Source organism: Methylotenera sp. E1MeOHC1, assembly GCF_058745595.1.
This window is the reverse complement of the sequence record NZ_CP196025.1, coordinates 807,399-865,069: the sequence shown is the minus strand read 5'-3', so window position 1 is coordinate 865,069 and position 57,671 is coordinate 807,399. Positions and strand designations below refer to the sequence as shown.

Below are 57,671 nucleotides of genomic sequence, written 5' to 3'. Positions count from 1 at the left end.
GCGTAAATGGCGATATTCAACACTTCGGAAACTTTGTGATAATTGCTGCATCACCGCAGAGATTAAGGTGCTCTTGCCACTGCCATCTGGCCCAAGGAAGACAATACGCATACCTGTGGGCTCGCGTATTCGCAACCAAACATGCTGCACCTCGGCTAGCCAGCCAAGCCAGCGTTCTCGCCATGAAATCTCTTCAGCATTTTTATGCATGGCCTGCTTTATTCTTGCTAAGTTGTCTTCTACCTGTTTCCATTCTGTGGCATTGAATACTTGATCAACATTCAGTGCGGCTTCTAATAACGCCGCTTCATTGTTGGGCAGCAGCTTATAAAGTCTTTCACGGCATGACTTGCTATCTTCTTGGTAGCGATGGGTGAGTTCGTTCGCTTGCAAAGCGCTCAGATTGCCTTTATCTAATTTTTTAATCAGGTAATAACTGAATGCATCCGCTACAGAAGGTATCCAGAAACCATGAGGATGCCGCCTACGGTTATTTAATATGGGTTCAGCCAACAACCAGCGCTTACCTTTACGGTAATAATCGCTGCTGGAATCAGGATGCAAATAAGTAATATGGTTGTCTTTTAACTTAGCCAATACAAAATAACTGGCAGTGGTTTCATGCTGAATATGTTGTACGAGCCTTGCGCCAGAGGCCTGAGCGATGCTTGAAATCAATGCCGGTAGCTGCGTATTTGAGTGTGGCGCCACCATGAAATCTACATCCGATGGAATATGCTGTGGGAAGCCATCGTACCCAGCTAATAGGCAATAGGGCATGTCTGCAGCTTCGAAGACGCGAATCATGTGTTCGAACATTTCTTGCTTAGCTGCTTGTTCGACTGCTTCTAAATGTTGATTCAAGGCCATAAAGTGACCTCCAACTCGGCGTCATACATTTTTAGCTCAATATGGTTTGTTGTTGGCAAAGCTGTCGTTTTTGGTAGCCATTGGGCGCGTTGCTCTAGCATCTTGATGTAGTTGCGCAACACAGGGTGTTTGCTATCTAAATAACCTGAGGTTTCGGCATAAAACGAGATCGTGTCTAATAGGTAATGAATTGTGAGGGGACCGCATGCCTTGCCTACACCAGCGTCCAGCCCATATTGGTTATCGACATAGGCAATCGTTTGCTGCAACAATGATGACATTGTTTTTTTATTTAAAGCACCACGACTGAGTACTTGTTGTATGAGGTGAAAATGCAGGAAATCCTGTATTGGGTTACCATTAGTTTCAGCATACTCCCAATCGAATACGAACAAATCATCGTCAATCATTCGCAGGTTCCATGGTGCAAAATCGCCATGTATCATCAAGTTTGGTAATACGCATCGCGCAGTCATTCGCTCTATTTCAGCAATCACGTCTTGCCAAAACGACCATACATGGTGATCGACTATTGAAGATAAACTATTGATACGGCGTTTTAAGCGCATGTGTGCTTCAGAGTCTTTCCATTCAGTGAACACCGGTTTTTGCTGTGCTAGCACTCTCAAAAACTCATGGTGTGCAGCACCAAATACTTTCGGTGAAACGCCTATCGGTAATGACATCATGGTTAAACAATGCCGTTTGTATTTGAGCGTGCTGTGTTGCAGAAGCCGTGGTAAGAATTTGGCTGTCGTCGATGTGTGACTGAGTTTTTTTAACCAATCAGACTCTTTTTTAATCGCCTCATTGGCTGTTGTATGCACCGCTACTTTAGCCACTTTACCTATGCCGCCTAAACCATCCGGGCAATAGATGGTGAGTTTTTGTAAAGGTCCCGGAAAGCCGCAAAATATTGAGATTCCATGCAGCTCTATGGATCTATCTGAATTGATTGCACCAAATAATGCGTTGAGTGGAAAGTTTTCAAACGCTACTATTGGTAACACATGTAAGAATGGTAAGTAGTGATCTAGCTTGATTAACAAATGACCCCAAAGCTTAAGCATAGGGTTATTAATGAAGAAATTAACCGCATGATGCGCCTGTTGGGTACTAAGTGGAACGAGTAAAGGTTGGTTGCGTTTGCTGTAGAGTACTTTTAAGGCTAAACGATGACCGCTGCCAGACTGAGCACTTAGATCAAGCAGTAGCGGCCATAATTCGGAAAAGTTCATGACGCTTCTCCACTAATGAAATAATGTTTCAATGAGGCAAGTTGCTTGGCTGAAGGTTTTGCATGGTAGCCACCTGCCATTATCTTCATCAAGATACGTTGCATTTTAGCTAACGGCGCTAAGATAGGGTGCAACTTAGATAGCACGTAACCTGAACGCTGACGAATTTTATTATCCTCAATCACCCCTTTTGGCCTTAATGCACGGGTTTTTTGCGCTGGATAATAACGCATACAGGATAGGTATTGGGGGATATGGGCGATCTTGGTATGTTGTGAAAAGCGCTCCCATAGATCTGCATCCATGGCTAAGTTAAAACTGGCATCCAGGCCATTGACCTTGTCATACAACCGTTTGCGCCAGAACATGGATGGCTGTGAAATGTAGTTATGATCAAACAAAAAGGTAAAGCGATTAAAGCCTATTTCCTTTTTTGGTCGTAGATAGTGTCCAGTACTGTCAATCCAGAGGGAGTCCCCGTATACCGCGTCAATATTTGGGTGGCTGGCAAAGAATAGTGCTACTGTTTTTAATGCTCCTGGCAGCAGTAGATCGTCTGAGCACAGCCATCCTTGAATTTCAGCCGTGCTGTGTTTAAATCCTTTAATAAGCGCATCAGTCTGGCCGCCATCCGGCTCTGAAACCCAATAGGCCAGATGTTCGGCATGCCGCCTGATGATCTCGGTGCTGCCGTCTGTAGAGCCGCCATCAATGACAATATACTCAACATTGATATGACGTTGATCCAATACCGAACGCATGGTGGCATCCAAGAATCGACCTTGCTGGTAAGAGCAGGTGACGATGCTGATGTCAGGTAATTTGTATTTTTGCTTATTCATGGTTGGTATCTACAATTGGTGAGTGCATATTGTTAGCGTTAATCGCTGAGGGGGCTGTTCCTGTCTTTTCAATATTAGTATTGGCAAGGTGCAGTGCGATGCCTAATAACATGCCGAGTTGACCCCACATAAGAAATGATTTTGCTGGCTGCAGCAGGATAGGGTTGAAAGCGTACACAACAATGCTAGCAAGACTCATACAAGCTAAAGTGTGTGCAGCAGCCCTTATGTCATCGCGTGGCCTCAGGCCTTTGAGCGCATGTTTTAAACTGATACGGCTAATCCTTAGGTAACCCCATAACCATAAAGAGAGTGCGATGACCCCGCCTTGTGCTGCAAGGTCTAAGATATCACTGTGGGTGGCGAGATTGCCTTTTGCCGAGGCAATGGTAAATGCGGTAAACTTTTCGGTTGCCTGCCCACTAAAGTTTGTTCCCCAAATGGGCGAGCTGATAAATTTGTTCCAGGCGACATCATAGGTCAGCATGCGATATTGGGGATTGCCGCTCGGCAGCCACTCTTGTTGTGCAAAATAACCCATTGCAAAAACAGCACTTGCCAGCACTATCAATAGCCATAAGATAGCCCAGAAACGAAAGATGGTGTTTTCACGAAAACGGAATCGCCATTCCGCCATTGATATATAGAGCAAAGTCAGCAGCAATACTAGAAAACCAGTGTTTTTTCGGAACACCAAACCTGCACCTAAAAAAAACAAAGTGAATAGCACTTGAGTGTAGCGTCTGCCATTATTTTCTAAACCTGATGGACGCAAAGCAAAATATACTGCGAGTGGAATAACAATCGCTTCAAGCTCATGGTAATTGACATGCATGTCGTCATAGTTGGTTTCCATGCGTATGACCATAAAGATGCTTATTGCCGCGGCTGACATTAGATAAGCACGTACGATGCTTACGCGCGCTGGCGATATCATCACGACGCGTGCAGCTAAAAAGGTAAACAGCATGTACAACCCTACGGTGATAAACGTGTTATTAATATCACTAAATTTGCGGGCGTACAGACTACCAACGACGATCCAGATGCCAAGCAGTATCAGGGGCAATCCAGCACTCAATACCTGCCAGTTATTTTTTGACGCTGATTTTTCTGAATCAAATATCTGATTGCCAACGTTAACTAGCAAAACACCACAAAGAGAGATGATTAGCGGTAGATGTTTGGTGACGCCAATCTTATCCAGACGCCAAAAGAATGGGTCGGCTACATAGAAGAGCGCAAGTATCAATCCTGCTAAAAACCAGCAGTCTGACATCATGAGGGTTGGGAATGCAGTGCGTGGCTGTGCGGCCTGACGCCTGCTTAGCTTCATGGGCAGATCATGTTGATTAAAATCCCCTCCTAAAGTGGTCGATAGTCCGTTCATGGTTTGCTCTCTATTGCTGTTTTGATAATACGATTGGCGCCAACGACGGTGGCGAATGCAGGCACATCCCTCGTGACAACTGCATTGGCACCAACTACAGCGTGGTGCCCGATACGGACATTGCCTAATATTTTTGCGCCAGCTCCTATGTAAACGTAATCTTCAATAACTGGTGCTTCATTGATGCCTAGTCTGCTTCCACCCAGCGTTACTTGTTGCATGATGGTGACTTGCTGACCGATGATGGCATGAGAGTGGATGATGATGCCGTAAGGGTGGGGCATGTGAATATCACGCCCTTTGAGGTTGCAGTAAATATCACTGTTATGTAGCAGGCGATAGAGCTTACTTAGCAGCGGCACATGATAGCGGCAGAAAAACAGTAACAATACTGTTGAATATGGATTGCGGCTGTTATCGATGGCGTTCATATCCGCACCTCTACTTGCGCTAATCCAATTGAGGGGCTAACTTGAGTATTTTTATTGTTGGCCATGTCATCAATGGCTTTGCTAGTCCATTCCATCTGCCCCATAAACTTAACTGCCATCGGTTGTATCTCATCATTGCTGAGTTCCCACCAACGCCATTTCAACAAGGCTGTAATTGTGTCTATATCAAAGCGATATCGAATAACCTGTGCAGGAACCCCACCGACAATCGCATAGGGCGGCACATTTTTAGTCACTACCGCGCCTGCTGCGATTATCGCCCCATCGCCAATGGTGACGCCATCAAGCACAATGCTGCCAGCACCTATCCAGACGTCGCTACCAATGTTGGTATGAGGCAGCTCTTTTTCATTATCCAGCCCGTTGTTGGCATCAACAAAACTGGTACCAGCTTGTAAGCGCGATGAATAGAACGCAGGATGCGTGCTTAAGCGGTCAGTGGGGTGCCAGCCAAGACCACCCATTGCGACATTGGGGCCTATACTGCAAAATGCACCTATATTGGCGAAGCCGATACTCGTGCCTTCTGCGATATAACTCATGCGACCAAGATTGCTGCTACGAATGAACGCGCGACGGTAAATGCGGTTGTAAGACGAGAAAACACAGTCAGGTGTGGCGTAACTTCTGGCACTAGCCCAAAACCCGGGCAAGCGCGCGGTCAATTGCCAGCGTCTAAAAAGTACCCACAGCATACGGTCTGATAACTCACTCACGATTTATCTCCTCGATAGCGAATCACTTTTGCTGGGATGCCAACGGCAACGGCATTCGCTGGAATGTCATGCGTGACAATGCCGCAGGCGCCAATCACAGCCCCGTCATGAATGTGTACACCAGGCATGACGATGACGCGTGTTCCCAGCCACACGTCATTGCCGATAATGACCGGCCGTAATGGCAATTTTCCTTGTTGGTTGATAGGGCGCGTTGGGTCATCATAAGCATGTGCATTGGTCATGATTTCAATATGCGGACCCATGATGACGTCGTCACCGATGATTGTCCCATGGCCGATTCTTGCACTATCGCCTATTTGAGAGCGGTGCCCGATCTCAATATCTTGCCCAGAACCAAAGTATGCGTCATGTTTAATCAATACATCGTCACCACAACGCTTGAATATTTTTTTAACAATATGTCGACGTAACCAGTAGCCAAAGCGCCAACCTGGCACTGGCTGGGTAGGGAAGTGTCGGGCAAAGGCGTAATAGATAAATAGTGCAATATTTCTGGTCATGATTTTATTTCCATGCCCATCAGGCTGCCTGTATCAATGCTGCTGTTGGATGCCGGTGTTAAGTTGTGTTGTAATTTTCGTGTAATCTTGAGTGCGGCAGAAAAAGCGTATATCAACCCTGCTGCAGTACCTGATAGTAGCGCTGCCATCACAGCTGTTTCATGGTATTGCTCGACCGTAAACATGGCGATTAACACAGAGGTAATTGACATGATGGCGCCAGAACGAATAATGACGCCAGTAGCCGTAACTGTCCGCAAAAAGAAAAACACTTGCCGTAAATAGAACTGTAAGAAAATAGACGACACTTGCCACATCACCAGCGTGGCGTAGGCCGCATAAGAACCACCATACAAAAACTTGATAATCGGGCTAGCAAATATCGCCAGTATCAACAGCACTGGTATCAACAGGGCAGAACCAAATGCTGTGATACGTCCTAGGTAAGTCAGTAGACCGGCGATGCCTTTTTGACTAAAGCGTTTCGCTGCCATTACTGGCACTACGTTTTCCATCGCTAGGAAGATGATGTTAATTGGACCAACAATATTTTGTGCGGCACGAATCCCACCTACTGGTTCGGCACCTATTGCGCCAGCACTGAACATCAACACACCTTGTGTTCCTAGCCACTGAAACTGCCATGCCACCAGATAGTCACGCCCAGTGCGCCATCCTTCTTTTAAGACAATCTGCGCATGTAAAAAAACCGGTAATAGACTATCGCGCGCAAACCCTACTGCAAATGCTGTAAAGGAAGAACCTGCGATAATCCAAAAAGCAGTAGCGACATTTAATGCATTGTTTAAATAGCATATGCCAAGCAGCGTGACCTGACTGCCGTAGCTAATCGTATCAATCAGAAAAGCAGCACTAGGTTTTTCTTGTACAAAGTAATAACGGCGTTGCCAATCTTGTAACTGGAATGCCAGTAAGGCTGCAATCGTTGCCGCAATAATGTTACTGTCGATACCAAGGTGAATATGGAAGTCGAATACATAGACCATGATGGTCAGAATGCCAATGAGTAGACATAACACACTGCATAGCATTAGTTGCAGGGCAAATACGCCATGTAAGTAATTATCACGCTGCACTTCTGCCATTTGAGGTGCTGCACTCATCATGGGTTGGAAAATCAAGGCACTTTGAAATGAGTTGAAATAAAGCACGATAGATTGCAACAACACGAACATACCAAATAATTCTGGCCCAAGAAAGCGCGCCAATAGAATGCCTGTGACAAAATTGCTGCCGCTCACTATCGCTTGGTCAGCCAGTGTCCAGTTGACGTGGGGGTGGCGCTTGATTATCCCAGATAAGTGATTCATATCAGCAATTCCTATACATGATCGAAGGAGACCATCACTCTATATGTGCAGACGCATTACGTTGATCGTTACTATGCTCAGTCAGATATTTCACATAATCGTGATAAGTCGATTTAATGCCTTCCTCTAAACCAATCTGTGCATGCCAACCTAAATCTGCCATACGACTGATATCCAACCATTTGCGTGGCGTTCCATCAGGCTTGCTACTATCAAAAACAAGATCGCCACGATAGCCAACAGTTTTCATAATGACCTCTGCCAGCCGCTTGATACTGACATCACGGCCTGTCCCTATGTTGTAGAGTCCATTACTAACGTTGTGCTCCATTAAAAACACACAGGCATCAGCCATGTCGGACACATGCAGAAATTCACGCATGGGTTTACCAGACCCCCATACCGTGATGGTCTTATCACCGCTCATCATGGCCTCATGCGTTTTACGCAATAGCGCAGGTAGCACATGGCTATTTTCCAAGTCATAATTATCATTAGGTCCGTAAAGATTAGTGGGCATAACGCTGACATATTGCGTACCGTACTGTGCGTTGTAAGCCTCACACATTTTTATGCCGGCAATTTTGGCGATAGCGTATGGTTCATTAGTGCCTTCCAGTGGGCTGGTTAAAAGGTAATCCTCACGGATGGGTTGTGGGCAGTCGCGTGGATAGACACAGGAAGAACCTAGAAAAAGTAGCCTATGAACTTTGCTAAGATAGGCGCTATGGATAAGGTTGGCCTGCATCATGAGGTTCTGATAAATAAACTCTGCGCGGTAGCGACTATTGGCAATAATGCCACCAACCTTTGCAGCTGCGCAGAAGATATAGTCTGGCTTTTCTCGTTGCATGAAATCTAAGGTCGCGCGCTGATCCAGCAAATCAAGTTCAGCATGGCGACGGGTCAGTAGGTTCGTATAACCACTTGCGATTAAGCGCCTGACAATAGCCGAGCCAACCATGCCTGAGTGACCAGAGACATAGATTTTTGCAGTCTTTGGGAGTGCGTCCTGCTTCGATTTTAGGTTCATGATGTTCATTCGTTGTACGCCATTGTTTTGTAGCCGTGTTCTTTGACTAAATGGTCACGCTCGGCAGACTTAAGGTCTTCCAACACCATTTCTGACACCATTTCAGCAAAAGTGATTTTTGGCTCCCAACCAAGCTTAGATTTCGCTTTACTAGGGTCACCTAGCAAGCTATCAACCTCTGTTGGGCGGAAATAGCGTGTGTCGACGGCTACAATGCATCTTCCTAGTTGGTCATATCCTTTCTCAGCAACGCCTTCTCCTTGCCAGCGTATAGTGATGCCAAGCTCGGCTGCGGCGATGTTGACGAAATCGCGCACGCTATATTGCTTGCCAGTGGCAATCACGTAATCTTCAGGTGTTTCCTGCTGCAACATCAGCCATTGCATCTCCACATAGTCTTTAGCATGCCCCCAGTCGCGCAACGCATTCAAGTTTCCTAAATACAGGCAATCTTGCAAACCTAGCTTGATGCGCGCTAATGCGCGGGTGATTTTTCTCGTCACAAAAGTTTCGCCACGGCGAGGTGACTCGTGATTGAATAGGATGCCATTGCAGGCATACATACCATAAGCTTCACGGTAATTCACGGTAATCCAATAAGCATACATTTTGGACACCGCGTAAGGGCTGCGTGGGTAGAACGGGGTGGTTTCTTTCTGCGGTACTTCTTGTACTAGCCCGAACAGCTCGGAGGTAGAGGCTTGGTAAAAACGAGTTTTCTTTTGCAGTTCTAAAATACGCATGGCTTCTAATACACGTAGCGTACCGACTGCATCGGTATTAGCCGTGTATTCTGGTTCTTCAAACGATACTGCTACATGAGACTGAGCCGCTAAATTGTATATTTCGTCAGGCTGTATTTGTTGGATGATGCGTAGCAGCACAGTAGAGTCCGACATGTCGCCGTAGTGTAGAAAAAAACGCTGGTCATCATGGTGCGGATCTTGGTAGATATGGTCGATACGCTCAGTATTAAAGCTAGATGCACGGCGTTTTATGCCATGTACCTCATAGCCCTTAGCTAATAATAACTCGGCTAGGTAAGAGCCATCTTGGCCGGTAATACCGGTAATAAGTGCTACTTTAAACATGATGAATACCTTTTATTATTAAAATTTATGTTATAAAAAAACTAAGCACCAAACCTCCCAGCTACTCTTGCACGATCTTGAATTGGCATTGCTTGCAATAAATCTTGAATAAAAGCCTCCTGTAGCTTGTAGGCATTAGCGCTATCGTTATCAATTGAGGAAACCCTAACCAACATGCCATCTGGCACTGTGCCGGTAAGCCCATAGGCTAATTGATTAAGCTTGCGCTTAATACCGGGCAGGGTGGCTTTGTCACCCACGGTGACCCAGTAAGTGATAGGCTCATTACGGGAACCTTGCACTGCTAACAAGCGACGGACAGGCAGCGTGCCGTATTGCGTCGTTAGATTGCCAATGATGTTGCTGATTAATTGAAAGCCCTGTGCGGTGTAGCAGAACTCTGGTCGGTGCACTTGGTTACCATCGCCACTTTGGTCAGCGCCATAAGCAATAGAGAGCATGATGCGCTGGCCTTGAGCATTAGCATACGTACGCGCCAAGGTCTGGCTGTAAAGCTCGTCAAGTTTGGCCTGTACGTCTGCACTTTGGCTAACTGGTATGATACTTTTATCAATGTCCCAACCTGCAAATCTCTCCGGAATCGCTTTTGATAAGCTCAGTGGCGGCAACTGATCTGCCATGCGTTGGTGTGGCTTAAGTAAAATAGATGCAATCATTGCGCTGATCATGAGCACGCAGATAACAATAGGCGTGATGAAGTGACGGCGACTCATGATGCACTCCTGCTACTAAAGAAAATCAGTCTCAATACACCGTCAAAAGCTATTAAGAGCAACAATGCTGCAACAAACAGCAACATTCCCGCAGCCGAATGCGCGAAGCCCTGTCCTGCTTCGTCACCAAAGTAATAGGTGATGAGCACTAACGTAATGACACGAATGACATTGGCAGCAAAAGCGATAGGCAGTACCGCTACTAATAAAAGGCAGTTGTGTAACCAGCTTCTATACTTCATCAAATAAAGGTAGATTAAGCCTAATGCACTTAGGCTAAACATTGAGTTGAGGCCAGAGCAGGCATCTGCAACTAACAGTTTGTACTGGCCTATGCTCAATGTCACCCCCACTCTTGAGATTGGGTAACCTGCTGCATAGAGCACTTCTTCGGCCACCACAGAAACATGTTGTTTAAGTGTGCCGGTGATGATTTCCACTAACAGGCCTGGCAAAGGAATCAGGAACAACATAAACACTAGCGGGAACCACATAGCTAGTACCGCTTGCCAACCACGCATCAATAGCAATACGCCAACCAGCATGGGGATTAATGCAGCAACTTCTATCGTATCAATGGATTGTGAGCGTCCGATAATAAATACGAGCAGACTTAACACCAAGCAAATCCAACCGATTAATACGCTGGGTTTGTTTGGTGCATTTATCACATCATGGCGTTTTTGCCAGATGAGCCAGCACACAACGATTAAAATAATAGGGCCGTGGCCGTTTTCCTCAGTTTGCCAAGTGGTCTGCATCAGATGAAAAAATGAAGGTAGGCATATGGCAAGTAAACCGATAGCGATGGGAACCCATAGCCACCAGTCTTGTGGCTGATGCTTGTCTGGCGTAAATTGTGCTGTGTTAGACATTGTAAATAGCCGTCATTAAAAATGGTTCAGCACTGCTCCTACCACAGGCACACCAAGCTCACTGAGTCTATCCGTGAGTTTTCGTGTATCTTCTAGGTGTGTTTTGTCTTGCCTAGTCACTAGTAGAGCACCTCCGCCCAGAACCGCGATCGTAGTGGCATCTGCATATTGAGTGGCTGATGGGGTATCAATTAAAACCACATCAAATTCATGGCCAGCATAAGCAAGTAATGAAACGAACAGTTGCCGTCCCAGTAGCTCCTGTGGATTGGGTGGAGGCGGGCCTGATGTCAATAAAGATAAATCCATAAATGCAGGTGTACGCTGAATACTAGTGGCGTCACTGCGATCAGAAAGTATGGTTGATAATCCATTTTGGTTGGGTAGCTTGAATAAGTCATGCTGGCGCCCATGTCGCATATCAGCGTCAATCAATAAAGTGCGCTTACCGAGTTGTGAAAACATAATAGCGAGATTAGCCGCTAGATAGCTTTTTCCTTCTCCGCTACCTGAACTCACAATAGATAAGGTTTTTTTCAACGGCCAAGTGGTAAACCAGCGTAAGCTCAGTTGGCTACGTAGTGTTCTTAAGCCTTCCGCTTGATCACTAAATGGTTGGTAGGCTGCAATTAGCTCATCACTGCCTAAAGCATCATCAGGTAATAAGTAGTAATAGTCGTATTGGCGGGCCAGCGCGAAGCGAATGTCATCTTCTTTGAGGAAGCCAAGATGGATGGCTGCTTCACCAAAACGAACATTTTTGAGCGCTTGCCGTTTTAGGATGAGCTCAGTTTTTTCAGCATCTAATTTACCCGTCTTAACTAGTATAGAACCAATGGAGTGTTCAGCATTAGGTTTCTTAATCGGATGGATTGAGGTCTGGTCAGCATTTATCGACGTATTATTGACCGTAGTCTGCAGGTTACTTTGCATGGTTTTTGTGCCCCTAAATGACGTACTTTGTAAAATCAACGTGCTCCGTAAAAGTAGATAGGCTGCAATAAAGTTATCAGACTGAGAACTCTAACTTCTTGTTGCGCCTAAATATTCTTATGCTTCGCCACCACCGTTTTATCGCGCTTTGTTGTTTTATCAGTTCACCTAATACGGGGATACCCAATAACTGTTCAATATCTTCTGCAATACGTACACGGCGATCCATCATTTCTGACATGAGCGCAAAGCCAATACCAATCAATGTTCCGATGACAACCGCAATCAATGTGTATAGCTTTGGTAGTGGTGAAGATGGTCTAAGTGGTGAGTAAGCAGGTGTTAGCACTGACACGTTAGTCTGCGTTGATTGCCCTTCAAGATTTGTTTGCGTAAAACGTTGAGAAACTGCGTCATAAGCTTTCTGCGCTGAAGAAACTTCACTCAGTAATACATTAGCCTCGTCCCGCTCATGTTTTAGTTCAAACAGCTTACGTTTTTGGGCTGCAATCAAGCCGCGAATGTTTGCTGCTTTATTAAGGCTAACATCCTCTGTGGTCGTGTAGCTGCGTCCAATATGGCTAGTTTCTTTTTCTAATTGTTCTTTGAGTGAGGCAAGCTCTGACTGCATTCTTTTATATTGTGGATGGTTACTACCTAAGTTGATACTTGCTTCATTTAACTTACTTTCTAGGCGATTGATATCAGCTTTTAAGTTATAGATGAGCGGGCTTAACATCACTTCAGGCAAGTTTTCTGCATTACTGCTTGCACTAATTTTGCTGCGCGTGTCGGCTGAAGTAGCCTCTATGATGGTGAGTTGTGTATTTAGGTCGCTCAACTTCTCGGTTTCACTATCTAAGCGCTCATCTGTAATTACAATACCTTTGCGTTGTTGATAGTTTGAGAGCTTTTTTTGCGCCGACTCTAAGTTGTCACGTAGCGTCTTGCCCTGACCTTGAAACCAGCTAGCATTCTGTCTAGCCGGTTCTACCTTGAGCTCGATATTGGTATCCATATAAGCTTGTGCAAATGCATTGGCGACCGCAGCTGAAAAGTTAGGGTCGGCTGAGGTGTAGGTAATCGTGATGACATTACTGTCCCGTGATGGTTTGACATCAAGACCTTTTTGCATCAACTCTACCAACCATATTTCAAACGCACCGTCACCATTGGTCATTTGCAACCATTTGTCATGTACCGCTTTATTTTGAATTAGACCTAATGCCTTCACTGCTTTTTGTGCTGTACGGTCGCTGTTGATAATGTCGACCTGGGTTGGCAGATACGCTGCGGTCATTGGGCTGTCGATGTTACCCATAATAGGATCAGTAGTGTGCATATCCACCATGACTGCCGTACTAGCGGTATAGCGCTTAGGCAGCAATAGGCTGGCAGCAAGCGTTGCAAGCGTCACGACTAATAGCGTTGTCAGTGCGATTTTGTAACGTGCTTTAATGATCATGAATAGTTGTTGTAGGCTCACGATAGCTCCCTAAAAAAGGCTTTCAGTGACAAAGATCACATCATTTGCCTGTACTAAATCGGAGGGTTTCGTACGGATGACTTCTAACTCTCCATTTTCGTTGCTACGATAAATTTTCATCCCACGTTCAGTGCCGCGTATGCTAGGACCACCAGCTTCGGCAACGGCTTGTTGAATCGTCATATTGCGTTTGATACGGAAGGAGCCGGGGCGCTGAGCCTCACCATAAATGTAGTATTGCGGGGCTGCGGGCACAAAAATAACGTCGCCGGCCGCTACCTCAATATCATCTTGTGGGTGATTGTTTAAGTATATATTTGGGATATCAATTTCCTGACGAAACGGGGTACCATTACGTGTGCCGACCACGATGACCATGTCAGCACCGCCGCCGTTAGTGCCGATGCTGGTGTTGATACCACCAGCGTAAGCCAGCATGTCAGATAGTTTGGTATTAAAGCTCTCTAGCGGAAAACGGCCAGGGCGGTTGACAGCACCCAATACGGAAACTTGATTACCGCGTACTTGTAGCAGTACGATGTTCACTTGCGGTTGTTGTACGAAACCACCTGATTTCAGTGCAGAAGCAATAACACCTTCAGCCTGTGCAATTGACATGCTGCCAACTTTGACTGAACCTATCAGCGGGTAAGTGATGGTGCCGCTTTCAGTCACACGCGTATCCAGCGTCAAATCAGGGTTTTGGAATACCAGTACCCGAATAGCATCACCAGGCGCCAAGGTGTAATCTCGGCTTTGCACATTACTTATTTCAGCAGTGCCTAACTCAGCACTGTGTGCAGTAGTTGCAGTTATCGTTAGCAGAACGATAAAAAATAACTTGATGTAAGAAAAATATCGCATGATAAATACCTCTCAAAGAGAATGCTTTTAAAGAAGACTGTGCAGTGCGTAATGTTGTTAGTTAATCCCTGCGATACCTCTTTCTACACTGTCGCTAGCCTCTGTGGTTTTAGCAGCAGTAGCCGGTGATGAAGCTACCGCGGTTGCTACGCCAGAAAACTCATTCATATAGGTTATTTTTGATGTGCTCTTTAGCTGTTCAAGCTTGGCATTAATCGCGATTTTTGCTTTCTCATTCATTAGGTATTGCGGAATGCGCTGCAATGCTAGTTCCTCACTTAATGGGGCTAATTTTGAGGCTTCCACTTTTACTATCGTGATTGATTGTGGCGATTCTATAATACTGACTTGTCCCTCTTTGATTTTGGCTAGCTCGGGCAATGTCGTGAGTGGTATTTGTTCGGCTGCACGCGTTACTGCGCTAGCAGAGAACATAATATTGTTCTGTTTCAGCGCTGTGGTGATATCGCTCATGCTTTTATCAGCAGTTAATTTCTTTATTTCCGCTACCGGTGGGTGCGGATTAACGATAATGATTTGCTGCAAATTGTAGATACGTCTCTCAGCAAATAGCTCAGGGTGTGTATCGTAAAATTTCTTCGCATCTTCAGGGCTTGGTTTCGGCAAACCAGCAACAACCTCTTTTAAATAAGCTTTAGTGAGTATCTCTCGTCTAGCTGCCTCAATCTGCATCATCACGTCAGGTGATCGATCAAGTTTATGCAATAAAGCTTGCTGTACTGTCAGCTGCTCATTCACCAGCTTGTTGACTAAATCAAGACGCACACTGGCTAGATTTTCCGCAGGCATCTGTGGCAATTTCCCTAGTGCATTATTGAGCTGATGCACGGTGATTTCATCACCGTTTACTTTGGCAACAATTTGCGTGGCTGGTTTTTGGTTATCCGAACAGCCGTTAATCAACAATAATGCGATGCCAAAAATAGTTGCCTTTTTTAGCGATGCAGCTAAATGATGGCTTGTCATGGTCTTTGGGTGGGGTCTCATTTTTAGGCATTCGGTAAAAGTAATGTTTACCGTTTTAGTCTTAGCCACCTCAGATGTCTGTTCGCTACCGTACACATAAAAAAACCACATCAATATATTTTTTTGTTCGATTCGTGCGGTAACGCACATACCTAAATTTTGACCTGCGGATAATGGATTTATATAAAAAACCTTGGTGTTAAAAAAATCTGGATACTAAAAATTAGTAGTGCTAGTTAATCTTGTTTAATCATTAATCCAGTTATTTAGCAGTTGCTGTGTGTGCTGTAGAAATGAAAGGAATTACCAAATGGCTTCCTATATTGCTTCTGAAAGTCAGAGCCCTAGGCAGAATGATATTCTTGCCGCGTTGCCATTGCAGGACTACCAAAGATTGTTACCTGATTTGGAGTTCGTGCCTATGCCTCTCGGTTGGGCGGTATATGAGGCTGGTCAAAAACTCACGCATGCTTATTTCCCTACCACCAGCATCGTTTCACTACTCTATGTGATGGAAAACGGCTCATCGGCAGAGATTGCCGTGACCGGTTATGATGGGCTTGTAGGTATCGCGCTTTTTATGGGCGGGGATACTACACCCAGCCGCGCCGTTGTGCAAAGTACAGGGTTTGGCTATCGACTGAAAGCCTCAGTCTTAAGGCGTGAGTTTCAGCTAGGTGGAAAACTCCAAGAATTAGCATTGAGCTATACGCAGGCACTGATTACACAAATGGCACAGACTGCAGTGTGTAACCGACATCACACAATAGACCAACAGTTATGCAGATGGCTGCTTTTGAGTCTTGATAGATTACCTTCTAGCCAATTAAAAATGACCCAAGAGCTGATTGCCAATATGTTGGGCGTTCGCCGTGAAGGAGTGACAGAAGCGGCAGGTAAATTACAGGCAGAAGGCATTATCAAATACAGCAGAGGATTGATTGTGGTGCTGGATAGACCACGCCTCGAAAAGCGCGTTTGCGAATGCTATGCAGTGGTAAAAAAAGAATTTGACCGACTTCTACCGCAGACGTCTAAACATGTGCACGTTAGCACTGCTGCTGTGCCTACTTCACATAACAGGCGATTAAGCATGTACGTATCGGAGCAATCATGAATTATTTATTACCAGTCATATTGTGTGGTGGCTCAGGTACGCGCCTATGGCCACTCTCTCGCCAGCACTATCCGAAACAGATGTTACAGTTGGCTGGCAGCCACACGATGCTGCAGGCGACAGCACTGCGTATCGACAAAACATTTATTCCAGACGGCTGGCAGCTGCAACTTCCGCTTGTCGTCGGGCAAGAGGATTGTCGCTTTCTCACTGCTGAACAGTTAGTACAGGTAGGGTTAAAAGGGGTGCGTATACTATTAGAGCCAGCTGGTCGCAATACGGCACCAGCGTTGACTATCGCTGCACTTACCGCAACTGCTGATGGGGACGACCCTGTGATGATAGTGATGCCAGCTGACCATGTCATCAAAGATGAGCAATCTTTTCAGCAGGCACTGATGCAAGCTTTACCATTGGCTGAAAATGGCGTCGTTGTTGCGTTTGGTGTAGTTCCAACTTCTGCGGAAACAGGTTATGGTTACATCCGCAGTGGCGATCGTATTAATCATGATGGCGCATCTCAACTGACTGAGTTTGTGGAAAAACCAGACAGTGAAACCGCACAGCAATATTTAGCCGATGGCCATTATTTGTGGAATAGTGGTATTTATTTATTACGCGCATCGGTATGGCTCAGTCAAATCAAACAATTTCGCCCTGATATTTTACTTGCTTGTCATGAAGCAATTAGCGAGGCGGCAATTGACCATAACTTCATTCGCGTAGAACGTAGCGCATTTATGGATTGCCCGTCAGAATCTATCGACTATGCCGTCATGGAGCCGCTATCGCAGGCAGATAGTGAACATAAGCGCTGTGCAGTGCAGGCACTGAACGTAGGCTGGTCTGACGTCGGCGCTTGGAATGCGCTGATGGAAATTGGTGAAAAAGATAAGAATGGCAATGTACTTTCTGGCGATGTGTTGGCAATTGCAAGTAATGGCACATTAGTCCGTTCTGAAAACCGTCTGGTAGCCTGTATCGGTATGCAGGATGTCGTGGTGGTAGAAACCGCTGATGTTGTGTTAGTGGCGCATAGAGATCAACTGCACTTAGTGAAAGACGCTGTAGCACAGTTAAAGTCAGCAGGGCGTACAGAATGCGATATACACCGTAAGGTGCAAAGACCTTGGGGTTATTATGACGGTATTGATGAAGGGCATCGCTTCCAAGTTAAGCGTATCGTTGTCAGCCCCGGTGCCAGTCTCTCATTGCAAATGCATCATCATCGTGCGGAGCATTGGGTTGTGGTGAAGGGCACTGCTAAAGTCACCCGTGGCGATGAGCAGTTTTTACTCACTGAGAACCAGTCCACATACATTCCACTAGGGGTCACACACCGTTTGGAAAATCCTGGATTGCTACCTTTAGAAATTATTGAGGTACAGTCTGGCGCCTATCTAGGCGAAGATGATATCGTGCGATTTGAAGATAATTACAGTCGCGATGCTGTGCCTAGCATTAGTCACGCCCCGGCAATCAATAATACAGCTGACTTGCTGGCAGCAAAGGAAAGCATCTCCGCAACGCACTAGTCGCTTAGCTAACAATAAGCTTAGTTAGCAATATTGGCCTTAGATGGCTTTTTAGTGCGTTTCTTGTCGCGCGCTTGCTCGCTAAAGATAGCGGTATAGTGAGTGATTTCTCCCCAGTTATTCTTTACTGCAGTGATATGTATATGTTCAATATAAATTGCACCGTCTTTATGTTTGTTGTGTATCTCGCCTATCCAGTGACCTTTGGTCTTAATACTTTCCCACATTACATTATAAAAGTCGGCTTTATGTAGACCTGATGCAAGCAACTTCGGCGTTTTACCGACGGCTTCTGTAGCATTGTAGCCAGTTGTTTCTGTAAATGCTTTGTTTACGCGCAGAATCACATTGTTAGCATCTGTGACTAGCATAGGCTCGTACGACTCAAATACGGTGGCAGCAATTTTTAGTTCAGCCTCAGCAAGCTTTAGTTTGCTAATGTCAGTGATGGCCATGCGTAATACGCTGTCTTTTTCATCAGCCTCCCAGTTCAAGCAATTAAGTTGAACATGATAGGTAGCGCCGTCAGGGCGCCTCATTTGCAGGTCAAATGCTTGCCTTTCGGCGCCAGGGTGCTTTATCATGCCCATGAACAAACGGTGCCAGCGGTCTCTGTCATGGGCTACAATATATTGTGAAAACCGTCGACTAATCAGTTGGTAACGGTCAACCCCCAGCAATATACAACCGGTCAGGTTGATTTTGCTGATGAGGCCATCTCGACTTAAAGTAATATAGCTGATGGGTGCGAACTCATATAAATTAACGTAGCGATCACGCGCTTCTTCCATCTCTATGTGCGCTTTACGCAGCTCTTCATTCTGCATTTCTAGCTCTACCTTATGCACCAGTAATTCATGCAATAGTACTTCGCTTGGGCCTGCATCCAGTTTAGGTGGCGCAATGTCAGCAACGACTTTTTCTGCATCGCTTCTCAACGATGATCTTCTGTCTTTACCATCCCATTTCTTTTTCATGGTCATCTGCCTTTTGTTAAGACTATTTAACTTCAATCATCGCTAATAAAATTAACGATGGCTCACCTGATTTATTGACAATGCAACGCCCATTTAACAAAATTTTACGCCGACCTATGCCTGGAAAGTCATGCTCAACTAAATAATCATTGAGAACCTGCTCTTGCGGCAATATCGTTTCTAATAGTTTACGCAAAGCAGGGTTGTCCCATTGGTGGTTACCTAACTCGTATATTTTACGACCGACAGTATCTTTGTTAGTTACATGGAAAAGTTGGCAAAAGGCATTATTAGTACTGATGACTTTTAATTTGTTATTCAGCACCAAGATAGGCTCACGTATCGTATTCACAATACTCTCGGCTAACTCACGTGCTTCTTTGACTAAGTATTCAGCTTTGATACGGCTTGTAATGTCTGTAAACGTCATGACAACCCCATCAATCACATTATCTAGTGTGCGATAAGGTTGAATACGCAATAAATACCAACCATCTTTGTTGGTGCAAACTTCACGCTCGATTGGAATCAATGTTTCGAGTACGTTTTCTGCCTGCGCCAATATGTCCTCATCAATCAGGTCGGATTTAATGTCAGCCAGCAATCGTCCCACATCAGATGCCACTAAGCGGTAAATTTTAGCGGCATCACGTGTAAATCGTCTAATCAGCATGCCGGTATCAAGGAAAATGGTGGCGGTGTTGATATTGTCATGCAAGTTTTTCATGTCATTTTGCGCGCTGGCTAAATGCTCTATTTTTGCCTGTAACTCCGAGTTCACTGTGATGAGCTCTTCATTCACTGACTGTAGCTCTTCTTTGGAAGTTTCTAACTCTTCGTTGACCGATTGCAACTCTTCATTAGTGGATTGCAACTCTTCATTGGTTGATTTGAACTCTTCATTCGCCGCCTGTTGCTCCTCGATTGTGGCGTACAGATTTTCCTTGGTATAGGAAAGTTCATGCTCCAAATCTTCAATGCGCGCAATATCAGTTGGTTTAACTGCTGTTTTACGTTTGGCTTTACTTGCTATCATTTCAATGTCTTGAAAGCTTACCAGTAACAGCTCCTCGTTACCATTTAGCACAGGTAATTGCCTAACACATAAGCTTACCGTGGCAGGCTCGTCATTATATTTAAACTGTATATCTGTCTTAACTATAGATGAGCCCTTAGCCATTGTATGAATTGCATTACGTAACTCCACCTCCAAACCGTCACGTGCCATTTCAATAATATTGAGGGTGGCATGTCCTGGGGCAGGGCGCAGATATTTGCCTGTTTCACCATGTATATAAAGGATATCGCCTTTAAGATTGGTGATGATGGAGGCTGGGGCGAAGTATTGAATCAGCAGCTTACGGCTTAATTCCGCGAAGTTAGTTTCTTTTGTTTTTATCATGGTTTCCCCGGGAGCTTGATGATTATTTTTATCTGCCCATATAAATGGGCTGTTCATCATTGGCTGCGTTGACGATTTGCTATTGATTGCATGGTAGAACTTCCATTTCCTATCTATGGGGCTGAATAGCTCGGTATGGTTGCCGATGCTCTCAGCGGGTGAAAGAAAAAGTACCCCCTCTGGTTTAAGTGCATAATGGAACATAGAAATCAGGCGGCTTTGCAGTGTTGATTCCATATAAATCATTAGGTTGCGGCAGCTAATCAGATCAAGCTTAGTAAAAGGAGGGTCCTTGATTGTGTTCTGAATGGCAAATACCACCATTTCACGCACTTCTTTTTTGATGCGATAGCCAGCATCGTGTTTCACGAAAAAGTTACGTAGGCGTTCTGGGCTTACATCTAGCGAAATATTGGCTGGGTATATTGCGGCTCTGGCAGTTGCAATCGCGTCATCATCTAGATCTGTACTGTATATTTGCACTTGAAACTGTTGTTTAGTTCTATCCATCAGCTCACATAACAGTATTGCAATGGAGTAGGCTTCTTCTCCACTGGCGCAAGCTGGTACCCAAACTCTAAAGACGTAATCATTCGCTTTGTTTTTACATAGATTAGGCAGTATCACCTTTTCCATGACGTTAAATGCTTCTTGGTCACGGAAAAAGTTCGTCACATTAATCAGTAGTTCTTTGAACAATACTGTAATCTCATCTGGGTTTTCCTTGATATAGCGTGAGTAGAGATTAATATCCTCAATGTTATGCTTTACCATCCGCCGTTCTATACGTCGGCCAATGGTGCTTTTTTTATACAATGAGAAATCCAACCCAGTTGCTGCGCGTAATTGCTCCAGAATTTGCGCGATAGCGTTCAGCGTTGATGGTGTTTTGGGTTTTGTGGTTTTTATTGCGTGTAACGGCTTGTCAGATAATATGAACTCGACCATTTTTTCAACGGTAAAAACGTGGTCAGCGTGACCTGCATTGATCGCACTAGTGGGCATGCCATCAAATTTTGCCGTAGTAGGCTCTTGTGCAATCGTTGTGCCGCCTGCGTCATTGATGGCACGAAAGCCCTGTGTACCATCATAGCCTGTACCAGAGAGAATGATGCCAATTGCATTTTCTGTTTGATCTTCAGCCAATGAACGTAGAAACATGTCTACTGGTAAGCGTTGCGCGTGTGATTCCACTGGCGTACTCACTTGTAATTTCCCATGAAAAATCTTCATGTCGCGGTTAGGCGGAATGATGTACACACAGTTAGCTTGTACCTGCACCTGATCTTTGGCCTCTATTACAGGCATTGCAGTTGTGCGCTGCAAAATTTCAGTTAACAAGCTGGCATGGTCTGGCGCTAGGTGGGGCACTAATACGAATGCATGGTCACTGTTAGCGGGAATGAGGCGAAAAAAATGCTCAAGTGCTTCCAACCCCCCTGCGGATGCGCCAATGCCAACGATGGGGAGTTTTTTTAAAACTACCTTTTCTATCGCGGTCATTTTTCCCAATGACTTTGCAGTTAGGCCTGAGCGAGATATTGGATCATTCATGGAGGCATCTTTCATCGACGAACCGATGCGGAGGTAACGAATCATTACCGCACCTTTCATACATCTTGTCAATCTTATCTTGCCAATCTAGAGCACCGTAATACCTAAACACCGTGAGTAGTGCTTATGGGTATTGATGACATAAAGGTTAATTAAAACAAAATATAAATAAAACAAAAGGGCCGTTAATCAATATTTCATTTATCTATTCAGAACAAAGGCCTCATCTGAGATGATAAGTTCAGTGCCGTTAAGGTATCTGGTGCGGGTTGGTATCGGCGGCGGTTCTGTTTCTTGAATATTATGCTTATCTGGCTGCTGTGTCTTGTTGGCTGTGGTATCGCCAGTATTCGAGGCATACTTCGCCATGACTGCTTTTACATAGTGCCTGGTTTCAGGGTATGGAGGTATATGTCTGGCATGTTTTTTAACTGCACCTTCTCCAGCATTGTAGGCAGCCAGTACAAGATCTAAGCGATTATCGAACATCACCATAAGATCGCGCAGATATAGCGTGCCTGCCTTGATGTTGCCTTTGGGTAAATAAATAGCGTGGCGGATGCCATAGCGAGCAGCGGTATCCGGTAATACCTGCATCAGGCCCACTGCGCCTTTTGGTGATATTGCACTATGTTGATAGCGTGACTCTACATAAATCAACGCGTGTATCAGCTCTGGGTCTAAAGAGGTGGCATTTGCCGCGATGGCAATTTCATTTGAAAACGGTTTTTTTGCAAGCTTTACTTCGGCATTCTTGTTTAAAGCCTTCACACCAAGTGCCTCTGTCACTAACGGTCTAGTTGTTTTTTCTACTGCTAGTTCAGATGATGTTTTAGTTATGGGTTCAGCTTTAGTCGTTAAGACCTGTTTACTCTGTGAACGGTACTTATCTTCAAGCTGATACATTTGCGGAGAGTAGCTTGTTGAAGCGCTTGCAGCTGGATTCATGGTTTCCAGTGTTTTTATTGGGGCTACATTAAGCCGATACGGTGAGTTATTGTTGGCAATAGCCTCTGCGAATGTTGAAGGCGAGTCAAATAAAAGCGCCAACATGCTTAATGCAACGTAATCTATCTTAAGCTTAGTAAGCATGTTTATCTTTAATCACGACGATAATCGTTTTAAATATGATGTATAGATCAAGCGCCAGTGACCAGTTTTGCAAGTAGGCCAAGTCATAATCAATACGCATTCTCATCTTATCTAAAGTGTCTGTTTCTCCTCGCCAGCCGTTGACTTGCGCCCAGCCTGTGATGCCTGGTTTAACCTTGTGTCGTACCATGTAGCCTTTAATCATGGTGCGGTAAAGCTCGTTATGAGCCACCGCATGCGGACGCGGCCCAACAATGCTCATACGTCCTTGTAATACATTAAAGAATTGCGGCAGTTCATCTAGTGACGTCTTGCGCAGAAAGGCGCCAACTGGGGTAATGCGACTATCATTTTTATGCGCTTGTTGTATCGTGTCGCCATCTTCGCATACGGTCATCGAGCGGAACTTGCTGACCAATATCTGCTCACCATTCAAACCATAACGACGTTGCTGAAAAATGATGGCACCAGGGGAGGTGAGCATAATACTCAGGGAAATAATCAACATGATAGGTGAAACCAATAGCAGTATCAGAATAGAAAGTATGATGTCACTACCACGCTTGATCATGCCGTTGACACCGGTAAAAGGCGATTCGCAGACTGCGACTACCGGTACTTTGCCTACAGCATCAATGCGTCCTTGCATGAGGTTGTTGATAAACATGTCTGGGACAAAGTAGATAGAAGCAGTGGTGTCATTCAAGGCATCTAAAAGTTTCATGATACGTGGCTGTGTCGCCATTGGAAGTGATACATAGATAGCATCAATGTTGTATAGACGCACATAGGAAGGTAATTGCTCAATACTACCTAACAGCTCATAGTCGGTTAGGCTGCCGACACGCTCTAGTACCCTGTCATCAAAAAATCCGCTCAGTTGAGTAGGGCTGTAAGGGGTATGCTCAATTTCATAAGCCAGACTCAACCCTTGTTCGTTGACGCCTACAATCACAGCACGTTTGGGCTCGCCCTGATTGTTTGCGATTGAGGGGGCTACGCTTCTTAACATCATATGCACTGCAAATTGGCTGACAGGCGCTAACCACAACCAGATGATTACCGCTTCTCGGTCAAACATATTGATATAACCGCTGGCATAACCAAATGCGATTAACAGGGATAAAATAATGATCCAACTTATGAGGATGCTACTCACCAGTTTCCATATCGGCATTTGGATGCGCACTACGCCAGGTAGTGTCATGGAGAACACTAATAATGACAAGATTAGGTATTCTGGCGTTAATCTGCCCTGTGTGTAATAACCGACTCCCCATAAAGAGAGCACCAGCGCGATAGGATCCATTAACGCAGCAGCCCGCAACAATAGATTATTCCATCCTAGCGAAAAAGTAGAGGCGCGGCGAAAGCGGATAGGAACAGTTTGATGGCTCATACAGCGGAACCCTATAGATAGGTGATTGATGAGATACCAAGTTAAACGGAATTGATGACTAGTTCTGTACGCTCACGAACATATATCAATAATTTACGACCCCATGGCTTGATTAAAGTCACTATAGACTTGATTGTAAAGGATAAGAGTCTTGATTTAAAAAAGATAAAACGCGGCACATACGTTCCGCGTTTTATGGGTTGGCTTGCATTGATGGCTATGCGAAGTTAAGACTAGGGCCGCCCTGAGGAAGCAGTTTAGCGGCGCTTTTAGCAATACGACGTCTACCGATAAATCCAATTAAACCAAGGCCTGCCAACAGCATGGCATAGGTTTCTGGTTCTGGCACAACAGCAGTATTAGCTGAGTATAAATACACACCGCCATTGCTACCTACAGCATCACCAGCAACTGCCCAGTAATAAGAACCAACTGCAGCATTGTTATATGCTAATACACCTGTACTATCACCATAACCAATCGTAGCAAGTTGTACATTCACACCAGCCGCGCCATCACCGTCCGGATCACTGAATAACGATAGTGTACCGTTGTTGATTTCGTAGCTAGAACCACCACCTAACCCTGGGAGCAGCAAAGAAACGGCACTGGAAATAGTGTCGCTGGCTGAGTTCAGGCTAAAGGTAAATACATCTAAAAAGCTTTCTACATTATGCGTAACACTGTAAATGTTATCGTCATTAGGATTTACACCAAGATCATAAGGAAAACTGCCACCGTTCAGATTTATAGTGGCTGCTTGCGCAGAACTGACTGCACTGGCGAGGGCAATTGCGAGTAACGCTTTTTTCATGTTAGTTTTCATGTGGACTCCAATTAAATTAAATATCATTAGAAATGAATTTAGATTTAAAATGACGATGCATCACAAGAGTTTGTGAGTCAGATTAGCACGGATGCTAGCGCTTCAAAACTCTTTGCTTCCTAAATCTATTTTCATTGAAAGCTATAGTAGCTTTAGCGATTTAGTTTTATCTGTGCGGATGGACACATAGGCAGGAAATCTATGATTTATTTGCAACAAGTAGGCAAACTCTACACAGATATGAACATATTTTAGAGATTTATGGCATAGTCTGATGTTAAGATTATCTCAGCTTAGATGATGCCCTTGCATTTTTAGGGATTAACATCTTGGGCTTGATACATTATCGGCAATTTATATTGGGGGCAGTAATGAGTGTTTCATTTTTAAGAGCGGTACAACAATGATAAAAATACGCCTTAAGTCTCAAAGCATTATTATCCAAGCACTTGCCACAGTTTTCCTATCAACGCCAACATGGGCTGATGAACAAGACACTCTGAATTTTTCAGTAGGGGCGGGGGTTACATTCGAAGATAACCTGTTCCGTTTGCCCGATTCAGCTAACACATTTCAAAGTTTAGGTAAGTCCCAAAAGTCTGACCGGATCATTACGACTAATGCTGGTATTAAAATCGACAAGCCTTATGCTTTGCAACGTTTTCAGGTTGACCTCAACCTAGTCGACAATAATTATGATACCTACAATTACCTTGATTACACGGCCTTTAACTACAGAGCCGCTTGGTTATGGCAACTTACCCCTAATATCAAAGGCACTTTGTCAGCTGATCAGCAGCAAGTGCTGAATAGTTTTTCAGAGTTTCGTGATTTCAATAATCAATTAAACAGAACACGCAGCATACAAACCAATGAGAACCGCATCTTTGATGTAGATGCATCAGTGGGTGGTGGTTGGCACCTATTAGGTGGGGTGTCAGAGTTACGCTCACGTAACAGCATTTCTTTTAATGCCGTGGGTGACTTTATACAGGCTGGTGCAAATATCGGGGTTAAGTATGTTGCGCCTTCAGAAAACTCAATTACGCTGATGCAGCGTACCTATAATGGTGATTATCAAGGACGTAGTGCGAATGCAGCTAGCCAGTTAGATAGCGGTTTCAAGCAGCAGGAAACTGAGGCGCTAGTTCAATGGCGCTTAACAGGTAAATCCTTAATCAATGCCAAACTTGGCTATGTTGACCGTGAGCACGATAATTTCTCGTCTCGCGATTATTCTGGCCTCACCGGCAGGCTAGCTTATAACTGGCAGCCAACGGGTAAGCTTGGTGTTGTCACTTCAATATCTCGTAACATTTATAGTTTTCAGCAGGCGATTAATAGCTATTACGTGGCAGATACTTTTGCTATCACTCCAATTTGGCACGTGACCGCTAAAACTAGTTTAAGTATGCGTTATGATTTCAGCCATCGCGATTACCGTGGTGCTGTTGTCTCGATTGCAGAGCATAGAAAAGATAATGTGCAGTCGTTAATGCTTTCTGCAGATTGGAAACCTACGCGTACCTTAACCGTGACAGGTGCTTTACGCCATGAAATGCGTAGCTCATCTTTCAACAACCCTAATGCGGTTGGCGGCGATCTAGAGTACGACGCTAATACGGCGAGCATCAATGCCCAGCTATTGTTCTAATTAAGCTTAATTCGTAATTTAGTCTAGCTGGGTTTGGTTTTAGGGTTTATTGGTTTTATGGTTCAGTAGTTAAGTGATTAGTGATTAAGTAAGCGGTTAAATTCATTTTTGACAACTTGGTAGCATTCGCAACATTGCTTTTCTAGGCTTGCGCGGTCTAGTACTGTGATATGTCCACGATGGTATTGAATAATCTCTAATCGCTGCAACTTGCCTGCCGCCTCTGTCACACCTTCACGACGTACTCCTAGCATATTAGCAATCAGCTCTTGCGTCATGATTAGCTCATTGGACTCTAGTCTATCTAAGCTCAGTAGTAGCCATCGGCATAATTGCTGTTCTAAGGAGTGGTGCCGATTGCAAACAGCAGTTTGTGCCATCTGTGTAATTAATGCTTGGGTGTAACGCAATAGCAGATTCATCAGCAGCCCATTCAACTTAAACTCTTCTTTCAGGAATTTAGCCTTGAGTCGGTAACCAATACCTGCACTCTGCACGACGGCTCGGCTTGTCGTCGTTTCACCACCCATGAATAGTGAAATGCCGAGGATACCTTCATTGCCGACAATCGCAATTTCAGCCGATGCGCCATTTTCTAGTAAATAGAGCATTGATACGATAGAAGTGATAGGGAAGTAAACATATTTTAACTGTTCACCAGGCTCATGTAACACTTGGCCTAGTGGCATGTCGACAGGCTCTAAGTTGACTGATAGTCGATTAAACTCTTCAGCACCTAAAGCGCCAAGCAGATGATTGTGCTGTGGGGTATATAAATTCGACATAAAGCGCTGCCCAATCAATATTAACAACCCGTTGATTAAGTGTAAAAACACTCGTATTTAGCGAGTATAGACCTTTTTTTTCACGATTTTAAGATGATCATTAGATAATTTCTTAAGGCTGGGTTGATTTAATGACAAAAGCAAATACATGATGTGACAGAGCGTACACATTATGCATGGAGATTAGGCCTGTTCGTTATAGGCAATATGTGGAATTTTGTATTGAGCAGTTCAAGCCTCAGCAAGTTCAGGCTTGTGTTCAGTGAGTAATTTTGCGAACTCATCAGCTTTAAGTGGCGGGCTGAAATAGTTACCTTGACCTTCTTCGCAGTGCTTAATTTTTAGAAATTCCAACTGTGTCTTATTCTCTATACCTTCTGCAACCACACAAAGTTTGAGGTTGTTGCCCATACCGATAATAGCACTGACGATGATTGCCTCATCAGCTACCGAGTGAATGTCATTGACAAATGATTGGTCAATTTTGAGTACATCAATTGAAAATTGCTTAAGATAACTCAGGCTAGAGTAGCCCGTGCCAAAATCATCTAAGGCAATTTGTACGCCCATATTTCTAAGCCGCTGAAGCATTGCTGCACTGGAAGCTGCTTCACGCATCAATGCGCTTTCGGTGATTTCAAGTTGTAGATAGTTTGCATCCAAACCTGTTTCATTCAATATATTACTAATATCTTCAACAAAGTTGTTTTGGTGAAACTCAATCGCTGAAATGTTTACAGCTACCCTTATAGGTTGTAAATCAGCATTGATCCATTTTTTTGCTTGCATACAAGCTTCGCGCATTACCCAATGACCAATTGGTACAATTAACCCACATTCTTCAGCAATTGTGATGAATTTCTGGGTGGTAGTGAAGCCCCATTCACTATGTTGCCAACGTAACAGAGCTTCTGCCCCAGTAATAACGCCTGTATTTAGGTTCACCATTGGCTGATAGTGTAGCTCGAACTCTTGTTTTTCTAGTCCCTGTCGTAGTTGGTGCTCAACGAGTTGTCGTTCTACTGCGCGTATATTCATCTCATTGCTAAAAAATTTGTAGTTATTGCGCCCGCTCTCTTTGGCGCCGTACATGGCGGTATCGGCATTTTTAATCAGTGATTGTGCATCTTGGCCATCATTGGGGTAGAGACTGATACCAATGCTGGTCGTAATATATAGACTATTTTTGGCAATTTGATGTGGCAGGCTGAGCGCCTTAAGTATCTTATTCGCTGTCAACGTAGCATCTACACCATATTCACCACTACACAGTAGGATAACGAACTCATCTCCACCTTGACGACTAACGGTATCGGAGCTACGTACGCAGCTGCATAATCTTTCTGTGACCGATTGTAATAGCTTATCTCCAGTTTCATGGCCTAAGGAGTCGTTGATATGCTTGAAGTTGTCGAGGTCTAGAAAAAGCACCGCCAGTTGCGTATTAGTTCTCTGCGCTAAAGTAATGGCATGGGCTATACGGTCATTGAACAATAGGCGATTTGGTAGGTTAGTGAGAAAGTCATGTTGAGCTAAGTGTTCCATTTTCTTCGTCATCTCTTGTGCGGCACTAATGTCATGGAACACAATAACAACCCCTGTCATTTCACCTTTTTGATTGCGAATAGGCGATACCGAGTCTTCTATCGCTAACTCCATGCCATCACGCCGAATAAGTAAAGTGTCAGCATTTAACCCCATAGGTTCATTTTTATCTAACACCAAATAAACTGGATTTTCTGAAGGTGGCTCGTGTGTTGAGCCATCAATGATATTAAACACTTTTTTGATATCAAGTCCGTATGCATCTTTTTTTGACCACCCTGTCATTTTTATTGCACTAGAATTAAGGTAGTCTATATGGGCTGATAAGTCGGTGCATATCACTGCATCGTTAATTGAGTTAAGGGCAATTTCTGCCCGATTTTTTTCTTGATTTAGCGCCTCTTCAGCGCTCTTTCGTTGAATAATATTAAGCAAAGCTTGCGGTATGGCCTTGCTATCTAAATATGCTTTTGACAGGTTACCTTGCGCGCCATGTGCTACAGATTTCTTTGCTAATTTTGATTGTTCAGACAAACTTAGCGTGAGTATTGGTGTATGCGAAGCGGTAGCGAATAATTGGTCGAAAGTATCGATGCCGTTACTATCAGGCAGCGATAGATTTACGATAATCGCATCAATGCCGCTTTGATTGAGACGTTCAATTCCACTAGATAGTAGTGTCAACCATTCAATCTTAAATAAGCTTTTTGATTGCCCAAGCACATCTTGAAGCATTTTAGCCTCAATAGGATTATTTGTTAGCACGAGGATATGATTTAGCATGTTGCTAATTATCCGTTAGAGAACATATAGGTCTGTGCATCAACGAACATAAAGGTAGATAGTTGATGGTTATGCAATCACAGAAAGCACTTAATTATTGCTTCGTTGATATTTGTATGAGTTAGATTGAGTGCTTTCTAGTATTGACATCCATTATTGATTAAAAATAGTCTGATTAATAACGTGATACGCATGTTCTCAGTGTTTAAGTGCGGAGTCTTACTTTTTGGATTGTGTACGTTAACGCACGGTGCTTTATCTTGCCTTTACTTAATATAGCTACCTGTATTGTTTAGAATTGCTAAAGGATCTGATATGAATCACTATCTATTAATCGCTTTAATGTTAACGGTGCTTGGTCTGACGGCTTGTGATAAGCCTACGGTAGTTAATGTGCCAGCACCAGAAGCTATTCCTGGACCAGCTGGAGCGACAGGTGAGCGGGGCGCTCAAGGCTATCAGGGTGATACCGGCGATACTGGTGTTAAAGGTAATGAGGGCGACCAAGGTGAGACTGGCGCACAAGGGAAGGCTGGAGAATCTGGTGACAGCACAACGGTTATTGTGGCCCCACCAGAGAGTACAACACAAACTAACTAAACTATTGTCTTGAAGATACTAGCCAATATTATAAAACATTGGCTAGTGTATCTACTTGACGACAAAAGTTAAGGTTTTCTTTCCTATATTGTTTTTATCATCAATTGCAGAAATTGAAATGGTATGTGTACCAACTCTAGCTCCAGCTGAACTCCATGTATAGGAAACTTCATCGCTACTAGATTTAGTGTTAGAGCCACCATCTACATACATGCTCATTAGTTTAACTCTTACATTATCGGTGGCTTTTGCTTTAATCGTAACCGAAGACCCTAAGGTAACGACCGAATTGGGTGCTGGGGAATAGACGCTGATAATTGGTGCAATGGTGTCATTAGTATCGGTATTCGTGGCTCCACCTATGGTTTCAAAAGCCCCTAAGTCGAAAGCGTTTCCATCTGGGCGTTTTACATTTAAATAGTCAAAACCTACACTTGCATTTGCGATGCCGCTATCGATAGTTGCGCTAGCGGCATCAACCGCGTAACTTTTAGCAGTCGTAGGTTGTGCTAGTGAAGCAAAACGCGAATCGATACTCATGCTGTGAGTATCCATCTTGGTCGCTGTGGAGAAGCTGCTAAGGTTGGAGTAAAGTATGCCTAAACTTAACTGAATAGCACTACCAGGGCGGAAGTAGTTATTGTAGTCACTTGAGTTACCGCTAATCGTTGTTCCATTAGCTACTGCTATCAATAAATCATACTTGCTTGTGCCGTGACTGATGATGTTGTTTTGAATTATATTGTCTATCAGTGTGGCGCCAGTGCGTGGCATGCCACCAACCTCAATGCCAGCATAGCCGCCGGTGCCAAAAATGGTGTTGTTATAAACCTGCGTATTATCTGAAGCAGAGATATAAATGCCTCGACGTTGGTTATTCGCAATAATGTTATTGTAAATACGTCCGTTTTTGCTTACCTCAAAGAAAATTGCTGCGTCTAGCGGCCCATTGTCGTGTATGTAGTTATTACGGATGGTGATGGCGCTACCGCTATTGGCATAATCAAACCAGATGCCAGAGCCGTTATTGAAACCAATTTCACTATACTCGACTGTGCCATAGGCTTTAGTTGTCGCTTTTAAGCCACCAGCATGCCAAAGCGCATTAAATTTTCGTGTGTTGTTATTATTCATTTTGACGTTGAAGACTCTAAAATTGTAGCTGCCTGCAGCATTAATCCCGGAGTTACCATTGTTACTGACATTGCAGTTAAGTGCTTGTGCGCCAGTTTGTAAGTAACCCATACTTAGACCAGCAAAGTCAGTGTATTGAATGTCTGACATTTCAATAATAGAATTAGAACTCAACTCTACCGCTGGTGCCATTTTTGCATAGGCAGATGAGTTGCTGTGACGAAACACGAAGCCTTTGAGGTGTATGTATGGCACACCCATAAAAAACAGACGTTGGCGTGTGCTGGCTTCGACCATTCTAAAGTTTGGATCAGCACCATCGGCTAGCCAGACATATAAAGTTAAACTTGATGCGTCGTAATAGAAGCTACCAGGAACCATGGAACTGACACCACTCCCTACAGGCTTTGGATACTCAAAGGTAGTATAAAGCTTTGGCATACCAATCTGCTGGAGTGATGGGCTGTCGCCACCGCCGACGAAGACTTGCTGGCTATTGTATGCCCAGTTGGTTTTTTTCCAGATGTTGCCACTATGCAAGCTCCAACCAGTTACCTGATCAGAACCTCTAATCATCGGGGTTTCATTCTCATAAGCTAATACATGCAACATCTTATCTGCACTAGTGCCACCGCCTTTAAAAACGTCAACCCGTTCGCGATAAACGCCACCACGTACATATACGGTATCGCCAGCAACCGCTGTATTCATCGACTTTTGTATCGTTTTAAAGGGAAAGCTTAGACTTGTGCCAAGATTGGTATCACTTCCTTTTGTATCTACATAATAAGTTGCAGCCCAGCTAGCGGTACTCCATGAGATAAATAGTAGGAAGCCAAGCAATATGGGCGGCTTTGGCTTGACGATAGATAGAGTAACTTTAAATTTTTTTAAAATTGAAACGAGTAGACAATACAAGGTCGTAGCTCCTTAAGTTAAGGGCTTAGCCAACAATGGTACCAGTATGAACAGATTATTTTGACCACTAAACAGCCGATATTGGCCTGCTTAGCTTTAGATATTCATCCTATTTTTTTAGCTTATTGATGACGTACACAAATTCAATCTGAAGCCGGCAATCCCGCTGTCATGGCATAAGCCTGTAGACCGGTAATTTTGCGTGCTTACCTTTCGATAAGTTTGCTTTTAACAACTTCAACAACAGCTGCACTATATACTATTTTTTAAAATCAACAAATTATTTTTACTAAAATAACTAATATATTCAATGGCTTATATGTTGCCTACCGCACATATGAGCAAGTTAGACCAATAAAATAAAGGAGGTGATATTTATAATGAAAGAAATTTTTTTCAAATATTAAAAGATAGAAAGTTGCAGATTTAATAGTGATTTTATGATCTAGTTAAATAGTTTCTTAGGTTTTAGATAATGGTGTAGTGCAATATAGAGATGTGCATATTGGTTCTACATATGCTCAAGTTAGTACGATTGATTACTATTCATAATCCTAAGTGGCTTAACGTACGGACTAAACATTATTCTTTCAGTTATTTTGTTGATTTACAGACTAGGCACTATTGACTAGCGGTTTTTATAAATGGTGATTTCATTCCATTTTTAATATTTGCTATTAACAAAGTTTCATCAAACACCATGGGAGGATACTTTGCCTACTAAAGCTATTTCATTTGTAAATCATCTATTAGCTGATCTTCCCGATAACGAGTTTGAAACCCTAATAAAGAGATGTGAGTTAACTCAACTCGTCTATGCTGATGTGCTTACTAAGCGTGATGACCTAATTAATTACGTGTACTTTCCTATTGATAGTATCATTTCTTTAGTGGCGCCAATCGAGGAAAGTAGGGGGATGGAGGTGGTCATGATTGGGAACGAAGGCATGTTAGGCATTACGCTCATGCTGGGTGTTAATCGTGCGCCGTTTACTGCATTGGTGCAAAAGACAGGCTCCGCCATCCGTATCGACTCAACATCTTTTTTAAATAGCCTTGAGCGCAGCCCTACATTAAAAGAGCATTTAAATCGTTATCTTTGTGTATCATTTAGTCAACTGGTACAGGCTGCTATTTGTAATCGCTTTCACTTTGTAGAAGAGCGACTTGCCCGTTTATTACTCATGATTAGAGACCGTGCACAGTCAGAATCTTTTTATATTACACAGGATTTACTTGCGCATATGCTTGGGGTAAGGCGAGTAGGCGTAACAAAAGCAGCACTCGCACTACAGCATAAGAATCTGATTGGTTACAGCAGGGGGTACGTAGTGATTCACAATGTAGAAGGCCTAGAGCACGAGGCCTGCGCATGCTATAGAACCGATAAAGAGACTTATGATCGCATGCTTAATAAAGTTGATTTAAAGATAATGGCTAAATGCTAGTTTAATTAATTTATCTGCAAAAAGTTGAAAATGATCACTAAAAAGATCGATGTAGATACACTGATGGCAAGTAGTGGTGTGCGCTTTGGCACCAGTGGCGTACGTGGCCTAGTGGAAAGCATGACAGATACCGTCTGTTATGCATACACCGCTGCTTTTTTGCAAGAAGTGGTTGCTAAGTCTATTTCTGTTAATAAAACAGAGTTAATTGATAAGGCAGGTAAAGCTGCTAAGGTAATATTAGGTCACGATTTACGGCCAAGCAGCCCATACATTGCAAGCGTCTGTGCGGCAGCTATTACAAATTGCGGCGGTCAAGTCGTATATGCCGGTGCGTTGCCAACACCGGCGCTTGCCTGCTATGCCCAACACCAAAATGCCGCTGCCATTGTTGTCACCGGTAGCCACATTCCATTTGACCGTAATGGCATCAAGTTCTACGGCCTAAAAGGTGAAGTCTTGAAAGCAGACGAGCTTGCCATTCAGCAAGCCGTGGTTAATCTGCCTGAAGCGGTGATGCGTACTCCATTACCGCTAGCTGATAAAGCGGTTGAAGCGCATTATATTCAGCGCTATCTCGACTTTTTTGGCGAGGCTAATTTAAAAGGGCTTCGCGTTGCAGTCTATGAGCATTCAGGCGTCGCTAGAGATTTGTTGCGTACAATCTTGGAAGCACTCGGCGTTGAAGTGATTGCATTGGGACGCACTAATGAGTTCGTGCCTATCGATACCGAAGCGGTTCGGCCTGAAGATGTCATCCAGGCATCCACTTGGGCAAAGGAGCACAATTTTGATGCTATATTTTCTACTGATGGCGATGCTGATCGACCCCTCATCGGTGATGAGCTAGGGCAGTGGTTGCGTGGTGATCTAGTCGGTATTCTCTGTGCTAAATATCTTGCTTCGGATGTCGTGGTGACGCCTGTCAGCAGTAATTCTCTGACTGAGAAATCTGCATGGTTTAGTCGAGTGATACGGACTAAAATCGGTTCTCCTTATGTCATCGCAGCGATGAAACAAGCCAGTCAGCAATCTGCTGGCCTGGTCGTTGGTTTTGAGGCGAATGGTGGGTTCCTAGTCGGTAGCGACATCATGCGATGTGGTAAAAAGTTGGAGGCACTTGCAACGCGTGATGCGGTACTTCCTATATTAGCCTTGCTTGCGATGGCACGAGAACAAGGGTGCAAATTATCAACGCTGGTAGCAAGCTTGCCTAGCCGATACACTTTTAGTGACCGCCTGCAAAACTTCCCGATAGAGCAAAGCAAGAAGTTGCTTAAATTACTGCAAGATGATGCTGAGCGAGCTAGGCTAATCATGGCGCCACATGCAGGCAGAATTGTGTTAACCGATATCACGGATGGTTTTCGCGTTAGCTTTGGTAGTGGTGAGATTGTGCACTTAAGACCTTCTGGTAATGCGCCAGAATTACGCTGTTATACAGAGGCTGACACACAAGAAAAAGCGCAGGCGCTGTGTGAAGAATGTTTAGTCAGTGTAGTGACACCGCCTGACTTCTAATCTCACATCAGCCTGTGCTGAATTTTATCCGTATGATCAATCAAAAAATTATCAATCTCAAAGTTGCAACATTAAACAATTCAATCAAAGCCTAATTTAAGGCTTTGATTGAATTCATTTGATTGAGTCAATAGTTATCCTTTGCTTTTGCGTTTTGCTGTAAACCCTAGCATGCCTAACCCAACAAGCATCATGGCATATGTTTCTGGCTCAGGTACTGGTGTGGGTGTGTACCATGCACTACCACCTTGCTCCTCAGTTAAACCTTGAACATGTAAAGCAAATGAGTCCGAAGTCAATAAAGTGGGTTGCGAGAACGTAGCATCCCAGCTCACCGTTTCGTTAGCCGTTAATCTATTTTGCTGTGGTCCTGTCATGTCAAACCTAAAGTCGAATATACCAGTTGGACCGCCACCGTTGGCAACAGAAACAACAGTATCACCGACTACATTTGAAATGATAGGTTGGTTATCAGCATCTACAGCAACTGCACCTATAAAGCTTCCATTAGTAAAAATAGCATTTAGGTCAAATGCGCTGAGGGTGAAGCTGTAAACGTTGCCAACGTTGGTATAGGTCATAGTAGCGAAGGGTTCACTTGGTTGATAACTGCCAGCCAACAAATCACCGTATGTGTCTACAGTGGCGTTTGCAGAAATACTGGCCACTAATGCTACTGATCCAAGCAGATTGCGTAGTAATTTTTTCATCATCATTCTCCATTCTCCATACACTCAATTAATATAAATTGACGAGCTTTGATTTATAGCAGGCGATAAAAGTTAAGTATGTACGGTTTCGCTCATATGAAAATATTTATAAGTTACTTAATCAATGTAAGGAAACTTTTTATTTTTAGCGCTTTAAAAATATGTAAATGTTGCATTTACTAGAAGCTTTTTATGTGTCCTATCGCACTGATTCCCAATATAAGTTAATTTAGGCTAGTCAATCAATTGAGCTTGATTCTAGTAATGGCTTGATCAACATCAATATTGAGTAAAAGGAACTTAAATGAACTGGAACAGGATGGATGGTGATTCAAAACACTTCAAAGGTAATGCTAAAGACCATCGAAATAAAACAGATGATCACGCAGACTATTTGGCAGACGCTCGTGACCACTTAGCAGGCAGGAAAGAAGAAATGCACGGTATAAGTGAATATGACGCTGGAGGCCAGCTATTTGACAGGAAAAGCATTAAAAAAGACAAAGTTCATCTGGGCAAAGCTAAAAGTTATAAACACAAGACTTAGGGAAAAACAAAACCTAGCGAAAAACAAAATGAATACCAACCACACGACAGCTGGTGATACATCAGTTTTAACTGACATTTCAACCTTGCGTGTGCGTGCGCGCCAAAACGTAGAGGAGGGTGCAGCCACTAGGATATGGCGTTCATCGTGAAACGATCGTCAAGCTTCCCAACTAAGCAGCCGTAGCCATGCCGAGTAAGCACATGGTGACTCATTAGTGAGCATGATTAAAGAAATATTGGTAATGGAAGAAGTGTATGCGGATGACATGGCATTACTTTTAGAGGGCATGAGGTATTAACGATCTAAATTTTTATTGAGGTAAATGCTGGTATTTTATACTTTAATAAATCCAATTAACTAATTGATATTTAATTGATATTTTTTTAGCACGTAGTAAACCAACATTTATAGCTGTTGATATTAATCAACTCATCAGACACTCCCATCAGTTTCCAGATTGACTATTGCGTATTCAAATTTATCCAAATCAAGTTACATCTATGTGGGGTAACAAACAGAAGCAAATTTAACATAAATGTAGTCTTTAATTTACGATGAAAATACAAGTGAATGAGTTACATCGTTAAATTAATTTAACAAAGGATACAAAATGAACTGGGACCAAATCGAAGGTAATTGGAAGCAATTAAAAGGTAACGTGAAGCAGCAATGGGGCAAGTTAACCGATGATCAATTGGATGTCATTGCAGGCAAGCGTGACCAATTGGCTGGAAAAATACAAGAAGCTTACGGCCAGGCGAAAGATGATGTTGAAAAAGAAATTGATGATTGGCAGTCCAAGCAAACTGAGTCCAGTTGTTCTGATAAAGGCGCTCACGGCCATTAGTTGATGCAAGGCCAAAACTCACAACAATAGTTACATCGTTTCTATTTAAAAGCTATCCATTAAAACGTATTAATCTAAATGGATATTAACCGTAACAACGGAATATATGGCAAGGAGTTGACATGAACTGGAACCGCACTGACGCTAATTGGAGCGAACTTAAACGCAAACCCAAAAAACAGCCTGAGTCAGGTAAAGATTACAACATCAATATGCATAAAAGTGATTTGAAACCACAGGTCATCCGTATTATAAAACCTGATGGATTTAATCTGAAAACTAATGCTGATCAGAGTTTGAGCTCATTCAATAAGCCCAATGTAAAGCAAGGAGCATAACAAAATGTGCCTATTGATGGGCACATAACTGGCTCTAGTTTTGAAGATGGGAATAATTAATTAAGCAAGAAGTTAACAGCAGGAAACCAACGTGAAAAAATTTAAATTAAGTATATGCGCAATCACTATCGCACTTGCATTCAACATGAATGCAAGTGCGGAATCAATGTCAAAAAATCAATATGTAACCATAAGCAAGAAAATTTCTGCTGAGTACCAAGCATCAAAACTAGCTTGTGACGCTTTCTCCGGTAATGCAAAAGACATATGTTTGGCCGAAGCTAAGGGTAAAAGGAGTGTAGCAGCAGCCTATCTTGAGTCAGCTTATCAACCTTCTGCCGATAATAGATACAAAGCGCGTGTTGCCAAAGCCGATGCAGACTACGCAGTGGCTAAACAAAAGTGTGATGACAAAGCTGGTAACAATAAATATGTTTGTATAAAAGAGGCCAAGGCAATTAATACCAGCGTAATATCAGATGCTAAACTAGAAAAGCAGAGCAGAAAAGCAAACGCTGAGGCCAGCGAGAAGTCAATGGATGCCAAAGATTAGGCAATTGTTATCACTAACGATGCAAATGCAGATGCGATGGAAACAAAGTCTGACGCTCGTAAAGACGCCGCTATGCAAAAACGTGATGCTGATTTATGCCGTTGCTAAAGAAAAGTGCGATGTACTTGCCGGTGCTGCAAAAGATAAATGTATAGACTCAGCTAAAATTAAATTTGGTTTATGGTCAGTCAGCATTAAAAAAACCAGCCAACAGTCAATGGCTGATTTTTGTCATGATGTTAGTACCTCTAATAGATGAAAGCTAATCAATCATTAGCATACGTATAAAAATAGCGGTAAATGGTAAGTTTGAACTGCTATTAAGCTATTGATTTGTTCCAGTTGTTGTGCCGTTGATCGGGCCATCTTTTTTAGTAATGTCTACACTCCCGTTTTGACTTTCACCGGTAGTCGTACCCATAGGTTTGTTGTTCATCGAGTTTTTATAACTTACACCGCCATTTTTCTGTTTCATTTTGTCGTACATTTTTTCATGGTATAAAATATATTCGTCTTTTGACACCATGCCATTGCTATCTGTATCCATTGCTTTCATTTCTTTGTCGTTGTGACTCATTGTTCCGTTTCTTTTTAGGCTCTTATTCGTCTCTTTTTTATCGATCCTTTTATCTTGCTCTTTAATTTGTGGCGATTCGGATGAGCCTATTGCGCTGCCATCATCAGTGTTCTCAACGGTGGTTGCAGCAATAACAGAAAATGTGCTTACACACATGACTGTTGCCAATGTACTTACGATAAATTTATTCATGTAACTTCTCCTAATTATCAATATAAGTTGTTTTAACTTATTGTCACGATTGATTATTTTATTTTTTTGTTTGCTTAACGTCTGTGCGTTGGCATACTGAACTATATTTTTAATAGGCTTAGAGTTTTCTGAGTAAAACGGCGTCATCCAGTATCCGTTTAGACTACTTAAGGAGATTGTCATGAGCTTAGGAACAATATTATTGATTATTTTAATTTTAATGCTGGTAGGCGCACTGCCAAGTTGGGGCCACAGTAAAAATTGGGGCTATGGGCCAAGCGGTGGTCTTGGGCTGATTGTGTTAGTGCTTATCATATTAGTGCTGATGGGGAAAATATAATTTTTAATAACAAAAAAGTAAAAATAGTAGGTAGCAATCTATTCATCCTTGCTACACCACTTAACAGAGGTATCGCACTCTTAGTTGCTGGCGACGTGGGTAATATGGTCTGCAGAGTTTCTACGCGTGAAAATTAATCTTGTTTGATACATTGCCAGCACACCGCGCATCGTGTGGTGGCGCACAGATGAACTAAAGTGGTGAGTGCATTATTGAACAAGATAGCACGTCGGTGTCTATACTTTAGGACCGATTCTTGAATAATAGGAGACTCATCATGATTAAAAGATTATTCGTACTACTGCTCACCACACTATTTCTCATCGGGATTGCTTCCGCAATAACTGCGTGCAATACAGTTGAAGGTGCAGGCAAGGATATTGAAAAAGGCGGCAAAGCAATCAAAGACGAAGCAAGTGAGCATAACTGATATCTTTTTAAGCGTTAATTAGGTTACGCGTGTTTCATTGCTAAGGCTCTCGCTATCAATTGCTATAAGTGCATATTTCAAACTTTTCTCAGCAATTAGTATGTGCCGTACTGGTGCTAACTTTACCCAGCATATTTTCTATTGCTTCTGCTGTTTTTATCTATGCCACTAAGTAAGTGTGGCGTTGCCTTGTCAACGTTTCCCTTGTGTTAATAGCGTTATCAAAGGAGTCGCTATGAAAAAATTATTGTTAATTTTAAGTATAGTTTCGATTATCTTGAGTGGATGCATTGTCAGGGCTCAGCATGATGATGGGTATCACCGTGGTCATCACCACGATAGAAATCATGAGCGAGACAGAGATAATGATGACCGAAGAGATGGTCGCGGTGACGGAAATTATGATGGTAGATATTAAAGTGCAAGCTTTTAAAGCAATCATGCCTACTACTTATACCATTAGCTGAGTATGATTGCGTTCCATTTCAGCGTAAGTGCGTATACTTGCCATCGTTTACGGTAAATCCTACCTGATCAGCACTTGGTTATCATTGAACTACCTGCTGACGCTGGTACTCCCTACGTTTCATTGCTAGGTAATCATCTCTTTCAACTTCCTGTAGCTGACTGGCATACTGGCTAGTGGAGCTATACCAACGTTGTAAACGCTGTTCCAATAGGTCTTGAGCCGGTGTATTTAACTCAGCAAGGTAAGCATCAATTGCTAAGTAATAGCGCATAGTATTCCGTTCCACGATGCCACGTACCCCCTGAATAAATTTAGGCTTTCCATCCGCTGTCTGACCTGTAATGGTAAATCCCACTTTATTCCTGCCAGTGGTTGCCAAATAGCCTTGCATCGCTAGGCTACCTCTTAAACCAAACCCATAGGCATAATTAAAATGTAAGAAAGTACGCCCATCTTTAATTGGTATGGCTTCCAGCAAGATTCGATAATCACGCGTGCTAAATGGTCCACTTTCAGCATTGAGTTCAATAACAAAATGATTTGGTGTCGTAGTGACTTCCTGATAGTTGAAAGCCATTCGATAAGCGTCAGCTAATGACTGCTCATCCTTTTTACCGATATTGACACTCAGTATTGTGCTGTTCTGACTAATCGCCGCATGGCAGTATTTGATATTAATGTGCAGTATCAGTACATCACACCAGTGTTCTGGGTCGTTTAGTGCTTGGCTCACCGTAGCAAAAGGATAATTGACCACGGCAAATATTTCACCTTTTAAATTATCGGATGATTCCATAGAGCTCATATAGAGAGGGCGTTTAAACTGGTTGTTACTGAGCTCTTTGGTTAGCTCAGCGTACTTTGCTACTAGTTCTAGGTTAGAGGCCTCTGATTGGGCGGCATAAGCATATTCGGGAGCAAGCCACAGGCTGAAAATCACTAAAACAGATATCCAATGCATATTTTTACCCTTAAAAGTATGCTTTAAAATTAACATCTAGTTAAAGTGATTACAGCCAGCGAGCCCATAGTCGAGCAGCTCTTTCTTTGATGCGAGCGCTGAGCGCGCGTTTTCTCCATGCCTCTAGTGTAATTTGTTTGGATGATTCCAGGTCTTTGTCGAACAACACCTGCATTTGTGCACCGAAATCCTGCCCCAAGATAACGGCATTGATTTCTTGATTATTGACAAAGCTACGCCAGTCTAGATTGGTCGAGCCTATGGTTGACCATACGCCATCTATGACCACGGTTTTGGCGTGCAGTAGTGCATCCTGTCTTTCAAAAATTTTAATATTGGCACTCAGTAACTCATCGTAATAAGAGCGCGATGCATTGAGTACTAAGAACGAATCGGTCTTTTCTGGTAGTAAGAGTCTCACATCAACACCGCGTTTTACCGCATTTTTCAATGCGGCTAGCATTTGTGGATCAGGGACAAAATAAGCATTTGTCAGAAAAATATTAGTTTCTGCGCTATTGATAGCTGAGAGCAGGGTGGAGAATATCAGGCTATATGACTCCTCTGGTGAGCTACCGATGGCGCGTACGACATCGTTGCCTTGCGTGCTAAGTTCTGGGAAATAGCTTTTAATCTCTAGTGGTGCACCTTGTTGTTGAAACCACGTAGCTAAAAATAATTTCTGAAATTCACCCGCAATCGGCCCAGCCATGCGTAAATGAGTATCGCGCCATGGTTGTTTGTCTTTATCAGGTTTGGATTTGCCAAACGAGCCACCACCATGGGAACCTCTGGAATATACACTGCTGATATTGATGCCACCTACAAATGCAGTCTTACCATCTACAATTAATAGCTTGCGATGGTCACGTTGGGTGACTTGCCAGGTTTTGCGTGCATTAAGCGGATTAACCGGGTTGAATTCCAATACCTTTCCGCCACTTTCTATTAAAGGTGTAAAGAATGCAGCTGGCGTATTTAATGATCCCACACTGTCGTAGATAAGGTTAACCTTTACTCCACTGCGTTGCTTATTGACTAATAATTCGATAAATCGCTGTCCAACCTCATCGTTTTCAATAATAAATGTCTCCATATTGATATGATCTTTCGCGGCCTCTATCGCTGCGAACATGGCGTTGTAAGTGGTTGGGCCATCGATTAGTAGTTCTACTTTGTTGCCAACGACCAATGGGCTGCCGACAATCTCAGACTCTAGTGCCAGATGTTTATCGAATATATTGGTATCGTCACCATCTTTTTTTAGCTTTGCGAGAATCTCTTTGCTTTGCTTGGGAGATAAAGCGCCATGAGCACCTTCAAGCTGCACTGCCCGTGATGGTCGTAAGGCCATGTCAGGCACCATTGTGGGTATTGAACTACAGCCAACAAGTAATGTTATTAAAAGTGCGACTGCAACTGGTGCCAAGCGTTGGAGGGTAATTTTTTGGGTGTCCATAAGTATCTCTTGCTGATAGCCATTTCTCAGTCACTTGAAAGAAATACGAAGGTTGGAAGGACCCTAAGTTTACAGGGTGGATTTAGACGATGTAAGTTGTAAAGAGCAATGAATCTATTAGTCGGGTAAAAGTAACATATTGGCTAGTGATTATCTGTGCGCTATCTAACTTATATGTACGCCTATACCCACCTGCTATGTCATGTTGGTATTGTCTTAAGCTGTCACTTAAGTTCTGATGCAACAGTGTTTAATTTTTATATACGCTACTCAGATAAGAACATTTATGGAAATGACATACTCTAAGCTTAAAGCAAGCTATGCGCTCCTAGCTACTACCATAACGATAGCCTTAAGTTTTATAACCGGAGGTACAAGATGTCTAAAATTCGCCATGTACTCATTGTTCTAGCTATATTGTTGTGTCCTGTGACTTCCGTTTCTGCCCAAGTTAGCGTCAGGATTAATTTATCGGTGTTTCCTGATCTTGTCGTAGTAGCCGGTTACCCGGTTTATTACGCACCTAGACTCGATGCTAACTACTTCTTTTATGATGGCCTGTATTGGATCTACCAAGATGATGACTGGTACACCAGCTCTTGGTACAACGGCCCTTGGTGGCTGGTTTATCCTGAGGATGTTCCGGTATTTATTTTAAGAATCCCCGTACGTTATTACCGTCAGCCACCGGTTTACTTTTATGGATGGCGACGCGATGCACCACCACGTTGGGGTGATCATTGGGGGCATGATTGGGATCAGCATAGAAGAGGTTGGGATAGATGGGATCGTCGTCTAGTGCCACCAGCTGCGCCACCACCAGTCTATCAGCGGCAATACGCTGGCGACCGCTATCCAAAACAAATTGAGCAGCAACATGAGCTTCAACAGAGGAATTATCGTTACCAGCCACAAGATCCTGTGGTACGGCAACATTATCAGGATCAACTAGCGCCGAGAGCTCCTGCCCAGCGTGAAAGGCAGCGTGCTCTTGAAGATAGAGGTGTCAGGCAGGGTAATCAGCGCTATGAGTCACCGCAAAGGAGAGACGAAGACATTTTGATGCCACCTCCGGAAAGTCAACAACAAGGTCGCCGCCCTGAAGTTCAAGAGCAAAGGCGAAAACAACAACATAACCAACAGCAAAACCAACAACCAAGTTCGGATGAACGTGCCCGACAAATGCAGGTATATCCTCCTCAGCAGACCGTCCCAGGTCAGCAGGATGCACCTGCCGCCACGCGCTCACAGCGCCCACGAAACGAAGAGATGAATATTGATAGATCAGCCATGCCGCCTGCAACTGAGGAGCGCACAGAATATAATTATCGTAGACAGCAGTCAGAACAATGGAAGAATCAACGAGAGCAGAGTAGGGAAAGACCGCAGCCTAACGAGCAAAGACGGTATGGCAACAGTGCAAATGAAGCTGAGCAGCGAGGGCAGGAGCAGAGAAGGGGCCCGCCTGGTGGCTATCGCAATGAGTGATGGCTCTATCTGAGACATGATTTGTGATTGCTGTAGATTAAATTGGCTAGCTATGTAGGTTGTCGGACAATTTGTATGCGTTAACTATCTACTATCCCATATCCCATCACAATAAAACTACATATGGCTAGGGAGGCAGCACTTACCAGGTGGGTTTTAAAAAATATTGTTGATGTGTTCGATGTCGTACATAGTATTTTTTCAATGGCATATATGATGAGTTCAGAAGTGGAAGAACATTAAGTGTTATAGCTTAAAGCTACCTGTCACTGACATTGTTAAATTCATAAGGAGAAAAGCTATGAAAGTACTTACACAAATTTCCACTATTGTTATGGTTGGCATACTAACGACTGCATCTGGATGTGCCTCAACCAGCAACAATAAAGATACATCGCCTCCCAAACATGAGAGCGCCGGCGAATACCTAGATGACACTGTTATTACCACCAAGGTGAAAGCAGCTATTTTGAATGAATCCACCTTGAAGTCTGCTGAAATAAACGTCGAAACCTACAAGGGTGTGGTGCAGTTAAGCGGTTTTGTTAATTCGGCCGAGGATATTGATAAAGCAATAGAAGTGGCACGTGGCGTTAAAGGTGTGGCATCTGTTAAAAACGATATGCGACTTAAAATGAAATAGCCAATTGGTAGCTTTAATAAGGAGAATTTAAGTGCTTGAAACCATTGCAATAGTATTGCTCATTCTTTGGGTGCTTGGCCTAGTTTCATCATACACCATGGGTGGTTTAATCCACATTCTATTAATAGTCGCAATTGTCGTGATACTAATACGTGTAATTCAAGGTCGCGGCCTCTAATAAGTCAGATAATATATTTAGCTAGGTCGTGTAGTAAAGTAGTTTCAATATTCAATACTCTGCTTTATTAAACGTTGCCCAAAGCTAATCAAGTCATCCTTATAGGAGAGTGTCGAGTGAATGCAATCAAAGTATTAGCAATTGTATTAATTGTTTCTGGCGCTCTTGGTTTGGCGTATGGGAGCTTTACTTACACTAAGGAAACCCATCAAGCCAAGATAGGTCCGATAGAGCTTTCTATCAAAGATAAGGAAACCGTTAATATCCCAGTTTGGGTGGGTGTGATATCTATAGTGGCAGGCGTGGCACTTTTGTTTACACGCAAGTAGTTAAAAGTTAACGTTTAAGTTAGCGATATTCATGCGCTGAATATTTAGCACTTGCAATATAAGGCCTGGGTTGATGTAGCCGCATTTATCAATTGTGGTGCAGGCCGGAGTGCTCAAGGGCTTTTGAAGCACTGCTTGTGTCTTTGTCTGCCCACCGCATCTTGAATTATTTGATGAGCCAATTTAGTTTCAGCTTGCGTAGTAGCTTCAGCAACCAAGACAACCTGATCATTGGAAATGGCATCTCTAATCATGTCAGAGAACTTGCCGCCTTTATCATCGGCGGGGACTTTAAAGCCTATAGTCGTGCCAGCCAATGCACCTAAGCTAGCGCCCCAGCCGAGTAATGCCAGCGGAGCTATTAATGGGCTAGCAACAAATAAAGTTACATTTGCCGCAATCAATGCTACTTCTACTAATGCGCCAATACCTGTACCAACGCCAGCACCTATTGCGCCATCAACTATTATGTCTTTTAGTGCTTCATTACTTTTTGCTTCCATTTTCGACTTAGGTGTATCTAAGTGAGATTTGAAAATAGTTAATAGCTCAAGTGGAAAGCCTTTAGCCGTAAGTGCTGAAAGCGTGCTTTCGGCATGTTCTTTGCTGGCAAAAAATCCTGATACATAATGATGTTTCATGGTAATCATCCTCGGTTCAATCTATTAGTTGGTGCAGTCTGTCAGTTAATACAAACGATTAAGATTTGTATTGTCCACTTGAAGTATTCATCATTTAAGTAAGAAGCTAAGAGACACTGCTCTCTCGCATTGGGGTAGGTATATCTGCACCTTATCAATATCGTGCATCTATAGTGCTTATCTTGACTGTGCCTGTCAGTACGTCAACCAACATACAGTGGCAATATCTAGATATGAATACATCTGATATTGCCAAAACATTGCTTATAGTAAGACTCTAGGATTTTTATTTTCTGTATTAACTCATCGTGGGTGTTCGATAGTGTACAGACTCTGCACGCTCCACAAATTATGGTGTGGACTTCCCAGAATATATGTGAATGTTTAAGTAATGGGTGCGGAAACGGCCCATTCTTTCATGGCCTGCTCCCCGGGGCGATCAATCTTAATCTGCTGATTGTCTGTGGAGGTTACCCAGCTTAATGGGATGTAGTGATGTTGGCCATGCTGATCCCTCATCAATTTAATTGTTTTATCGCCTTCCATATGGTCAACTTTGGCAAACTCACCATCTTGTGAGCAAACTACCGGCATCTCCGGCTTGATTTTTCTGACATCTATCATATTCATTCTCCTATTTATTTTGGATAAGGTTTTGATGCTCTAGGAGAGTTATATATTCGCAGATGTTAGCAAAGCCAATCTGTACGATACCACACACATCTTTTGAATCTGATGAGGCAGTTATCAAATTCTGCAATGAGTTTCAGTTTAGGCATTTCCACAAAAAACGATTACTTATTAAATGATTACCGCTGCCCCAAAGTTATCACCATCATTGATTTGTGAATTATCTTTGTTTGTTGATTTCAGCCAGCATTAGGTTGAATTGAGCCAGCAGTCACATTGAAGTCACTGTCGCCATAACCTATTAAATTAAATAAAACATAATCTTAGAATATTTTCTTTACGTTGGCATAGATGTAGCTTTGATAAAAAGCTGATCTGAAAATAATGTTTGTAGCGTTATTTAAACTATAAAAAATAGACTTAAAAAAGAAAAATAAGATGAATTTAAAAATCAGAATCAATTTAATCATTACCTTGATGCTGGCGTTAGTCATGCTGATAGGGGCGGGGATGATGATTGATAACGCCCGAGAGGATGTCAGGGCTGAGGTTGATTCCACCACGGTTTTAGCATTGCATTTGCTTGATGCTGAGTTACTGCATTATGTTTCGGATTACACATGGGCGAATAATGCCGATAAAAATAAGGTAACTATCTTTCGTTTGCAAAGCTTAGATAACGTACGTCATTTGCGTATAGAGTTTTTTGATGCGCAAGGGAATCTGCGTGATAGCAATCGGCCACCCACCAGTCATGGTCATGCATCACCTCCAGCCTGGTTTATAAAATTGATGAGTAAGGTTTCCTCTTCATTAAAGACTACTCACCGTCCAGTTGTTATTAACAATCGCATACTAGGTGAGCTTGTCATTACGCCAGATCCATCCTATGAGATTGCTGAGATATGGCATGACACCTTAGGTTTATTAAGCTTGGGGTTACTATTTTTTATCGTAGTGAATGGCGTGATTTATTGGGCGGTAGACCGAGCCCTACGCCCATTAAATACCATACTGGATGCGCTCACAGAGCTTGAGCATGGGCACTGGAGTGCGCGGTTACCTCTATTTTCACTACCTGAGCTTTCAAGTGTCAGCAGTAAGTTTAACGCCATGGCGCAAACCTTAGAAAACAGTATATTGAATAACCATCGCCTGACAACGCAATTAATTAGGCTGCAAGAAGATGAGCGTAAAAATATCGCCCATGATTTGCATGATGAAATAGGGCAGCATTTAACGGCTATCAATATTGATGCCTCTGCCATACTTAAGGCAAAAGACCTTACATCCACTTATGAAAGTGCGCAGGCTATTAGTATTGTAGCCAGACAGATGATGGAAATCGTCAGGCAAATGCTGCAGCGCTTGAGGCCAGCCGTGCTGGATGAGCTAGGTTTACATGCATCATTAAACGAACTTATCGACAACTGGCGGCAGCGTAATCGCGGCGTCAGCCTCAGTATCAATATTTCTAATCAGATCAATTGCCTGAATGAAACAATGGCAATTACTACTTATCGTATTGTTCAAGAGTGCCTAACCAACGTGACCAAGCATTCAAAAGCACGCTTAGTGACTATTAAGGTGGAGTTGCAGGCTGGGCGTTTAAAGCTATTGCTTAAAGATAATGGGGAAGGATTTGACCCTACCTTAAACACGCACGGTTTTGGTTTAGCTGGTATGCGTGAGCGTGTAGAAGGGCTGAGTGGTTCATTTAAGCTCAATGCCAACTCAGGTGCGGGGGTTGAGATACACGTCAGTTTACCCATTATGTTAAGGGCAGGCATATGATTACCAAAATTCGGGTCATTTTAGTAGATGATCACAATGTTGTGCGCTCAGGCTTGCGCCGCTTATTAGAGCTTGGTGGTGATATTGAAGTGGTGGCCGAGGCTGATAGTGGTGAACAGGCTTGCCAGCTCCACAACGAATTTCCGGCAGACGTGATGGTGATGGATATCTCCATGCCGGGGCTGGGTGGTTTAGAGGCCTTGAGACGAATATTGCAGCGTGATCCATCAGCAAAAATAGTCATTTTCACTATGCATCAAAATACCGCGTTTGCCACACAGGCACTGGCTGCTGGCGCCAAGTGCTATGTTTTAAAGTCAGGGCTGGCCGATGATTTACTATTGGCAGTACGTGAGGCCAACTCCGGCAAAACTTACATTAGCCCCAATATTGCGCAAAAAATTGTCATGCAGTCACTTTCTGGCGCGGCAGACCCTACCGAGCGCCTATCAGCCAGAGAGTTTGAAGTATTCAGGTTGCTGGCTGAGGGCAGTGGGGTTGACGATATTGCGCTAATGTTAAATGTAAGCCAAAAAACTGTGGCGAACTACCAAACCATTCTTAAACAAAAACTTGGCATTACCAATGCGGTTGAGCTAGTGCGGCTCGCAATTAGGTACGGTGTCATTCTAGAGTAAACGTTTCCAGCGGCATTAAAATTAGTTACAGCTAATTGTTTCGCCCATTCACATCTCCCATTCTTGCTTGTCACTGACTCGGGAAAAAATCCCGATATAAATAGTGAGCAACTCCCGGTATAACTCGGGAGTCTCGCTCTTACGCGACCCCCACCCTAAGCCTTATATTTGCTGGCTAGCGCAATTGGCGCATAGGTAAAAATTAACATGAGTTGCTACACAAAAACAATATTAAGGTGTATTAGCTAGGGGGATGAAGTAAGAATGAGTTCGTACAGAAAATCGTCTAAAGGTTTATTGTCTTTTAAGTTAAAAACCATCCCGCTAATTATCTTATCTACGTTTTCACAATACGGTCAGGCTGAAGAAAGCTCAGCTAAAAATAATGCCGCTACTAGCCTTGCTCAATCATCAGTGCATGACGATGCCAGTGAAATTGGCAGTGTTAATGTGGTTAGGCCTATGGTTCTGCCTTCATCTGCAGGAAAGTATGACAAAAGTGGATCCATACTATTATCTGCTAAGGCCGATGATGATAATAAAGTGGGGACTAGTGCAGGTGCTAAGGAGTACGCAAGGTCTTTGGCTAAGGATAAGGGTAAAAATGACCTGCCAATCGGTATCCAGCTTCAAGATATTCAAGTACGCGCCAAACGCCTATATGAAATAGGCCCGCTGCGCGGCTTGGCGCTCACTAAAGAAGAGATTCCTGGCAACGTACAAAGTATTAGCGCTAAAGAGATTAAAGAGTCGCACGCATTAAGTATCTCTGACTTAATGAACTCTAAGCTGCAATCTGTCAATGTGAACGACTATCAAAGTAACCCATTTCAAATGGATGTGACATATCGAGGTTTTACTGCAAGTCCGCAGCTAGGTACCGCACAAGGTTTAAGCGTGTTTCTGGATGGCGTACGTGTGAACGAGCCATTTGGCGATGTGGTGAACTGGGACATGCTGCCACTTAACGCCTTGGCTGGGCTAGATGTGTTCCCAGGGTCAAATCCTATTTTTGGCTTAGGCACACTAGGCGGCGCATTATCCATGCGCACCAAGAGCGGTTTTGATGCTAAAGAGGGCACCATCGAGGCTTTGGGTGGCTCGTTTAATCGTAAACAGATACAAGGCAGTGTCGGTGGTAATAACGGCGTGATTGCTGGTTTTGTGGCCGCTAATATTTTCAATGAAGATGGCTGGCGCGACAACTCACCCAGCAAAGTCAATCAGTTATTTGCCAAAGGTGAATGGCGTAACGAGAAGCTACAGCTTGGTTTAAGTGCGTTGTACGCGGGCAATGAGCTAACTGGCAATGGTTTGTTGCCTACTGAAATTGCGCAGCAAGATCGTAGTAGTGTATTTACTAGCCCTGACGTAACCAAAAACCGCTTGTTGCAATTTCAGTTAACAGGTCTGTGGGACGTTACAGACACCTTTAATATCACTGGGCAAATCTATAAACGGAAAAGCCGTAGAAATAGTAGCACTGGCGACATGAATGGCGATTTTGGTGGCGCAGTCACGCGCAGGCCAAACCCAGGAGAGCAGATTGCTCCTGGATATGCAGATATTGATAGGGATGGGCTACCTGACTCTACGGGGCGCGTAGCCAATGTGGCTATTTCTCAAGGTGGATACACCATAGATGCAAATGGCAATCCAGAGCAGATTTCAGGTGGTTTTCAGCAAATCGGTGTAGACCAAGACGGCAATCCAATTATTGACGAGGTGTTTATTAACAACCCAGCATTTGATGCAAGTAATCTAGCGATAGGCACTAATTTTAATACTGCGGTCAGTGCCAATCAGGGTACCCAGGATATCTATGATAACGATGGCAATTTCGTGAAAACGGTACCACTTTGGGGTTATGGTCAACTATTGGATGGTACTTTTGCTGCGAGCTCGCTGAATAATCCTACTTTGCCAGATACATTTAAACAAGCTGCACTTACTGTATGGCAAAACCGCTCCGCCATCAGAACATTGCAGAATTTACAAAGTAGTCTTGGTTTGCTAGATGCTCCTAATGAAAATGGTTTAAGCACATTTTTTGCAGTCGAGGGCTTAGAATCTGGAGAGTTTGATGCAGGTTTTGTGAATGATAATGGCTTTTTTGTCGCATTAAATCATAAAGCTATTATCGTTCCAGTTGGCGCTGATGGTAACTATATACTAGGGACGGCAGATAGCAATGTCGGCTTAGGCAAGCCTTTACTTATCCTTGTTAGAGACCCTGTAACGGGTGTGCCTCTTGAAAGAAATGGTGTCGATTTTAATGGGACAAGCCGAGCGCAAGTAGGAAAAGGAACAGGTTACGCATGTGATGAAAATGGCCAGAATTGCACGCCCACTGCACTTATTACCAAAACAGAAATTGAACAGGTGACGGATGGTGGCGCAATTCAGTTTAACTGGAATTTAGAAAAACATAAATTCATGATTGGTGCGTCGATTGACTCATCCGATGCCTCATACAATAGCGCCCAATATTTAGGTCTGTTAGATAGTAATCGTAATGCAGTTTTAGCCCCTGATCGTCTTGGTTACGAGTATGCGGCTGCCAGCAATCCACTGGGTCTGAATAACTTTGGTGGCAATAGTATTACAAAAAGCCTGTATTTTAGTGAAACATGGACACCAACAAAAGAATGGAGCTTTACGGGGGCAGGGCGCTATAACCAAACGTTTGTTAAAAATGAGCTGGCTATCAATAGTATTTTGGGGGTTGCAGGGCCAAATAAATTCTTAAATTTCTACAATCTAGGCGTGCTTTGTAATGATAATAATAACGACGGCACAGTGACCGCAGACGAATGTCCAGCAGGCGAAATACTACCTTTCACTGTGGAGAGAGCGAATGGTTTAGGAGCTATTGGTAAGGGTGAAACGGAGAAGTTTAGCTATTACTCATTCAACCCATCACTTGGCGCCACATGGCAACCGCATGAGACATTAAACCTTTACGCCAACTGGAATAAAGGCGCACGTACCCCTAGCGTAATCGAGTTAGGCTGTGCATTAGATGATACGCCGGTACCTGCGACTACTAATGCAGATGGAACACCTGCCTCATACAGACCTAGGTCTTTAATGGAGCGTAGATTCTGTAGTTTGCCTAGTACCTTGGCTGGGGATCCCTATTTGAAGCAAGTGCGTTCAGAAACCATGGAGCTAGGGGCAAGAGGCTATTTAACACCAGAGCTGCAGTGGAATGCTACGGTTTACAACACAGACCTGACAGACGATATTTACTTTGTTTCATTTACACCTGATAGAAGCTTTTTCCAGAATATTGGCAATACTCGTCGGCGTGGATTTGAGACGGGCATTCAAGGCAAGGTGGGTAAGGCCTCATTTAGATTGAACTACTCGCTGACTGATGCCACATTCCAAAGTGGTTTCTTAACAGCCAGCCCGAATAACAGTTCGGCAGGCACTCTCGTACAAGGTGATAGTTTAGTTGCTTCGCTGACTCCCACTGGATATCAGCAGATTTCAGTGAAACCAGGCGATAAGATTCCAGGCATCCCACTACACAACCTTAACGCGAGCTTTAACTATGAAGTGACGCCAGATTGGAATGTTGGCTTTACCGCCATTTTACATTCCAGCGCTTTCGTCCGAGGCAATGAAAATAATAAACATCGTGCAGGCCCCGCTAGCCCAATAGTTGGAGCGTGCAGCACCATTGTAACGGACGAAAATGGTCTACAAACTGGATCAAACTGTGCTAGCTCCCTCGCAAGGCCTGCTTTTAGATATGGAGGAAAAACGGCAGGTTATGCCGTATTTAACCTTAATACCAGTTATAAACTCACTAAAGGTTTAACTGCTGGTTTGCAAATTAGCAATCTTTTTAATCGCGAGTATCAAAGTGCCGGACGCTTAGGCTTGAATCCTTTCTCACCCTCTATCAATGGCTTAGTTGGCGCTAACGGGTTTAATTACAACAGTAACGATTGGCGTAGCAGTACCTTTTTAGCGCCAGGTGCACCAAGAGCTGCGTATTTTACGCTGACTTACGATTTTGATTTAGGGAAATAAGTAACTAGAGATGGGCATTTGCGAACTGCCCACTTGAGCATTCAACTCGAATCAACCTAAGAACTTACAAGGGCCTTTAGCTGATTTGGGTGAATTGGTGTCGTAGGCAGCCACAAATGCCTGCTTATTGTAACTGTTTTAGGAGATAAAGTAATGAAGAGTCAATTACTTAAATTAGCAGTAATCGCAGTTTTGGGCACGTCTAGCCAAGCATTTGCAACGGGTTTAGTTTCACTGCCAGCTGCAGGTTTGTCTGTTTCAGCAGGCACTAATCAGCCAGCAGGTACTACTGCATGGGTTACATGTAACACAACAGGTAATTACGGTTCAGGTAGCTATACTGCGCCAACGACAGGTGCGAATAATAATTGTGCAGTTTTCCCAGGTAACATCAACACCAGCCCTGTTTCAGGTTTCAGCAGGCTGACGGCAAATGATTTGACTGGTACTGCTATCACTGCTAATGGTGAGAACATCGCCTATATGACATCACGTACTTTCCGTAACACGGCAAATACTGAGTGTATCTACGGCAAACAAATCTCTATGGATACCAGCACTACTTTTGACTACAACAGCAGCTTAGCCGGTCAACAGTACTTGGAGGTAAACGATTTTGCATTCGGTGGGTTTAGTGCAACAACAGACGTTTCTGCTGGATATTACCATCGCGCTTCAACAGATTCTCCAGTGTTCCGTGTAGGCCGTGCTTTCACTTCTGTACAAATGCAGGCTGACCCATTTGATGAAACTTTAGTAGCAATAGGTTTTGTACACCGTCCAATCAATGGTCCATCTGTACCGGCATCGGGCACAGAGATCAATGGTGTTGGCCAAACAGCTAGCCCAGGTACTGTAACGCCAACTGCGGCCGAACAAACTTCAGCTATCCGTACTAATTGGGTGGACTTCACAGTTGATGTGACTGGTGGTGTAGATGAAGACGGTGGTACTGAGCCAGATGCACCAATGATGTACGTACGTGCTGCTTGTACTTCTACCGCACCAGCATCACTGGCAAACAGTGTACGTATCCGTCAAACAGGTCAAGAAACACAGCCATGGGTCACTATCTTGGCTTCAGGTTTGGCTCGTAGCGGTGCTAACGCTAACTTCTAAATAGTATTGTGATTTGAACTAGCTAGATAAAAGCTGGCAGGGCTTTGCTCTGCCAGCCTTATAAATGATCTGGATGATAAAAATGAAAAGAAGTTGTTACCTATTTGGTTTAATGCTTTGTATGCACCATTTATCAGCAAGTGCTGATGTTACCAACGCCAGCCAAAGTGGTTTTGTGAACTTACCAGCCACAGGCAATACAAATTCAGCCTATGTTTTGTGTGACACAAGCACAAACTTTGGATTGAGTGAAAAAAACGCCAGTAATAGCAACCAAAGCTCAGTAGGACAGTGCGCAGTGAGTGACGATAAGCTTGCCGATAGCCCAATGAATGCGCCTTTAGATGGGTTTACGCTAGTGGGTATTATTTCCCGTGGTGTGCCTATCCCTGAGCCTTATGCAGCAGCCGGCGGTGAGGAGTTTGCTACCTTGACCGATACCGTTTGGCATAACAACGATACCAAAGAATGTATTTTTGGCACCCATATTTTGATGAAAGACCAAACTTTAGCCAACGGTAAGCGCTGGGAAATTAACGATATCACACGTGGTGGTTTTTCAGGCCGCCCAGTTGCTATTGCTTACTTTATGAAACCAAAACCTAACAAAGATTACGGCATGCCTGAGGCTCTGTTTCGTGCCGGCAGAACTTATACCTCCGTGCCGTATGACAAAACTGGGTTGAGCTTGCCAGCCTTACAAGGTGCGCCTGCCCCTACAAAAGCAATCAGCAAAAATCAATCAGCGGCTGTGAATGAGAACTGGGTAGATTTTACTACTGACATTAGTTTTGACGATGCTGATGGTGTAACAAGAAAAATGACGTCTATGTTGTACATCAAAACAACTTGCGATCAGCGCCAGCCAGAAGAAAACGACGGTGCCATTCGCCTACGTACCACTGGAGGAAACGGGCAGGAATGGCTAGAGATTGATGTGCCAGGCTTGGTGCCATTTGGCGCAACGATTGAAAAGTATTGAGGTATATATGAAACAAACACAATCAAAACAACATGGTTTTACCTTGCTGGAGCTATTAGTCGTCATGGTGATTATTGGCCTGCTGGCTGGCTATGTAGGGCCTAAATACTTTGCTCAGATTGGTAAATCTGAAGTGAAAACCGCTAAAGCGCAGATTGATTCACTAGAAAAAGCCCTTGATCAATACCGCTTAGATAACGGGCACTACCCAAGCACAGATAACGGCTTGGCTGCGCTAAATGCTGCCCCAGCAAACGAGGCTAAATGGCATGGGCCGTACCTAAAGAAAAAGGTACCTAACGACCCATGGGGTAAGCCTTACCAGTACAAGATGCCGGGTGAGCATGGGGAGTATGATTTATGGTCATTGGGCAGCGATGGTATGAGTGGTGGAGCTGCTGAAGCTGCTGACGTAGTGAATTGGGAATAGGCAATTCATATGAAGTTTGAGTTAAAAGTAGCCCAGGGTGAAGAGGTTAGATTGCTAGCTTTGGAAGCAAGCAACGCTGTGCAAGCACGGGCTATGGCTGAGTCTCAAGGCTTGAGTGTGCTGAATGTCAAAAGCGTAGGTATGGCATTGTTCACGGTTAAATCATCCGCGCCAAAATTTAATTTGATGCTTTTTAGCCAGGAGCTACTGGCATTGCTGGAATCTGGGTTAAGTTTGGTAGAAGCCATTGAGGCCTTAGCAGAAAAGGAACAGCAGGCTGAATCTAAAGCGATATTGAATCAAGTAATGGGCGCTTTATTTGAAGGCTTGCCTTTATCTACAGCTTTAGAAAGAGCACCTCAAGTTTTCACTCCGCTATATATAGCCCTGATTCGTGCAAGCGAGCGCACTGGTGACATGGTGCAAGCACTGGCAAGACATGTGGCCTACCAAACTCAAATTGATGCAGTGCGTAAAAAAATCATCACGGCCTCTATTTACCCAGTGCTGTTGATTATTGTGGGTGGCTTAGTGGTGCTGTTTTTGTTGGGTTATGTAGTGCCAAAATTTAGCACCATTTATGAAAGTGCCGGTACAGATTTGCCTTGGATGTCACAGCTATTATTAAGCTGGGGTCGCTTACTGCAAGAGCATGGGAGCGAAGTATTTGCAGCTTTTGTTTCTAGTGTGGTGATGCTGGGTTTGATATTGAGCCGGCCATTTGTTCGCGCCGCAATCATGGCAAAAGTTTGGCAGATTCCTGCACTTGGCGAAACCATGCGTATCTACCAATTAGCTAGATTTTACCGAACACTTGGCATGTTGTTGCGCGGCGGCATTCCGCTGGTAACGGCAATGCATATGGTGTCTTCATTATTGCAGCCATTATTGCGAGCTAGCTTAGATAAAGTGTCTTTTGATGTGCGCGAGGGTAAGCCTATGTCGGCTGCCATGGAGCAGCATGGTATGACAACCTCTATCTCTATCCGCATGTTGCGTGTAGGTGAGCGCACCGGGCAAATGGGTGAAATGATGGAGCGCATCGGTGCGTTTTATGATGAAGAGATAGGTAGAAAAGTAGAGTGGTTGACCAAGCTTTTGGAACCCTTATTGATGATAGTGATTGGTTTGGTAGTGGGGCTGGTTGTGGTACTGATGTATATGCCAATTTTTGAGCTGGCGGGGAATATTCAATGAATATGCCACTGGATAATATGGGCTTGGATACTCATGCCATGAATAAAGGCGCTGGTGTTGAGCCTAAGCTGACATCTGAGCTGTTAAACCAAGCCAGACTAATTGCTAACAATACCAAGCAAGACTTGCTGGATGTGCTTGAGAGTGAATCCGGCTTAAGCGCAGATGATTTTGTGTTAGCGCTGGGGCAGATGATGCGCTACCCAGTGCTGAGCATATTGCAGCTTTATGCATTACACCCAGACTTTACATTGCTGCCGTTTTCTGAGGCTGGCAAGCTTGGTTGCATAGCACTACGCAATGATGACGGGCAATTACAACTGGTGTTTTCTAACCCTTTCGACACGCATTTACAGCCCAAAATAGATTTAATCATCTCTAGATATGGGTATGCGGAAATTGCGGTGTGGGGTCTGGCTCATCATAAGGATTTAACAGCGTATCTCAGCCACCATGAGCAAAGCATGCGTGCTATG

57 protein-coding genes and 1 riboswitch (2 of these 58 cut by a window edge) are annotated in these 57,671 nt (G+C 43.6%); of the genes, 27 read left to right on the top strand and 30 right to left on the bottom strand.

Annotated elements, in window-relative coordinates; translation table 11 throughout:
- From ACSSU7_RS03950 to ACSSU7_RS03875, 16 genes are all read right to left on the bottom strand, one after another.
- On the bottom strand, window positions 1-870 hold the 5' portion of the coding sequence (locus ACSSU7_RS03950; RefSeq protein ID WP_492517426.1) for a nucleoside/nucleotide kinase family protein. It extends 552 nt beyond the left edge of the window; only the first 870 of its 1,422 coding nucleotides appear in the window; it begins with the start codon at window positions 868-870; its stop codon lies off the left edge, out of view.
- Complete coding sequence (locus ACSSU7_RS03945; protein WP_492517425.1) at window positions 861-2,108, bottom strand: phosphotransferase; 1,248 nt, start codon at window positions 2,106-2,108, stop codon at window positions 861-863. The genes ACSSU7_RS03950 and ACSSU7_RS03945 overlap by 10 nt, the downstream gene beginning before the upstream one ends.
- Window positions 2,105-2,950: a glycosyltransferase family 2 protein gene (locus ACSSU7_RS03940; protein WP_492517424.1), complete on the bottom strand. Its 846-nt coding sequence runs from the start codon at window positions 2,948-2,950 to the stop codon at window positions 2,105-2,107. The genes ACSSU7_RS03945 and ACSSU7_RS03940 overlap by 4 nt, the downstream gene beginning before the upstream one ends.
- A complete protein-coding gene (locus ACSSU7_RS03935; RefSeq protein WP_492517423.1) occupies window positions 2,943-4,340 on the bottom strand; it encodes an O-antigen ligase family protein in 1,398 nt (465 codons plus the stop codon). Before ACSSU7_RS03935 ends, ACSSU7_RS03940 begins: the two co-directional genes overlap by 8 nt.
- On the bottom strand, window positions 4,337-4,771 hold the full coding sequence (locus ACSSU7_RS03930; protein ID WP_492517422.1) for a serine O-acetyltransferase: 435 nt from the start codon (window positions 4,769-4,771) through the stop codon (window positions 4,337-4,339). Before ACSSU7_RS03930 ends, ACSSU7_RS03935 begins: the two co-directional genes overlap by 4 nt.
- Window positions 4,768-5,508 (bottom strand): CatB-related O-acetyltransferase, encoded by a 741-nt coding sequence (locus tag ACSSU7_RS03925; RefSeq protein ID WP_492517421.1) that lies wholly within the window; start codon window positions 5,506-5,508, stop codon window positions 4,768-4,770. Before ACSSU7_RS03925 ends, ACSSU7_RS03930 begins: the two co-directional genes overlap by 4 nt.
- Window positions 5,505-6,032 carry an acyltransferase gene (locus ACSSU7_RS03920; protein WP_492517420.1) on the bottom strand — a complete coding sequence of 176 codons (528 nt, stop codon included), beginning with the start codon at window positions 6,030-6,032 and terminating at the stop codon, window positions 5,505-5,507. The genes ACSSU7_RS03925 and ACSSU7_RS03920 overlap by 4 nt, the downstream gene beginning before the upstream one ends.
- Window positions 6,029-7,363 (bottom strand): lipopolysaccharide biosynthesis protein, encoded by a 1,335-nt coding sequence (locus ACSSU7_RS03915; RefSeq protein WP_492517419.1) that lies wholly within the window; start codon window positions 7,361-7,363, stop codon window positions 6,029-6,031. The genes ACSSU7_RS03920 and ACSSU7_RS03915 overlap by 4 nt, the downstream gene beginning before the upstream one ends.
- Window positions 7,364-7,397: 34 nt before the next feature.
- Window positions 7,398-8,396 carry a GDP-L-fucose synthase family protein gene (locus tag ACSSU7_RS03910; protein ID WP_492517418.1) on the bottom strand — a complete coding sequence of 333 codons (999 nt, stop codon included), beginning with the start codon at window positions 8,394-8,396 and terminating at the stop codon, window positions 7,398-7,400.
- 5 nt (window positions 8,397-8,401) lie between these two features.
- Window positions 8,402-9,487 (bottom strand): GDP-mannose 4,6-dehydratase, encoded by a 1,086-nt coding sequence (gmd, locus tag ACSSU7_RS03905; RefSeq protein ID WP_492517417.1) that lies wholly within the window; start codon window positions 9,485-9,487, stop codon window positions 8,402-8,404.
- A gap of 41 nt (window positions 9,488-9,528) precedes the next feature.
- Entirely contained in the window at window positions 9,529-10,221 is a 693-nt protein-coding gene (gene epsI, locus ACSSU7_RS03900; RefSeq protein WP_492517416.1) for an exosortase-associated protein EpsI, B-type, read from the bottom strand.
- Entirely contained in the window at window positions 10,218-11,096 is an 879-nt protein-coding gene (xrtB, locus tag ACSSU7_RS03895) for an exosortase B (protein WP_492517415.1), read from the bottom strand. The genes epsI and xrtB overlap by 4 nt, the downstream gene beginning before the upstream one ends.
- A gap of 15 nt (window positions 11,097-11,111) precedes the next feature.
- Window positions 11,112-12,029, bottom strand: a complete 918-nt coding sequence (epsG, locus tag ACSSU7_RS03890) for a chain length determinant protein tyrosine kinase EpsG (RefSeq protein ID WP_492517414.1) — start codon at window positions 12,027-12,029, stop codon at window positions 11,112-11,114.
- Window positions 12,030-12,105: 76 nt separating this feature from the next.
- A complete protein-coding gene (gene epsF, locus ACSSU7_RS03885) occupies window positions 12,106-13,515 on the bottom strand; it encodes a chain length determinant protein EpsF (RefSeq protein ID WP_492517413.1) in 1,410 nt (469 codons plus the stop codon).
- Window positions 13,516-13,524: 9 nt separating this feature from the next.
- Window positions 13,525-14,379, bottom strand: a complete 855-nt coding sequence (gene epsE / locus ACSSU7_RS03880; protein WP_492517412.1) for a polysaccharide export protein EpsE — start codon at window positions 14,377-14,379, stop codon at window positions 13,525-13,527.
- A 57-nt stretch (window positions 14,380-14,436) separates the two neighbouring features.
- Complete coding sequence (locus ACSSU7_RS03875; RefSeq protein ID WP_492517411.1) at window positions 14,437-15,387, bottom strand: EpsD family peptidyl-prolyl cis-trans isomerase; 951 nt, start codon at window positions 15,385-15,387, stop codon at window positions 14,437-14,439.
- A gap of 289 nt (window positions 15,388-15,676) precedes the next feature.
- Here ACSSU7_RS03875 and ACSSU7_RS03870 point away from each other — a divergent pair, with 289 nt between their 5' ends.
- Window positions 15,677-16,483, top strand: coding sequence for a Crp/Fnr family transcriptional regulator (locus ACSSU7_RS03870; protein WP_492517410.1), 807 nt, complete (start codon window positions 15,677-15,679; stop codon window positions 16,481-16,483).
- Complete coding sequence (locus ACSSU7_RS03865) at window positions 16,480-18,018, top strand: mannose-1-phosphate guanylyltransferase/mannose-6-phosphate isomerase (RefSeq protein WP_492517409.1); 1,539 nt, start codon at window positions 16,480-16,482, stop codon at window positions 18,016-18,018. The genes ACSSU7_RS03870 and ACSSU7_RS03865 overlap by 4 nt, the downstream gene beginning before the upstream one ends.
- Before the next feature lie 20 nt (window positions 18,019-18,038).
- Here ACSSU7_RS03865 and ACSSU7_RS03860 read toward each other — a convergent pair whose 3' ends face one another.
- The 5 genes from ACSSU7_RS03860 to ACSSU7_RS03840 all read right to left on the bottom strand — a co-directional run bounded on the left by ACSSU7_RS03860 (window position 18,039) and on the right by ACSSU7_RS03840 (window position 25,268).
- The gene (locus ACSSU7_RS03860) at window positions 18,039-18,995 is read right to left on the bottom strand and encodes a PAS domain-containing protein (protein ID WP_492517408.1); all 957 of its coding nucleotides are present in this window, start codon (window positions 18,993-18,995) and stop codon (window positions 18,039-18,041) included.
- Window positions 18,996-19,017: 22 nt separating this feature from the next.
- On the bottom strand, window positions 19,018-21,996 hold the full coding sequence (locus ACSSU7_RS03855; protein ID WP_492517407.1) for a chemotaxis protein CheB: 2,979 nt from the start codon (window positions 21,994-21,996) through the stop codon (window positions 19,018-19,020).
- 156 nt (window positions 21,997-22,152) lie between these two features.
- The gene (locus ACSSU7_RS03850; RefSeq protein ID WP_492517406.1) at window positions 22,153-23,043 is read right to left on the bottom strand and encodes a lytic transglycosylase domain-containing protein; all 891 of its coding nucleotides are present in this window, start codon (window positions 23,041-23,043) and stop codon (window positions 22,153-22,155) included.
- The gene (locus ACSSU7_RS03845) at window positions 23,033-24,442 is read right to left on the bottom strand and encodes an undecaprenyl-phosphate glucose phosphotransferase (protein WP_492517405.1); all 1,410 of its coding nucleotides are present in this window, start codon (window positions 24,440-24,442) and stop codon (window positions 23,033-23,035) included. The genes ACSSU7_RS03850 and ACSSU7_RS03845 overlap by 11 nt, the downstream gene beginning before the upstream one ends.
- A gap of 217 nt (window positions 24,443-24,659) precedes the next feature.
- Window positions 24,660-25,268 (bottom strand): FxDxF family PEP-CTERM protein, encoded by a 609-nt coding sequence (locus ACSSU7_RS03840; protein ID WP_492517404.1) that lies wholly within the window; start codon window positions 25,266-25,268, stop codon window positions 24,660-24,662.
- A gap of 403 nt (window positions 25,269-25,671) precedes the next feature.
- Between ACSSU7_RS03840 and epsL the strand changes: the two genes are divergently transcribed.
- Window positions 25,672-26,922: an XrtB/PEP-CTERM-associated polysaccharide biosynthesis outer membrane protein EpsL gene (epsL, locus tag ACSSU7_RS03835; protein WP_492517403.1), complete on the top strand. Its 1,251-nt coding sequence runs from the start codon at window positions 25,672-25,674 to the stop codon at window positions 26,920-26,922.
- Window positions 26,923-26,999: 77 nt separating this feature from the next.
- Here epsL and ACSSU7_RS03830 read toward each other — a convergent pair whose 3' ends face one another.
- Window positions 27,000-27,707, bottom strand: coding sequence for a Crp/Fnr family transcriptional regulator (locus tag ACSSU7_RS03830; protein ID WP_492517402.1), 708 nt, complete (start codon window positions 27,705-27,707; stop codon window positions 27,000-27,002).
- A 231-nt stretch (window positions 27,708-27,938) separates the two neighbouring features.
- Window positions 27,939-29,987 (bottom strand): GGDEF/EAL-containing response regulator, encoded by a 2,049-nt coding sequence (locus ACSSU7_RS03825; protein WP_492517401.1) that lies wholly within the window; start codon window positions 29,985-29,987, stop codon window positions 27,939-27,941.
- A gap of 363 nt (window positions 29,988-30,350) precedes the next feature.
- Here ACSSU7_RS03825 and ACSSU7_RS03820 point away from each other — a divergent pair, with 363 nt between their 5' ends.
- Window positions 30,351-30,635 carry a collagen-like triple helix repeat-containing protein gene (locus ACSSU7_RS03820; protein ID WP_492517400.1) on the top strand — a complete coding sequence of 95 codons (285 nt, stop codon included), beginning with the start codon at window positions 30,351-30,353 and terminating at the stop codon, window positions 30,633-30,635.
- Between the two features lie 51 nt (window positions 30,636-30,686).
- Here ACSSU7_RS03820 and ACSSU7_RS03815 read toward each other — a convergent pair whose 3' ends face one another.
- The gene (locus ACSSU7_RS03815; RefSeq protein WP_492517399.1) at window positions 30,687-32,480 is read right to left on the bottom strand and encodes a right-handed parallel beta-helix repeat-containing protein; all 1,794 of its coding nucleotides are present in this window, start codon (window positions 32,478-32,480) and stop codon (window positions 30,687-30,689) included.
- Between the two features lie 360 nt (window positions 32,481-32,840).
- Window positions 32,841-32,924, bottom strand: a riboswitch (cyclic di-GMP riboswitch).
- A gap of 692 nt (window positions 32,925-33,616) precedes the next feature.
- Between ACSSU7_RS03815 and ACSSU7_RS03810 the strand changes: the two genes are divergently transcribed.
- The gene (locus ACSSU7_RS03810; RefSeq protein WP_492517398.1) at window positions 33,617-34,135 is read left to right on the top strand and encodes a Crp/Fnr family transcriptional regulator; all 519 of its coding nucleotides are present in this window, start codon (window positions 33,617-33,619) and stop codon (window positions 34,133-34,135) included.
- A gap of 30 nt (window positions 34,136-34,165) precedes the next feature.
- The gene (locus tag ACSSU7_RS03805; protein WP_492517397.1) at window positions 34,166-35,656 is read left to right on the top strand and encodes a phosphomannomutase; all 1,491 of its coding nucleotides are present in this window, start codon (window positions 34,166-34,168) and stop codon (window positions 35,654-35,656) included.
- Window positions 35,657-35,790: 134 nt separating this feature from the next.
- On the opposite strand, the gene ACSSU7_RS03800 is transcribed toward ACSSU7_RS03805, so the two are convergent.
- On the bottom strand, window positions 35,791-36,372 hold the full coding sequence (locus tag ACSSU7_RS03800) for an FxDxF family PEP-CTERM protein (RefSeq protein ID WP_492517396.1): 582 nt from the start codon (window positions 36,370-36,372) through the stop codon (window positions 35,791-35,793).
- Window positions 36,373-36,670: 298 nt separating this feature from the next.
- Between ACSSU7_RS03800 and ACSSU7_RS03795 the strand changes: the two genes are divergently transcribed.
- From ACSSU7_RS03795 to ACSSU7_RS03770, 6 genes are all read left to right on the top strand, one after another.
- Complete coding sequence (locus tag ACSSU7_RS03795; protein ID WP_492517395.1) at window positions 36,671-36,913, top strand: CsbD family protein; 243 nt, start codon at window positions 36,671-36,673, stop codon at window positions 36,911-36,913.
- Between the two features lie 28 nt (window positions 36,914-36,941).
- The gene (locus ACSSU7_RS03790; protein WP_492517394.1) at window positions 36,942-37,064 is read left to right on the top strand and encodes a hypothetical protein; all 123 of its coding nucleotides are present in this window, start codon (window positions 36,942-36,944) and stop codon (window positions 37,062-37,064) included.
- A 462-nt stretch (window positions 37,065-37,526) separates the two neighbouring features.
- Entirely contained in the window at window positions 37,527-37,763 is a 237-nt protein-coding gene (locus ACSSU7_RS03785) for a CsbD family protein (RefSeq protein ID WP_492517393.1), read from the top strand.
- A gap of 122 nt (window positions 37,764-37,885) precedes the next feature.
- The gene (locus ACSSU7_RS03780) at window positions 37,886-38,101 is read left to right on the top strand and encodes a hypothetical protein (RefSeq protein ID WP_492517392.1); all 216 of its coding nucleotides are present in this window, start codon (window positions 37,886-37,888) and stop codon (window positions 38,099-38,101) included.
- A gap of 91 nt (window positions 38,102-38,192) precedes the next feature.
- Window positions 38,193-38,654, top strand: coding sequence for a hypothetical protein (locus tag ACSSU7_RS03775; protein WP_492517391.1), 462 nt, complete (start codon window positions 38,193-38,195; stop codon window positions 38,652-38,654).
- 85 nt (window positions 38,655-38,739) lie between these two features.
- The gene (locus ACSSU7_RS03770; RefSeq protein WP_492517390.1) at window positions 38,740-38,913 is read left to right on the top strand and encodes a hypothetical protein; all 174 of its coding nucleotides are present in this window, start codon (window positions 38,740-38,742) and stop codon (window positions 38,911-38,913) included.
- A 66-nt stretch (window positions 38,914-38,979) separates the two neighbouring features.
- Here the strand turns inward: ACSSU7_RS03770 and ACSSU7_RS03765 are convergent, their stop codons facing one another.
- Entirely contained in the window at window positions 38,980-39,423 is a 444-nt protein-coding gene (locus ACSSU7_RS03765) for an EF-hand domain-containing protein (RefSeq protein WP_492517389.1), read from the bottom strand.
- Window positions 39,424-39,604: 181 nt separating this feature from the next.
- Between ACSSU7_RS03765 and ACSSU7_RS03760 the strand changes: the two genes are divergently transcribed.
- The 3 genes from ACSSU7_RS03760 to ACSSU7_RS03750 all read left to right on the top strand — a co-directional run bounded on the left by ACSSU7_RS03760 (window position 39,605) and on the right by ACSSU7_RS03750 (window position 40,660).
- Entirely contained in the window at window positions 39,605-39,763 is a 159-nt protein-coding gene (locus ACSSU7_RS03760) for a DUF3309 family protein (RefSeq protein ID WP_492517388.1), read from the top strand.
- A 277-nt stretch (window positions 39,764-40,040) separates the two neighbouring features.
- Window positions 40,041-40,193, top strand: a complete 153-nt coding sequence (locus tag ACSSU7_RS03755) for an entericidin A/B family lipoprotein (protein WP_492517387.1) — start codon at window positions 40,041-40,043, stop codon at window positions 40,191-40,193.
- A 305-nt stretch (window positions 40,194-40,498) separates the two neighbouring features.
- Entirely contained in the window at window positions 40,499-40,660 is a 162-nt protein-coding gene (locus ACSSU7_RS03750; RefSeq protein WP_492517386.1) for a hypothetical protein, read from the top strand.
- Window positions 40,661-40,741: 81 nt separating this feature from the next.
- On the opposite strand, the gene ACSSU7_RS03745 is transcribed toward ACSSU7_RS03750, so the two are convergent.
- Window positions 40,742-41,623, bottom strand: coding sequence for a hypothetical protein (locus ACSSU7_RS03745; protein ID WP_492517385.1), 882 nt, complete (start codon window positions 41,621-41,623; stop codon window positions 40,742-40,744).
- A gap of 49 nt (window positions 41,624-41,672) precedes the next feature.
- Entirely contained in the window at window positions 41,673-43,082 is a 1,410-nt protein-coding gene (gene cls / locus ACSSU7_RS03740; RefSeq protein ID WP_492517384.1) for a cardiolipin synthase, read from the bottom strand.
- A 378-nt stretch (window positions 43,083-43,460) separates the two neighbouring features.
- Here cls and ACSSU7_RS03735 point away from each other — a divergent pair, with 378 nt between their 5' ends.
- The 4 genes from ACSSU7_RS03735 to ACSSU7_RS03720 all read left to right on the top strand — a co-directional run bounded on the left by ACSSU7_RS03735 (window position 43,461) and on the right by ACSSU7_RS03720 (window position 45,720).
- Complete coding sequence (locus ACSSU7_RS03735; RefSeq protein WP_492517383.1) at window positions 43,461-44,570, top strand: hypothetical protein; 1,110 nt, start codon at window positions 43,461-43,463, stop codon at window positions 44,568-44,570.
- A 301-nt stretch (window positions 44,571-44,871) separates the two neighbouring features.
- Complete coding sequence (locus ACSSU7_RS03730) at window positions 44,872-45,213, top strand: BON domain-containing protein (RefSeq protein WP_492517382.1); 342 nt, start codon at window positions 44,872-44,874, stop codon at window positions 45,211-45,213.
- Between the two features lie 31 nt (window positions 45,214-45,244).
- Window positions 45,245-45,391, top strand: a complete 147-nt coding sequence (locus ACSSU7_RS03725; protein WP_492517381.1) for a lmo0937 family membrane protein — start codon at window positions 45,245-45,247, stop codon at window positions 45,389-45,391.
- A 116-nt stretch (window positions 45,392-45,507) separates the two neighbouring features.
- Window positions 45,508-45,720 carry a hypothetical protein gene (locus ACSSU7_RS03720; RefSeq protein ID WP_492517380.1) on the top strand — a complete coding sequence of 71 codons (213 nt, stop codon included), beginning with the start codon at window positions 45,508-45,510 and terminating at the stop codon, window positions 45,718-45,720.
- A gap of 113 nt (window positions 45,721-45,833) precedes the next feature.
- Here ACSSU7_RS03720 and ACSSU7_RS03715 read toward each other — a convergent pair whose 3' ends face one another.
- Together ACSSU7_RS03715 and ACSSU7_RS03710 are read right to left on the bottom strand one after the other, a co-directional pair.
- Window positions 45,834-46,361: a hypothetical protein gene (locus tag ACSSU7_RS03715; RefSeq protein WP_492517379.1), complete on the bottom strand. Its 528-nt coding sequence runs from the start codon at window positions 46,359-46,361 to the stop codon at window positions 45,834-45,836.
- Between the two features lie 384 nt (window positions 46,362-46,745).
- Window positions 46,746-46,985, bottom strand: coding sequence for a DUF2171 domain-containing protein (locus ACSSU7_RS03710; protein WP_492517378.1), 240 nt, complete (start codon window positions 46,983-46,985; stop codon window positions 46,746-46,748).
- Window positions 46,986-47,429: 444 nt separating this feature from the next.
- Between ACSSU7_RS03710 and ACSSU7_RS03705 the strand changes: the two genes are divergently transcribed.
- From ACSSU7_RS03705 to ACSSU7_RS03670, 8 genes are all read left to right on the top strand, one after another.
- Window positions 47,430-48,785, top strand: a complete 1,356-nt coding sequence (locus tag ACSSU7_RS03705; protein ID WP_492517377.1) for a histidine kinase — start codon at window positions 47,430-47,432, stop codon at window positions 48,783-48,785.
- The gene (locus ACSSU7_RS03700; protein ID WP_492517376.1) at window positions 48,782-49,423 is read left to right on the top strand and encodes a response regulator; all 642 of its coding nucleotides are present in this window, start codon (window positions 48,782-48,784) and stop codon (window positions 49,421-49,423) included. Before ACSSU7_RS03705 ends, ACSSU7_RS03700 begins: the two co-directional genes overlap by 4 nt.
- Window positions 49,424-49,687: 264 nt before the next feature.
- Window positions 49,688-53,467 carry a TonB-dependent receptor domain-containing protein gene (locus ACSSU7_RS03695; RefSeq protein WP_492517375.1) on the top strand — a complete coding sequence of 1,260 codons (3,780 nt, stop codon included), beginning with the start codon at window positions 49,688-49,690 and terminating at the stop codon, window positions 53,465-53,467.
- A gap of 153 nt (window positions 53,468-53,620) precedes the next feature.
- Window positions 53,621-54,586: a hypothetical protein gene (locus ACSSU7_RS03690; protein ID WP_492517374.1), complete on the top strand. Its 966-nt coding sequence runs from the start codon at window positions 53,621-53,623 to the stop codon at window positions 54,584-54,586.
- 82 nt (window positions 54,587-54,668) lie between these two features.
- Window positions 54,669-55,568: a hypothetical protein gene (locus tag ACSSU7_RS03685; protein ID WP_492517373.1), complete on the top strand. Its 900-nt coding sequence runs from the start codon at window positions 54,669-54,671 to the stop codon at window positions 55,566-55,568.
- Between the two features lie 7 nt (window positions 55,569-55,575).
- Entirely contained in the window at window positions 55,576-55,998 is a 423-nt protein-coding gene (gene gspG, locus ACSSU7_RS03680) for a type II secretion system major pseudopilin GspG (RefSeq protein WP_492517372.1), read from the top strand.
- 9 nt (window positions 55,999-56,007) lie between these two features.
- Window positions 56,008-57,195, top strand: coding sequence for a type II secretion system F family protein (locus tag ACSSU7_RS03675; protein WP_492517371.1), 1,188 nt, complete (start codon window positions 56,008-56,010; stop codon window positions 57,193-57,195).
- Window positions 57,192-57,671, top strand: the beginning of a protein-coding gene (locus tag ACSSU7_RS03670; RefSeq protein WP_492517370.1) for a GspE/PulE family protein. Its footprint extends 1,281 nt past the window's final position; only the first 480 of its 1,761 coding nucleotides appear in the window; it begins with the start codon at window positions 57,192-57,194; its stop codon lies off the right edge, out of view. Before ACSSU7_RS03675 ends, ACSSU7_RS03670 begins: the two co-directional genes overlap by 4 nt.

Bases quoted from the DNA above. Each gene is read 5' to 3' on its own strand.
- ACSSU7_RS03945 (WP_492517425.1), bottom strand. From the start codon at position 2,108: ATGAACTTTTCCGAATTATGGCCGCTACTGCTTGATCTAAGTGCTCAG.
- ACSSU7_RS03940 (WP_492517424.1), bottom strand. From the start codon at position 2,950: ATGAATAAGCAAAAATACAAATTACCTGACATCAGCATCGTCACCTGC.
- ACSSU7_RS03935 (WP_492517423.1), bottom strand. From the start codon at position 4,340: ATGAACGGACTATCGACCACTTTAGGAGGGGATTTTAATCAACATGAT.
- ACSSU7_RS03930 (WP_492517422.1), bottom strand. From the start codon at position 4,771: ATGAACGCCATCGATAACAGCCGCAATCCATATTCAACAGTATTGTTA.
- ACSSU7_RS03920 (WP_492517420.1), bottom strand. From the start codon at position 6,032: ATGACCAGAAATATTGCACTATTTATCTATTACGCCTTTGCCCGACAC.
- ACSSU7_RS03915 (WP_492517419.1), bottom strand. From the start codon at position 7,363: ATGAATCACTTATCTGGGATAATCAAGCGCCACCCCCACGTCAACTGG.
- ACSSU7_RS03910 (WP_492517418.1), bottom strand. From the start codon at position 8,396: ATGAACCTAAAATCGAAGCAGGACGCACTCCCAAAGACTGCAAAAATC.
- gmd (WP_492517417.1), bottom strand. From the start codon at position 9,487: ATGTTTAAAGTAGCACTTATTACCGGTATTACCGGCCAAGATGGCTCT.
- epsI (WP_492517416.1), bottom strand. From the start codon at position 10,221: ATGAGTCGCCGTCACTTCATCACGCCTATTGTTATCTGCGTGCTCATG.
- xrtB (WP_492517415.1), bottom strand. From the start codon at position 11,096: ATGTCTAACACAGCACAATTTACGCCAGACAAGCATCAGCCACAAGAC.
- epsG (WP_492517414.1), bottom strand. From the start codon at position 12,029: ATGCAAAGTAACCTGCAGACTACGGTCAATAATACGTCGATAAATGCT.
- epsE (WP_492517412.1), bottom strand. From the start codon at position 14,379: ATGCGATATTTTTCTTACATCAAGTTATTTTTTATCGTTCTGCTAACG.
- ACSSU7_RS03875 (WP_492517411.1), bottom strand. From the start codon at position 15,387: ATGAGACCCCACCCAAAGACCATGACAAGCCATCATTTAGCTGCATCG.
- ACSSU7_RS03870 (WP_492517410.1), top strand. From the start codon at position 15,677: ATGGCTTCCTATATTGCTTCTGAAAGTCAGAGCCCTAGGCAGAATGAT.
- ACSSU7_RS03865 (WP_492517409.1), top strand. From the start codon at position 16,480: ATGAATTATTTATTACCAGTCATATTGTGTGGTGGCTCAGGTACGCGC.
- ACSSU7_RS03860 (WP_492517408.1), bottom strand. From the start codon at position 18,995: ATGAAAAAGAAATGGGATGGTAAAGACAGAAGATCATCGTTGAGAAGC.
- ACSSU7_RS03855 (WP_492517407.1), bottom strand. From the start codon at position 21,996: ATGATTCGTTACCTCCGCATCGGTTCGTCGATGAAAGATGCCTCCATG.
- ACSSU7_RS03850 (WP_492517406.1), bottom strand. From the start codon at position 23,043: ATGCTTACTAAGCTTAAGATAGATTACGTTGCATTAAGCATGTTGGCG.
- ACSSU7_RS03845 (WP_492517405.1), bottom strand. From the start codon at position 24,442: ATGAGCCATCAAACTGTTCCTATCCGCTTTCGCCGCGCCTCTACTTTT.
- ACSSU7_RS03840 (WP_492517404.1), bottom strand. From the start codon at position 25,268: ATGAAAACTAACATGAAAAAAGCGTTACTCGCAATTGCCCTCGCCAGT.
- epsL (WP_492517403.1), top strand. From the start codon at position 25,672: ATGATAAAAATACGCCTTAAGTCTCAAAGCATTATTATCCAAGCACTT.
- ACSSU7_RS03830 (WP_492517402.1), bottom strand. From the start codon at position 27,707: ATGTCGAATTTATATACCCCACAGCACAATCATCTGCTTGGCGCTTTA.
- ACSSU7_RS03825 (WP_492517401.1), bottom strand. From the start codon at position 29,987: ATGCTTCAAGATGTGCTTGGGCAATCAAAAAGCTTATTTAAGATTGAA.
- ACSSU7_RS03820 (WP_492517400.1), top strand. From the start codon at position 30,351: ATGAATCACTATCTATTAATCGCTTTAATGTTAACGGTGCTTGGTCTG.
- ACSSU7_RS03815 (WP_492517399.1), bottom strand. From the start codon at position 32,480: ATGAATACAGCGGTTGCTGGCGATACCGTATATGTACGTGGTGGCGTT.
- ACSSU7_RS03810 (WP_492517398.1), top strand. From the start codon at position 33,617: ATGATTGGGAACGAAGGCATGTTAGGCATTACGCTCATGCTGGGTGTT.
- ACSSU7_RS03805 (WP_492517397.1), top strand. From the start codon at position 34,166: ATGATCACTAAAAAGATCGATGTAGATACACTGATGGCAAGTAGTGGT.
- ACSSU7_RS03800 (WP_492517396.1), bottom strand. From the start codon at position 36,372: ATGATGATGAAAAAATTACTACGCAATCTGCTTGGATCAGTAGCATTA.
- ACSSU7_RS03795 (WP_492517395.1), top strand. From the start codon at position 36,671: ATGAACTGGAACAGGATGGATGGTGATTCAAAACACTTCAAAGGTAAT.
- ACSSU7_RS03790 (WP_492517394.1), top strand. From the start codon at position 36,942: ATGAATACCAACCACACGACAGCTGGTGATACATCAGTTTTAACTGAC.
- ACSSU7_RS03785 (WP_492517393.1), top strand. From the start codon at position 37,527: ATGAACTGGGACCAAATCGAAGGTAATTGGAAGCAATTAAAAGGTAAC.
- ACSSU7_RS03780 (WP_492517392.1), top strand. From the start codon at position 37,886: ATGAACTGGAACCGCACTGACGCTAATTGGAGCGAACTTAAACGCAAA.
- ACSSU7_RS03770 (WP_492517390.1), top strand. From the start codon at position 38,740: ATGCTGATTTATGCCGTTGCTAAAGAAAAGTGCGATGTACTTGCCGGT.
- ACSSU7_RS03765 (WP_492517389.1), bottom strand. From the start codon at position 39,423: ATGAATAAATTTATCGTAAGTACATTGGCAACAGTCATGTGTGTAAGC.
- ACSSU7_RS03760 (WP_492517388.1), top strand. From the start codon at position 39,605: ATGAGCTTAGGAACAATATTATTGATTATTTTAATTTTAATGCTGGTA.
- ACSSU7_RS03755 (WP_492517387.1), top strand. From the start codon at position 40,041: ATGATTAAAAGATTATTCGTACTACTGCTCACCACACTATTTCTCATC.
- ACSSU7_RS03750 (WP_492517386.1), top strand. From the start codon at position 40,499: ATGATGATGGGTATCACCGTGGTCATCACCACGATAGAAATCATGAGC.
- ACSSU7_RS03745 (WP_492517385.1), bottom strand. From the start codon at position 41,623: ATGCATTGGATATCTGTTTTAGTGATTTTCAGCCTGTGGCTTGCTCCC.
- cls (WP_492517384.1), bottom strand. From the start codon at position 43,082: ATGGACACCCAAAAAATTACCCTCCAACGCTTGGCACCAGTTGCAGTC.
- ACSSU7_RS03735 (WP_492517383.1), top strand. From the start codon at position 43,461: ATGTCTAAAATTCGCCATGTACTCATTGTTCTAGCTATATTGTTGTGT.
- ACSSU7_RS03730 (WP_492517382.1), top strand. From the start codon at position 44,872: ATGAAAGTACTTACACAAATTTCCACTATTGTTATGGTTGGCATACTA.
- ACSSU7_RS03715 (WP_492517379.1), bottom strand. From the start codon at position 46,361: ATGAAACATCATTATGTATCAGGATTTTTTGCCAGCAAAGAACATGCC.
- ACSSU7_RS03710 (WP_492517378.1), bottom strand. From the start codon at position 46,985: ATGATAGATGTCAGAAAAATCAAGCCGGAGATGCCGGTAGTTTGCTCA.
- ACSSU7_RS03705 (WP_492517377.1), top strand. From the start codon at position 47,430: ATGAATTTAAAAATCAGAATCAATTTAATCATTACCTTGATGCTGGCG.
- ACSSU7_RS03700 (WP_492517376.1), top strand. From the start codon at position 48,782: ATGATTACCAAAATTCGGGTCATTTTAGTAGATGATCACAATGTTGTG.
- ACSSU7_RS03695 (WP_492517375.1), top strand. From the start codon at position 49,688: ATGAGTTCGTACAGAAAATCGTCTAAAGGTTTATTGTCTTTTAAGTTA.
- ACSSU7_RS03690 (WP_492517374.1), top strand. From the start codon at position 53,621: ATGAAGAGTCAATTACTTAAATTAGCAGTAATCGCAGTTTTGGGCACG.
- ACSSU7_RS03685 (WP_492517373.1), top strand. From the start codon at position 54,669: ATGAAAAGAAGTTGTTACCTATTTGGTTTAATGCTTTGTATGCACCAT.
- gspG (WP_492517372.1), top strand. From the start codon at position 55,576: ATGAAACAAACACAATCAAAACAACATGGTTTTACCTTGCTGGAGCTA.
- ACSSU7_RS03675 (WP_492517371.1), top strand. From the start codon at position 56,008: ATGAAGTTTGAGTTAAAAGTAGCCCAGGGTGAAGAGGTTAGATTGCTA.